The sequence below is a fragment of the Kitasatospora sp. YST-16 genome, assembly GCF_026802215.1.
Lineage (GTDB): Bacteria > Actinomycetota > Actinomycetes > Streptomycetales > Streptomycetaceae > Kitasatospora > Kitasatospora cineracea.
This window is the reverse complement of record NZ_CP113837.1, coordinates 849,527-906,314: the sequence shown is the minus strand read 5'-3', so window position 1 is coordinate 906,314 and position 56,788 is coordinate 849,527. Positions and strand designations below refer to the sequence as shown.

The window sequence follows — 56,788 nt, the reverse complement described above, 5'->3', positions numbered from 1 at the left end:
CCGGAAGCGGTCCCGGCGGCGCGCGGCTTGGTGTTCCTTGACAGCGGACATATCAGGAGTAAGTGCGCCCGTGGCTACCACGAACGATCTCAAGAACGGCATGGTCCTCAAGCTGGACGGCGGCAAGCTCTGGACCGTCGTCGAGTTCCAGCACGTCAAGCCCGGCAAGGGCCCGGCCTTCGTGCGCACCAAGCTGAAGGAGGTCCTGTCCGGCAAGGTCGTCGAGAAGACCTTCAACGCGGGCATCAAGGTCGAGACCGCCAACGTCGACAAGCGGACCATGCAGTACTCCTACCGCGACGGCGACGCGTTCATCTTCATGGACATGGACACCTACGACCAGGTCCCGGTCGACTCCGCCACCGTCGGCGACGCCGCCAACTACCTGCTCGAGGGCTTCGAGGCCCTGGTCGCGCAGAACGAGGGCGTCCCGCTGTACGTCGAGCTCCCCGCCGCGGTCGAGCTGGTCATCGCCGAGACCGAGCCGGGCCTGCAGGGCGACCGCTCCACCGGCGGCACCAAGCCCGCCACCCTGGAGACCGGCGCCGAGATCCAGGTGCCGCTGTTCGTCACCACCGGCGAGAAGGTCAAGGTCGACACCCGCGACGGCAGCTACCTCGGCCGGGTCAAGTAACCGTGGCCTCTGCTCGTAGCAAGGCCCGCACCCGGGCCTTCCAGATCCTGTTCGAGGCGGACCACCGCGGCGTGTCCCCCGAGCGGGTGCTCGCCGACTGGATCGCGCGGGCCCGCGACCCCCGCCCCGACGAGGGCATCCCGCAGGTCGCGGAGTACACCATGCAGCTGGTCGAGGGCTACGCGCAGCACGCGCGCACCATCGACGACCTGATCTCCACCTACGCGGTGGGCTGGACGCTCGACCGGATGCCGGTCGCCGACCGGAACGTGCTCCGGCTCGGCGCGTACGAGCTGATCTGGGAGGACGGCACGCCCGACGCGGTGGTCCTGGACGAGTCGGTGGAGATCGCCAAGGAGTACTCCACGGACGAGTCGCCGGCCTTCGTGAACGGCCTGCTCGCCCGCTTCATGGAGCTCAAGCCGAGCATTCGGCGCTGAGCACCAGCACGCCCCTTCGGAGGCCGCCGGACCTGTCGGTCCGGCGGCCTCCGCGCGTAAGCTACCGGCAAGTAATGTTTTTGCCCGCTGCGCAGAAGGGCCGCGAAGCCATGCCGGAAACCACCACCGCGTCCGAGTTCGACCGGGGCATCGCCCTCGCCCCGCACCCCGACGAGCCCGGCCGCTACGACGGCGAGCTCGGCGGGGGCTGGCAGATCGGCGGCGGCGTCAACGGCGGCCTGCTGCTCGCCTTCGCCGCGCACGCGCTCGCCCTCGAAGCCGGACCGGCGCACCCGCACCCGCTCACCGTCAGCGGCACCTACGTCTCCGCCTCCCGGCCCGGGCCGGCGACCGTCCGCACCGAGATCGTCCGGCGCGGCCGCAGCCTCGCCACCGGCAGCGCGATCCTCTCCCAGGGCGGCGAGGAGCGGCTGCGGGTCACCGCCTCGTTCACCGACCTTGCCGCGCTCGACGACGAGGTCGCCACCACCGCGCTGCCGCCGACCCTGCCCACGCCCGAGCAGTGCATCGGCATCGAGCACGCCCCGCGCGAACTCATCGCCCAGGCCGCCCTGTTGGAGCGCCTCGACCTGCGCCTCGACCCCGCCACCGTCGGCTGGGCGCTCGGCCAGCCCTCCAAGGAGGGCCGCATCCAGGGCTGGTTCCGGCTCGCCGACCGGCGCCCCGCCGACCCGCTCTCCCTGCTGCTCACCGCCGACGCCCTCCCCCCGGTCACCTTCGACCTCGGCCGCCCCGGCTGGGCCCCCACCATCGAACTCACCGTCCACCTCCGCGCCCTCCCCGCCGACGGCTGGCTCCGGGTCTCGCACGCCACCCGCAACGTGGCCGGCGGCTACTTCGAGGAGGACTGCGAGATCTGGGACGAGAACGGCCGACTGGTCGCCCAGTCCCGCCAGTTGGCCAAGACCCCGCGCTGACCCGCGGGCGGTGCACGGTCAGTTGCAGAGTTGTGACAGGCCGTGTGTGTGGGGCGGGTGTGGGCGGGGAGGACTGGGGCAGCAGTTGCTCGACCGAGAGACCCGGGAGCCACCCATGTCCAGGAACAGCCGCCGGCCGCGCCGGCTCAGCGGGGAGCCCTCGTGCCGGGGCGAAGAGGTCTTCGTGACGGGGATCCTCACCAGCGAGGCGGACTTCCGGCGGGTGCGGGCCTGGCGGGTGACGGACGCGGCGGACTACCCGACGTACCTGCGGGAGGCCGGGGAACTGCTGGCCGGGGCGGTGGAGGAGTACGGGACGGTCCGGGCCCGGATGTTCCACCCGGAGGACTTCGCCGACTACTGCCTGCTGCACGGGCTGGACGTGCGGGAGCAGGCCGCGCGGGACGGCTACCTGGTCAACCCGCCGCTGCAGACCCAGCTGGTGACGTACCGCGGGGAGGACCTGGCGGACTTCCTGCCGCGGCTGGTCCGGGCCCGCGAGGGCGGGCTGGCGCTGCGGTACGCGGACCTGCTGATGGACGGGGCGCTGTGCGGCCCGGAGCACGCGGCGGCCGACCCGCGGGCGCGGTGGACGTACCAGCAGGCGTCCGAGGTGTTCCGCCGGGTGCTGGTCGGCGCGGGCTGCGGGGCGTACGAGTTCCGGGTGGTGGTGGACGCGCCGGGCGGGCCGCTGGAGGCCCGGGCGCGGGTGCTGCACTGGGAGGACGGCGCGGTCCGGATCAACGACGAGGACCTGGACCTGGTCACCGCGGTGCTGTGCGCCGGGCTGTACTGCGAACTGCCGGGCGCCGCGGTGCTGCACGGGACGCAGGGCTCGGGCGCGCTGTGCGGCGAGTACCGGCAGGTGGCCTGGGCCTGGCGGAGCACCGGGTACGAGTGGTCGCCGGCCGAGCTGGCGGTGGCCGGGGTCGCGGCGGGCCCCGGGTTCAGCCTGGGCACGGTGGTCTGAGGACGCGCAGCAGCGGGGCGGGAGACCGGAACTTCCGGTCTCCCGCCCCGCTGTGACGTTTCTTCAAACGGGCGACTGGCCGACCGAGGTCAGCTGGCGTCCTCCTCGCGGACGGCGCGGCGCGCATCCGGGTTCAGCACGCCCCAGCTGATCAGCTGCTCGGTGAGGATCGAGGGGGACTGGTCGTAGATGACGGCCAGCGTGCGCAGGTCGTCCTGGCGGATCGAGAGCACCTTGCCGTTGTAGTCGCCGCGCTGCGACTGGATGGTCGCGGCGTAGCGCTGCAGCGGGCCGGCCTTCTCGGACGGGACCTGGGTGAGGCGCTCCAGGTCGAGCACCAGGCGCGGCGGCGGCTCGGCGGCGCCGCCCGGGGTGCCGCCGGGCAGCAGCTCCTGGACCGGCACGCCGTAGAACTCGGCCAGCTCGGCGAGGCGCTGCACGGTGACCGCGCGGTCGCCGCGCTCGTAGGAGCCGACGACCACAGCCTTCCAGCGACCCTGGGACTTCTCCTCGACGCCGTGCAGGGAGAGCCCCTGCTGAGTGCGGATCGCCCGGAGCTTGGCTCCGAGCTGCTTCGCGTAGTCGCTGGACAATGGATCTCCCCGGACGAGATTGCTTCGCGTGCGCTGAAAAGTGAGCGACGACAGGTCCCTGCAGAGCACCTTCGTAACTCACTGTGAGGTTACGTAGAGTGAGGGTTGCGCGTCAAGCCGAATGGGGCACTCGTGCGAACGGGCGGCGAACGGCCTTCGATCAGCACGCTGCTACCATGGGCGAGGCTCCGGCTGCGGCCGGAAACCATTCCAGACATCCTTTAAGACCGTCCCGTGAGGCGGAGAAGGAGGTCCGCTTCGGCATGACCACACCCAGTTCACCCCCCCGCGCCCCGCACCAGGTGCTGGACGCCACCGACATCGCCCGGGTCATCACCCGGATCGCCCACGAGATCGTGGAACGCGCCAAGGGCGCGGAGGACGTGGTGCTGCTCGGCATCCACACCCGCGGTGTCCACCTCGCCCGCCGGCTGCAGGGCAAGCTGACCCAGATCACCGGCCGGGACATCCCGTTCGGGACGCTGGACATCACCATGTACCGGGACGACCTGCGGCTGAAGCCCGCCCGGGCCCTGGAGCACACCGAGATCCCGGCCGAGGGCATCGACGGCAAGCTGGTGATCCTGGTCGACGACGTGCTGTTCTCCGGCCGGACCATCCGGGCCGCGCTCGACGCGCTCAGCGACATCGGCCGCCCGCGCGCCGTCCGCCTCGCCGTCCTGGTCGACCGCGGGCACCGCGAACTCCCCATCCGCGCCGACTACGTGGGCAAGAACCTGCCCACCTCCCTGCGCGAGGCCGTGCAGGTCCGGCTGGCCGAGTCCGACGGGCTGGACACCGTCCTGCTGGGCGACCGCGACTACGCCGCCCGCTCCTCCCAGGCCCTTGCGGCCGACACCGAACTCCCGGAGTAGAACCGCGTGAAGCGCCACCTCGTCTCCACCGCCGACCTCGGCCGCGACGACGCCCTGCTGATCCTGGACACCGCCGAGGAGCTCTCCCAGTTCTCCGGACGGGCCGTCAAGAAGCTGCCCACGCTGCGCGGGCGCACCGTCGTCAACCTGTTCTTCGAGGACTCCACCCGCACCAAGACCTCCTTCGAGGTCGCCGAGAAGCGGCTGTCCGCGGACGTCATCAACTTCTCCGCCAAGGGCTCCTCGGTCTCCAAGGGCGAGAGCCTCAAGGACACCGCGCTGACCCTGCAGGCGATGGGCGCCGACGCGGTGGTCATCCGGCACCACGCCTCCGGCGCGCCCGCCCGGCTGGCCGGCTCGGACTGGCTGCACGGCTCGGTGATCAACGCCGGCGACGGCACCCACGAGCACCCCACCCAGGCCCTGCTGGACGCCTTCACCCTGCGCCGCCACCTCAACCCGGGCGCCGGGCGGGACCTGGCCGGCCGCAAGGTCGCCATCGTCGGCGACATCCTGCACAGCCGGGTCGCCCGCTCCAACGTGCACCTGCTGACCACGCTCGGCGCCGAGGTCACCTTCGTCGCCCCGCCGACCCTGCTGCCGATCGGCATCGAGACCTGGCCGTGCGAGGTCTCCTACGACCTCGACAGCGTGCTGCCCAAGGCCGACGCGGTGATGATGCTGCGGGTCCAGCGCGAGCGGATGAACGCCGCGTTCTTCCCCACCGAGCGCGAGTACTCCCGCCGCTACGGGCTGGACGGCGCCCGGCTGGCCAAGCTGCCCGAGCACGCCATCGTGATGCACCCCGGCCCGATGGTCCGCGGCATGGAGATCACCGCCGAGGTCGCCGACTCGCCGCGCTGCACCGTGGTCGAGCAGGTCGCCAACGGCGTCTCGGTCCGGATGGCCGTGCTCTACCTGTTGGTCGGCGGCGCCACCCTCGCCGACGCCCCCCGCACCACCGAACTCCCGGAGGCCGCCCAGTGACCACCTACCTGATCCGCAACGCCCAGATCCTCGGCGGCGCCCCCCAGGACATCCACATCGTCGACGGCGCCTTCGCCGCGATCGGCGAGGGCCTCGACGTCCGGGCCGACATCGACATCGACGCGCACGGCCTGATCGCCCTGCCCGGCCTGGTCGACCTGCACACCCACCTGCGCGAGCCCGGCCGGGAGGACGCCGAGACCGTGCTGACCGGCACGCGGGCCGCCGCCATGGGCGGGTACACCGCCGTGCACGCGATGGCCAACACCTTCCCGGTCGCCGACAGCGCCGGCGTGGTCGAGCAGGTCTGGCGGCTGGGCCGCGAGTCCGGCTACTGCGACGTGCAGCCGGTCGGCGCCGTCACCGTCGGCCTGGAGGGCAAGCAGCTCGCCGAGCTCGGCGCGATGCACGACTCCGCCGCCGGGGTGCGGGTCTTCTCCGACGACGGCAAGTGCGTGGACGACGCGGTGATCATGCGCCGCGCGCTGGAGTACGTGAAGGCCTTCGACGGCGTGATCGCCCAGCACGCCCAGGAGCCGCGGCTGACCGCCGGCGCCCAGATGAACGAGGGCCAGGTCTCCGGCGAGCTCGGCCTCGGCGGCTGGCCCGCCGTCGCCGAGGAGTCGATCATCGCCCGGGACGTGCTGCTCGCCGCGCACGTCGGCTCCCGGGTGCACATCTGCCACCTGTCCACCGCCGGGTCGGTCGAGATCGTCCGCTGGGCCAAGGGCAAGGGCTGGGACGTCACCGCCGAGGTCACCCCGCACCACCTGCTGCTCACCGACGAGCTGGTGCGCTCCTACGACCCGGTGTACAAGGTCAACCCGCCGCTGCGCACCGCCGCCGACGTCGAGGCGCTGCGCGAGGCGCTGGCCGACGGCACCATCGACGCCGTCGCCACCGACCACGCCCCGCACCCCGCGGAGGACAAGGACTGCGAGTGGGCGGTCGCCGCGATGGGCATGGTCGGGCTGGAGACCGCGCTGTCGGTCGTGCAGCAGACCATGGTCGACACCGGCCTGCTGAACTGGGAGGGCGTCGCGGACCGGATGTCGCACCGGCCGGCCCGGATCGGGCGGCTGACCGGCCACGGACGGCCCATCTCGGTGGGCGAGCCTGCCAACCTGGTGCTGTTCGATCCCGCGTACCGTGGAGTCGTGAACCCCGACACCTTCGCCACCCGCTCCCGCAACACCCCGTACAAGGGCATGGACCTGCCCGGCCGGGTGCACGCCACCTTCCTGCGCGGTGAGGCCACCGTGCTGGCCGGCGAACTGGTCGAGCGCTGATGCCGCTCGCCACCGAGAAGGGCCACGTCACCGACTGGCCCGGGTACATCGGTGCGACGGTCGGCCTGCTGATCCTGATCGCGCTGGTGTACTGGCTGATGCGGCAGGGCTGGAACTGGCGGCGCACCCTCCAGTCCGACCTGCCCGAACTGCCCGCGGTGCCCGCGGAGACCGGCTCGGCGCTGCTGGCGGCGCCCGGCCGCTACCACGGCTCCACCACCGCCGGGAACTGGCTGGACCGGGTCGTCGCGCACGGCCTCGGCACCCGCAGCCTGGCCGGACTGACCCTCACCGAGCGGGGCCTGCTGGCCCGCCGCCCCGGCGAGGCCGACCTGTGGATCCCCGCCGCGGCGCTCACCGGCGCCCGCACCGACTCCGGCATCGCCGGGAAGGTCGTGCCGAGCGGACTGCTGGTGGTCGGCTGGACGCTCGGCGACCGCGCCCTGGAGAGCGGGTTCCGGCTGGACGCCGCCGACGGGCACGACGACTGGGTCGAAGCCGTCGAGGCACTAGTGACACGTACGAAGACGATGAAGACGGAAGAGGCCGCCACATGACCGCACCTGCCCCCACCACGCAGCGCACCAGGCGGGAGCGCACGTCGTTTGATCGGCCCGTCGCCGTGCTCGTCCTGGAGGACGGCCGGACCTTCCGCGGCCAGGCGTACGGCGCGGTCGGCGAGACCTTCGGCGAGGCGGTCTTCAACACCGGCATGTCCGGCTACCAGGAGACCCTGACCGACCCGTCCTACCACCGCCAGGTGGTCGTGATGACCGCCCCGCAGATCGGCAACACCGGCTGGAACGACGAGGACGACGAGTCGCAGCAGATCTGGGTGTCCGGCTACGTGGTCCGCGACCCCGCCCGGGTCGCCTCCAACTGGCGCTCGAAGCGCTCGCTGGACGAGGAGCTGGAGCGCCAGGGCGTCGTCGGCATCAGCGGGATCGACACCCGCGCGCTCACCCGCCACCTGCGCGAGCGCGGCGCGATGCGGGTCGGCATCTTCTCCGGCCCGGCCGTCGCCGACCAGGCGGCGCTGCTCGCCAAGGTGCAGCAGGCCCCGGAGATGAAGGGCGCCGACCTGTGCGCCGAGGTCGCCACCAAGGAGGCCTACGTCGTCCCGGCGATCGGTGAGAAGAAGTTCACCGTCGCCGCCGTGGACCTGGGCATCAAGGGCATGACCCCGCACCGGATGGCCGAGCGCGGCATCGAGGTGCACGTGCTGCCCGCGAACAGCTCGGTGGAGGACATCTACGCCGTGCAGCCCGACGGCGTGTTCTTCTCCAACGGCCCCGGCGACCCGGCCACCGCCGACCGCCAGGTCGAGGTGCTGCGCGGCGTGCTGGCGAAGAAGACCCCGTTCTTCGGCATCTGCTTCGGCAACCAGCTCCTGGGCCGGGCCTTCGGGTTCGGCACCTACAAGCTCAAGTACGGCCACCGCGGCATCAACCAGCCGGTGCAGGACCGCAGCACCGGCAAGGTCGAGGTGACCGCGCACAACCACGGCTTCGCCGTGAACGCGCCGCTGGACCAGGTGAGCGACACCCCCTTCGGGCGGGTCGAGGTCTCCCACGTCTGCCTCAACGACGACGTGGTCGAGGGCCTGCAGGCGCTCGACGTCCCCGCCTTCAGCGTGCAGTACCACCCCGAAGCGGCTGCCGGCCCGCACGACGCCGCGTACCTCTTCGACCGCTTCGTAGAGCTCATGGAGGGCCAGCGTGCCTAAGCGCACCGACATCAAGTCCGTCCTGGTGATCGGCTCCGGCCCGATCGTCATCGGCCAGGCGGCGGAGTTCGACTACTCGGGTACGCAGGCCTGCCGGGTGCTCAAGGCCGAGGGGCTGCGGGTCATCCTGGTCAACTCCAACCCGGCCACGATCATGACCGACCCGGAGATCGCCGACGCCACCTACGTCGAGCCGATCACCCCCGAGTTCGTCGAGAAGATCATCGCCAAGGAGCGCCCCGACGCGCTGCTGCCGACCCTGGGCGGCCAGACCGCGCTGAACACCGCGATCTCCCTGCACAAGGCCGGCACGCTGGAGAAGTACGACGTCGAGCTGATCGGCGCCGACGTCGACGCCATCAACAAGGGCGAGGACCGCGAGCTCTTCAAGGGCGTCGTCGAGGCCGTCAAGGCCAAGATCGGGTACGGCGAGTCCGCCCGTTCGGTGATCTGCCACTCGATGGACGACGTGCTGGCCGGCGTGGAGACGCTGGGCGGCTACCCCGTCGTCGTGCGCCCGTCCTTCACCATGGGCGGCGCCGGCTCCGGCTTCGCGCACGACGAGGAGGACCTGCGCCGGATCGCCGGACAGGGCCTGACCCTCTCGCCGACCACCGAGGTGCTCCTGGAGGAGTCCATCCTCGGCTGGAAGGAGTACGAGCTGGAGCTGATGCGCGACAAGCACGACAACGTGGTCGTCGTCTGCTCCATCGAGAACTTCGACCCGATGGGCGTGCACACCGGTGACTCGATCACCGTCGCCCCGGCGATGACCCTCACCGACCGCGAGTACCAGATCCTGCGCGACATCGGCATCGCCGTGATCCGCGAGGTCGGCGTCGACACCGGCGGCTGCAACATCCAGTTCGCGGTCAACCCCGTCGACGGCCGGGTCATCGTCATCGAGATGAACCCGCGCGTCTCGCGCTCCTCCGCGCTGGCCTCCAAGGCGACCGGCTTCCCGATCGCCAAGATCGCCGCGAAGCTCGCCGTCGGCTACACGCTGGACGAGATCCCCAACGACATCACCGAGCAGACCCCGGCCTCCTTCGAGCCGACCCTCGACTACGTCGTCGTCAAGGTGCCGCGGTTCGCGTTCGAGAAGTTCCCGTCCGCCGACGCCACGCTGACCACCACCATGAAGTCGGTCGGCGAGGCCATGGCGATGGGCCGCAACTTCCCCGAGGCGCTGAACAAGGCGCTGCGCTCGCTGGAGAAGAAGGGCTCGCAGTTCAGCTGGGTCGGGGAGGTGGGCGACAAGGACGAGCTGCTGGTCAAGGCCCAGGTTCCGACCGACGGGCGGATCAACACCGTCATGCAGGCGATCCGGGCCGGCGCCACCCCGGAGGAGGTGTTCGACGCCACGAAGATCGACCCGTGGTTCGTCGACCAGCTCTTCCTGATCCACGAGATCGCCGTCGAGCTGGGCGAGGGCGACAAGCTCGACCCGGAGCTGCTGCGGCACGCCAAGCGGCACGGCTTCTCCGACCAGCAGATCGGCGAGATCCGCGGCCTGAAGGCCGACGTGGTCCGCGAGGTGCGGCACGCGCTCGGCATCCGCCCGGTGTTCAAGACCGTCGACACCTGCGCCGCCGAGTTCGCCGCCAAGACCCCGTACTTCTACTCGTCCTACGACGAGGAGAGCGAGGTCGCGCCGCGCACCAAGCCCGCCGTGATCATCCTGGGCTCCGGCCCGAACCGGATCGGCCAGGGCATCGAGTTCGACTACTCCTGCGTGCACGCCTCCTTCGCGCTGGCCGACGCCGGGTACGAGACCGTGATGGTCAACTGCAACCCGGAGACCGTCTCCACCGACTACGACACCTCCGACCGGCTCTACTTCGAGCCGCTCACCCTGGAGGACGTGCTGGAGATCGTCCACGCCGAGCAGCAGGCCGGACCGCTGGCCGGCGTGATCGTCCAGCTCGGCGGCCAGACCCCGCTCGGCCTGGCGCAGGCGCTCAAGGACAACGGCGTGCCGATCGTCGGCACCCCGCCGGAGGCGATCCACCTCGCCGAGGAGCGCGGCGCGTTCGGCCGGGTGCTGAAGGAGGCGGGCCTGCCGGCCCCCAAGCACGGCACCGCGTTCTCCTTCGAGGAGGCCAAGGCGATCGCCGACGAGATCGGCTACCCCGTGCTGGCCCGCCCGTCCTACGTGCTCGGCGGCCGCGGCATGGAGATCGTCTACGACGAGCCCTCGCTCGCCTCCTACCTGGAGCGGCACGCCGGCCTGATCTCCGAGCACCCCGTGCTGATCGACCGCTTCCTCGACGACGCCGTCGAGATCGACGTGGACGCGCTCTACGACGGCCAGGAGCTCTACCTGGGCGGCGTCATGGAGCACATCGAGGAGGCCGGCATCCACTCCGGTGACTCCGCGTGCGCGCTGCCGCCGATCACCCTCGGCGGGTACGACATCAAGCGGCTGCGCTCGGCCACCGAGGGCATCGCCAAGGGCGTCGGCGTGCGCGGCCTGATCAACATCCAGTTCGCGCTCTCCGGCGACATCCTGTACGTGCTGGAGGCCAACCCGCGCGCCTCCCGCACCGTGCCGTTCACCTCCAAGGCCACCGCCGTGCCGCTGGCCAAGGCCGCCGCCCGGATCTCGCTCGGCGCCACCGTCGCCGAACTGCGCGCCGAGGGCCTGCTGCCGCGCGAGGGCGACGGCGGCACGCTGCCCGCCGACGCGCCGATCTCGGTCAAGGAGGCCGTCATGCCGTGGTCGCGCTTCCGCGACGTGCACGGCCGCGGCGTCGACACCGTGCTCGGCCCGGAGATGCGCTCCACCGGCGAGGTCATGGGCATCGACCGGGTCTTCGGCACCGCCTACGCCAAGTCCCAGACCGGCGCGTACGGCGCCCTGCCCACCAAGGGCAAGGTGTTCGTCTCGGTCGCCAACCGCGACAAGCGCAACCTGGTCTTCCCGGCCCGCGCGCTGGTCGAGCTCGGCTTCGAACTGCTCGCCACCACCGGCACCGCCGAGGTGCTCCAGCGCGGCGGCATCCCCGCCACCGTGGTGCGCAAGCACTCCGACGGCGAGGGCCCGAACGGCGAGCAGACCATCGTCCAGCTCATCCACGAGGGCGAGGTCGACCTGATCATCAACACCCCGTACGGCACCGGCGGCCGCCTCGACGGCTACGAGATCCGCACCGCCGCGGTCTCCCGGGGCGTGCCCTGCCTGACCACCGTGCAGGCGATGGGCGCGGCCGTGCAGGGCATCGCCGAGCTGCGGCGCGGCGAGGTCGGCGTGATGTCGCTGCAGGAGCACGCGGCACTGATCAACTCCGGCCGCAACTAGGTCGAAACCGTGGGGGGCACACCGGTCCGGTTGCCGGGTGCCCCCCACGTCCATGTCCCGGCTCGGCACGGCACGGCTTACGGAGGGTTGCCCGCGCGATGTACAAGCTCCTGTTCAACCTGGTGTTCAAGAAGATGGACCCGGAGAAGGCCCACCACCTGGCGTTCTTCTGGATCCGGCTGGCCCACTCGGTGCCCGGCCTGCGCTCCCTGGTGCGCGCCCTGCTCGCCCCGCGCGACCCCCGGCTGCGCACCACCGCGCTCGGCCTCGACCTGCCCGGGCCGTTCGGCCTCGGCGCGGGCTTCGACAAGAACGGCATCGGCATCGACGGCCTGTCGATGCTCGGCTTCGACTACGTCGAGATCGGCACCGTGACGGGCGAGCCGCAGCCCGGCAACCCCGCGCCCCGGCTGTTCCGGCTGGTCGAGGACCGCGCGCTGATCAACCGGATGGGCTTCAACAACCAGGGCTCCGCCCGGGTCGCCGCCCGCCTCGCCGCCCGCCCGCACACCAGCAACACCCCGGTGATCGGCGTCAACATCGGCAAGACCAAGGCCGTCCCGGAGGACGAGGCGACGGCCGACTACCTGAAGAGCGCGAAGGCGCTGGCACCGTACGCCGACTACCTGGTCGTCAACGTGTCCTCGCCGAACACCCCCGGGCTGCGCAACCTGCAGGCCGTGCGGGTGCTCGGGCCGCTGCTCTGGGACGTCCGCAAGGCCGCCGACGAGGTCACCAACCACCACGTGCCGCTGCTGGTGAAGATCGCCCCCGACCTCGCCGACGAGGACATCGACGAGATCGCCGACATGGCCCTGCACCTCGGCCTCGACGGCATCATCGCCACCAACACCACCATCGGGCGCGAAGGGCTGAAGACCCCCGCCGCCCGGATCGAGGAGATCGGCATGGGCGGCCTCTCCGGCGCCCCGCTCAAGGAACGCTCGCTCCAGGTGCTGGAACGCCTGCGCAAGCGCACCGACGGCCGGCTCGCCATCGTCTCCGTCGGCGGCATCGAGACCGCCGAGGACGCCTGGCAGCGCATCCTGGCCGGCGCCGACCTCGTCCAGGGCTACTCCGCGTTCATCTACGAGGGGCCGTTCTGGATGCGGAAGGTGCACAAGGGGCTGTCGGCGCGGCTGCGGGCCGCGGGGTACGCGACGATCGGGGACGCGGTGGGGAAGGGCAACCGGTAGTCGTCGGCCGCGTGGGCGTCGGGGGAGTGGGGCGGGCCTGTCGGTGCGGTTGCGGGGCTTCGGGTGCGCGAGGATCGGGGGCGCGGTCGGGAAGGGCAGCCGGTCGTCGTCGGCCGCGGCGGCAGGGCAGGAGCTGGGCAGGGCGGCCGTCGTGGCGGCGGGTGCGGAGGAAGGGACGGCGGGATGGCCAATCCGGTGGTGGCCCGGGCCGAGGTGCTCGGGGTCCGGGCCGACGGGCCCGGCCGGCGGGTCACGGTGCGCTGTGCGACGGCGGCGGCCCGGTTCCGGCCGGGGCACTTCGCCGCCCTCGCCGCTCCCGGGGAGCGCCGACGTGCTGCGCCGGGCCGCGCCGATCCTGCGCGCCGACGGCGAGGACCTCGACCTGCTGCTGCCCGCCGACCCGCCGGCCGTCCTCGACCTGATCGCCCCGCTCGGCACGCCCTACCCGCAGCCCGACACCCCCGGCTGCGCGCTGCTGCTCGGCGAGGACACCGCGGCCGGGCCGCTGCTCGCCCTCGCCGAACAGCTGCTCGCGGGCGGCAGCCAGGTCGCCTTCGTGCTCGCCGCACCGACCGCCGGGCGGCTGTACGGCGTCGACGCGGCCCGCGAGCTCACCGCCGACGTCCTGCTGCTCACCGCGGACGGCAGTGCCGGGCTCCCGCTCGGCGAGGACCCGGCCGCGCTGGTCGACCAGGCCCTGCGCGCGCTCGACGCCGACCTGCTGTACACCGCCGCCTCGCCCGGGCTCTCCGCGGCGGCGGTCGGCGCCGCGACGCTGCGCGGGGTGCGCAGCTGGACGGCGGTGGGCGCGGAACTGCCCTGCGGCACCGGGCTGTGCCTGGGCTGCGTGCTGCCGGTGCGTGACGCGGACGGTGTCAGCCGGCTGGTGCGGGCCTGCACCGAGGGGCCGGTCTTCGACGGCGCCCGGGTCCGCTGGGGCGGGCTGGGCACCGTGCCGGCGGACGTGGAAGGTGCGGGGGTGATCGCGTGACGGACCGTCAGAACGTCGACCTGACCGCGCCGTTGGGGTCCGGGACGGTGCCGAACCCGTTGTCCACGGCGGCGGGGTGCGCCGGGTTCGGGCGGGAGCTGGCGCGGTTCGTGCCGTTGGACGAGCTGGGGACGCTGACCACGCGGACGGTGCTGCCGCGGGCGGGGGCCGGGCTGCCGGGGCCGCGGATCGTCGCGGTGCCGGGCGGGGTGCTGAACGCCGTGGGCGGCCAGCAGCCGGGCATCGACGGGTTCCTGCGGCGCGAGCTGCCCTGGCTGGCGGAGCGGGGGGTGCGCACCGTGGTGTCGATCGGCGGGCACCGGCTGGAGGACTTCGCGGAGCTGGCCGCCCGGCTGGCGGGGCGGGACGGGGTGCGCGGCCTGGAGCTGAACCTGTCCGCGCCGGGCGCCGCCGACCGGGGGCTGCTGTTCGCGGCCAACCCGGCGGTCAGCTACGACGTGGTCGCCGCCGTGCGGGCCGCCGCGCCCGGGCTGCCGGTCTACGCCAAGCTGGCCCCCGACCAGGGGTCGGTCACCGAGGTCGCGGCCGCCTGCGTGGCGGCCGGGGCCGACGGCCTGTCGATGGTCAACACCGCCCGGGGCATGGCCATCGACCTGGACGCCCGCCGTCCCGCCCTGGGCGCGCCCGGCGGCCTGGGCGGCCTGTCCGGGCCGGCGCTGCGGCCGATCGCGGTGCGCTGCGTGTTCCAGGTGCACGCCGGGATGCGGGCCGGGCGGATGCCGACGGTGCCGATCCTCGCCATGGGCGGGGTGCGCACCGGCCGGGACGCCCTGGAGTTCACCCTGGCCGGCGCGTCCGGCGTCGCGGTCGGCTCGGAGCTGCTGCGCGACCCGACCGCACCGCTGCGGATCCTCGACGAGCTGCGGACGGAGCTCGCCGAGCGCGGCTTCGCCGCCTACACCGACGCGGTGGGGCTCGCCCACCGCACCACCACGACGGAAGACGGAAGACAGTAGATGACTGACAGCACGCCCTTCGGCGCCCGCCTGCGGACCGCCCTCGACACCCGGGGCCAGCTCTGCGTCGGCATCGACCCGCACGCCTCGCTGCTCACCGCCTGGGGGCTGAACGACGACCTGGCCGGGCTGGAGACCTTCTCCCGCACCGTGGTCGAGGCGCTGGCGGACCGGGTCGCGGTGCTCAAGCCGCAGTCCGCGTTCTTCGAGCGCTTCGGCAGCCGCGGCATCGCCGTCCTGGAGCGCTCGGTGGCCGAGGCGCGGGAGGCCGGGGCGCTGGTGCTGATGGACGCCAAGCGCGGCGACATCGGTTCGACCATGGCCGCGTACGCCGAGACCTTCCTGTCCCCGGACAGCCCGCTGTTCTCGGACGCGCTCACCGTCAGCCCGTACCTGGGCTTCGGTTCGCTGCAGCCGGCCGTGGACCTGGCGCACGCCAACGGCTGCGGCCTGTTCGCGCTGGCGCTGACCTCCAACCCGGAGGGGCACGAGGTGCAGCGCGCGGTCGGGGCGGACGGGCAGAGCGTGGCGCAGGCGGTGCTGCGGCGGCTGGCGGCGGAGAACGCGGGCGCCGAGCCGCTGGGGTCGTTCGGCGCGGTGGTCGGCGCGACGCTCGCCGACGCCGGGGTGGACCTGGCGATCAACGGCCCGCTGCTGGCCCCCGGGGTGGGCGCGCAGGGCGCCACCGCGGCCGACCTGCCGCGGGTCTTCGGCGACCAGGTGCGCAACGTGGTGCCCTCGGTGAGCCGCGACGTGCTCCGGCACGGGCCGTCGGTGGCGGCGCTCCGGCAGGCCGCGCAGGCGTTCGTCAACGATGTGAGGGGCGTCACAAACGCATGAGCGCGGGGCCGTCAACTCGGTTGATTTGACCGGAAAACTCCCAGGTCGGCCCCTGCTGACCTGGACTTTTCGTGTTCTTTTCCTGACGCGGCGGCCCAAGTTGGGTAGTGTCCGGCGGTAGGACGCCAGTTGGCGGTGGTCACGGCCACCTCCGCAGGTCAGAGCCTGTGGCGTCCGGGCACCACCAAGTCATGGCTCATCCCTTCCATCCACACCTGAGGTGAACGGCGTGGCTCTTCCGCCCCTTACTCCCGAACAGCGCACCGCCGCGCTCGCCAAGGCCGCCGAGGCTCGCCGGAAGCGTGCCGACGTCAAGAACCGGCTGAAGCACTCGGGCGCCTCGCTGCACGACGTCATCAAGGCCGGCAAGTCCGACGACGAGGTCATCGGCAAGATGAAGGTCTCCGCCCTGCTGGAGTCCCTGCCGGGTGTCGGCAAGGTGCGCGCCAAGCAGATCATGGAGCGCCTCGGCATCTCCGAGAGCCGTCGCGTGCGCGGCCTCGGTACGAACCAGATCGCCTCCCTGGAGCGGGAGTTCGGCGGCGCGGCTTCCTGATTGGAGGCCGGTGTCAGCGGAACGTCCGCGATCCGGGATAATCGGTACATGAGTGAGCGTCCGCGGCTGACCGTGCTCTCCGGCCCCTCCGGGGTCGGCAAGAGCACGGTCGTCGCTCATATGAGGAAGCAGTTCCCCGAGGTCTGGCTGTCGGTGTCGGCGACGACCCGGCACCCGCGCCCCGGTGAGCGCGACGGCGTGCAGTACCACTTCGTCGACCACGAGCAGTTCGACAAGCTGGTGGCCAACGGCGAGCTGCTGGAGTGGGCGGTCTTCGCCGGGAACCGGTACGGGACGCCGCGGCAGGCGGTGCTCGACAAGCTCGACAAGGGCGAGCCGGTGCTGCTGGAGATCGACCTCCAGGGGGCCCGGCAGGTCAAGGAGTCGATGCCCGAGGCGCAGCTGGTCTTCCTGGCCCCGCCGAGCTGGGACGAGCTGGTGCGCCGGCTCACCGGCCGGGGCACCGAGCCGCAGGACGTCATCGACGAGCGGCTGGCGGTGGCGAAGGTCGAGCTGGCGGCCGAGTCGGAGTTCGACACGACGCTTGTCAACACCTCCGTCGAGCAGGTAGCGGCCGAACTGCTAGCCTTGCTCGGTGTAGCCTGACCGGATCGGCTGCATCCAGCCGATACCCGTAAAACCACTTCGGAAGGTTCAGCGTGTCCTCTTCGATGACCGCGCCCGAGGGCATCATCAACCCGCCGATCGACGAGCTGCTCGAGGCCACCGACTCCAAGTACAGCCTGGTGATCTACGCGGCCAAGCGCGCCCGCCAGATCAACGCGTACTACTCGCAGCTGGGCGAGGGCCTGCTCGAGTACGTCGGCCCGCTGGTCGACACCCACGTGCACGAGAAGCCGCTGTCGATCGCGCTGCGCGAGATCAACGCCGGCCTGCTCACCGCCGAGGCGGTCGAGGGCGCCTGAGCCCCCGAGAGTCCCTGCAGGGCCCGTTCCGATGCCGTCCGGCGTCGGGGCGGGCCCTGCGGCCGTGTGCGCCCGGTGCATCCGGTGCACCCGGTGTGCCCGGTGGCACGTCGCAGCCGTGCGCTGATGGGTCGTAAGGTGGGCGCGAGCCCGTCGCAGTGCCGTGATGAAGGAGAGCCGACCGTCATGAACGCGTCCCGTGTGGTCCTCGGGGTGAGCGGCGGGATCGCCGCCTACAAGGCCTGTGAACTGCTGCGGAGGTTCAGCGAGTCCGGGCACGAGGTCACGGTGGTGCCGACCGCGGCGGCGCTGCACTTCGTCGGGGAGGCGACCTGGGCGGCGCTGTCCGGGCGGCCGGCGGCGACCGAGACCTGGGAGCGGGTGCACGAGGTCCCGCACGTGCGGATCGGGCAGCGGGCGGACCTGGTGGTGGTCGCCCCGGCCACCGCGGACCTGCTGGCGAAGGCCGCCCACGGCCTGGCCGACGACCTGCTGACCAACACCCTGCTGACGGCCCGCTGCCCGGTGGTGTTCGCGCCCGCCATGCACACCGAGATGTGGGAGCACCCCGCCACCCAGGAGAACGTCGCCACGCTGCGGCGGCGCGGCGCGATCGTGATCGAGCCCGCGGTGGGCCGGCTCACCGGCGTCGACACCGGCAAGGGCCGGCTGCCCGACCCGGGCGAGATCTTCGCGGTCTGCCGCCGCGTGCTCCTGCGCGGTTCGCTGGAACAGGACCTGGCCGGCCGGCACCTGGTGGTCTCGGCGGGCGGCACCCGCGAGCCGCTTGACCCGGTGCGCTTCCTCGGCAACCGCTCCTCCGGCAAGCAGGGCTACGCGCTGGCCGCCACCGCGGTGGCCCGCGGCGCCCGGGTCACCCTGGTCGCCGCGAACACCGCGCTGCCCGACCCGGCCGGGGTGGACGTGGTCCGGGTCGGCACCGCGACGCAGCTGCGCGAGGCGGTGCTGAAGGCCGCCGAGGACGCCGACGCGGTGGTGATGGCCGCCGCGGTCGCCGACTTCCGGCCCGCCGAGTACGCCAGCGGCAAGATCAAGAAGGTGGACGGCGTCGAGCCCGCGCCGATCGTGCTGGTCCGCAACCCCGACGTGCTGGCCGAGGTCGCCGCCGACCGGGCCCGCGCCGGGCAGGTGGTGGTCGGCTTCGCCGCCGAGACCGACGACGTGCTGGCCAACGGCCGGGCCAAGCTCGCCCGCAAGGGCTGCGACCTGCTGGTGGTCAACGAGGTCGGCGACGGCAAGGCGTTCGGCCAGGACACCAACAGTGCCGTGCTGCTCGGCGCGGACGGCTCCGAGGTCCACATCGCGGACGGCCCCAAGGAGATCCTGGCGGACGCGGTCTGGGACCAGGTCGCCGCCCGGCTGCCCCGCGCCGGGGCCGGGGCGGAGCGTTAACCGCTGCAACGCCCCGAGTTGTCCCGGTAGTTGGATCCCCCCGGGCCGGTCGGTTCGGCCGCGACCCGTCCTGACCGGCGCAGACCGGCCGGTGTGATCCTCGACCGGACACGGCGGACCTTGCCGGGGAGTGCCCCGCGATCGGTAGCCGACCGTTACACTCCACTCCAGGAATCAAGTCTTTCCGGATGCCTCGGGACTTCCGAGCGCATTCAGTCAGCAGCCGCTGCAACCCCAGGGAGCGCTGTGTCTCGCCGCCTGTTCACCTCGGAGTCCGTCACCGAGGGACACCCCGACAAGATCGCTGACCAGATCAGCGACACCATCCTGGACGCCCTCCTCAAGGACGACCCGACCTCCCGCGTCGCCGTGGAGACCCTGATCACCACCGGCCTGGTGCACATCGCCGGCGAGGTCACCACCAAGGCGTACGCGCCGATCGCGCAGCTGGTCCGGGAGAAGATCCTGGAGATCGGCTACGACTCGTCCAAGAAGGGCTTCGACGGCGCCTCCTGCGGCGTGTCGGTGTCGATCGGCTCGCAGTCCCCGGACATCGCGCAGGGCGTGGACACCGCCCACGAGCACCGGGTCGAGGGCGACGTCGAGGACGAGCTGGACCGCCAGGGCGCCGGCGACCAGGGCCTGATGTTCGGCTACGCCTGCGACGACACCCCCGAGCTGATGCCGCTGCCGATCACCCTCGCGCACCGGCTCTCCAGCCGGCTGAGCGAGGTCCGCAAGAACGGGACCATCCCCTACCTGCGGCCCGACGGCAAGACCCAGGTCACCATCGAGTACGACGGCGACCGCGCCGTGCGCCTGGACACCGTGGTGGTCTCCTCGCAGCACGCCAGCGACATCGACCTGGACTCGCTGCTCACCCCCGACATCCGGGAGTTCGTGGTCGAGCCCGAGCTCAAGGCGCTCGCCGACGAGGGCATCAAGCTGGTCACCGAGGGCTACCGGCTGCTGGTCAACCCGACCGGGCGCTTCGAGATCGGCGGCCCGATGGGCGACGCCGGCCTCACCGGCCGCAAGATCATCATCGACACCTACGGCGGCATGGCCCGCCACGGCGGCGGCGCCTTCTCCGGCAAGGACCCGTCCAAGGTGGACCGCTCGGCCGCGTACGCGATGCGCTGGGTCGCCAAGAACATCGTCGCCGCGGGCCTGGCCCGGCGCGCCGAGGTGCAGGTCGCGTACGCGATCGGCAAGGCCGAGCCGGTCGGCCTGTTCGTGGAGACCTTCGGCACCGAGACCGTCCCGGTGCTGAAGATCCAGGAGGCCGTCACCCAGGTCTTCGACCTGCGCCCGGCCGCGATCATCCGCGACCTGGACCTGCTGCGCCCGATCTACCAGCAGACCGCCGCGTACGGCCACTTCGGCCGTGAGCTGCCGGACTTCACCTGGGAGCGCACCGACCGGGTCGACGCGCTGAAGGCCGCCGTCGTGGGCTGAACGGTGTAGTGCGAACGGAGCCGTCCGTCGGGAGTTTCCTCCTGGCGGGCGGCTCCGTCGTCGTGTCGGTGTTGTCGGGGGGTTCCGCTAGGTTGGGGGCGTGAGCAGCGCGGACGGCACCGGGGAGCAGTTGGCGTTCATCCGGGAGACGGTGCGCCGGGCGAAGCCGCGGGCCGCGCGCGGGGTGGTGCTCGCCGAACGGCAGCCGGTGGCCCGGGTGCTGGTCGACAAGGGCGTGCTGAGCCTCGACCAGTACTTCGACTACGCGGTGCCGGAGTCGATGTCCGAGGACGCCCGGCCCGGCGTCCGGGTCCGGGTCCGGTTCGGCGGCCGGGTCGGCGCGCACGGGCGGCGCGAGGGCGGGGCGCTGCACGACGGCTTCGTCGTCGAACGCCGGGACGACTCGGACTACGCGGGCCCGCTGGCCCCGCTGACCCGGGTGCTGTCGCCCGAGCGGGTGCTGGGGCCCGAACTGCTGCGGCTGTGCCGGGCCGTCGCCGACCGCTACGCCGGGACGCTGGCGGACGTGCTGCAACTGGCCGTCCCGCCGCGGCACGCCGGGGCCGAGAGCGAGCCGTCGCCGCGCCCGCTGCCGCCGCCGGGCGCCCCGGCGGTGGGCAGCTGGGAGCGGTACGTGCACGGCGCCGAGTTCCTGGCGTCGCTGGCCGGCGGGCACCCGCCGCGCGCGGTGTGGACGGCGCTGCCCGGCCCCGAGTGGCCGGGCGAGATCGCCCGGGCCGTCGCGGCGACGCTCGCCTCCGGGCGCGGCGCGCTGGTGGTGCTGCCCGACGGGCGGGCGGTGGCCCGGGTCGACGCGGCGCTGCACGACCTGCTCGGCGCCGGGCGGCACGTGGTGCTGGCCGCCGAGGCGGGCCCGCAGGAGCGCTACCGGCGCTGGCTGTCCGTCAGCCGCGGTTCGGTGCACGCCGCGATCGGCACCCGGGCGGCGGTGTTCGCCCCGGTGCGCGACCTCGGGCTGCTGGTGGTCTGGTCGGACGGCGACAGCAGCCACAGCGACCCCAACGCGCCCTACCCGCACGTGCGGGAGGTGGCGCTGCTGCGGGCCGCCGAGGAGGGCACGGCGGTGCTGCTCGGCGGCGTCTCGATGACGGTCGAGGCCGCGCAGCTGCTGCGCTCGGGCTGGGCCCGGCCGCTGGCCGCCGCCCGGGAGACCGTCCGGCTGACCGCGCCCCGGGTGCGCACCGTCACCGAGTACGACCAGGCCCGGGACGGGGCGGCGCAGGCCGCCCGGCTGCCGTCGGTGGCCTGGGAGACCGCGCACGAGGCGCTGACCCGGGGGCCGGTGCTGGTGCAGGTCCCGCGGCGGGGCTACGCGCCCCGGCTGGCCTGCGGGCGCTGCCGGGAGACGGCGCGCTGCCGGGCCTGCGGCGGGCCGCTGGAGTCGCCGGCGGCGGGCGCCGTGCTGGTGTGCTCGTGGTGCGGCACGGAGGAGCACGACTGGCACTGCGCCGAGTGCGGGTCGTTCCGGCTGCGGGCCGCGGTGGTCGGCGTCCGGCGGACGGCGGAGGAGCTGGGCAAGGCGTTCCCGCGCATCCCGGTCCGCACCTCCGGGCGGGACGCGGTGCTGGCGACGGTGCCGGGGGCGCCCGCGCTGGTGCTGGCCACGCCGGGCGCCGAACCGGTCGCGGAGGGGCCCGGGTACGCGGCGGCGCTGCTGCTGGACGGCTGGGCGCTGCTCAACCGGCCCGACCTGCGGGCCGGCGAGGAGGCGGTGCGGCGCTGGCTGACGGCGGCCGCGCTGGTCCGCCCGGCGACGGAGGGCGGCACGGTGGTGGTCGTCGCGGAGGCGGCGGCGCGGGCCGTGCAGGCGCTGGTGCGGTGGGACCCGGCCGGGCACGCGGGGACCGAACTCGACGAGCGGGAGGAGCTCAGGTTCCCGCCGGTCTCGCGGATGGCTTCGGTGACGGGGTCGGCGCGGGCGGTCGCCGACCTGCTGGGGCTGCTGCGACTGCCTGCGGGGGCGGACGTGCTGGGGCCGGTGCCGGTGTTCGGGGGGAACGGGGGCGGTGCCGGGGGTGCTGGTGCTTCGGGTGCTTCGGGTGCTTCGGGTGCTTTGGGGGGCGCCGGTGGTGCGGGGGGAGCGCGGGAGGAGGGGGTGGAGCGTGCGCTGGTGCGGGTCGCGCCGGGGCAGGGGGCGGCGCTGGCGTCCGCGCTGAAGGCGGCGCAGATCGCGCGGTTGGCGTTGCGGGGGGCGGAGACGGTGCGGATCCGGGTGGATCCGACGGACATTGGGTGAGGCGGACATCGGGTGAGACGGCGTCGGGTGGGGGTGCCGGGGCGCGCGGGGCGCGGGGGAGTGGTCGGCCGTGCTGCGGTTCCCCGCGCCCCTGGCGTTGCGACGTCCGGTGCCGGGGGCTCCAGCTGGGGCTTCCGGTTGCTTCCGGTTGAGGTGCTTCAGTTGGCGAAGCCGCCCCGGGGTTCGATGATCTCCAGGTTGGTGCCGTCGGGGTCGTTGAAGTAGGCGACCTTGGTGCCGAGGGCGGCGTCCGGGGTGACCTCGCCGGGGAGAAAGGTGTAGGTGTCGCCGAGGAAGTCGTAGCCGGCGTCCTTCATGCGGCGGTGGACGGCGTCGAGGTCGTCGACCTTGAAGCAGAGGTGCATGGAGCCGGGGCGGTTGGCGGCGCCGCGGGTGGGTTCGCCGATCGGGTCCTGGAACTGGATCAGGTCGATGCCGAGGTTGTTGTCCAGGTTGATGGTGGCGTACCGGAGCTTGGCGGTCGGCAGGCCCTGCGAGCGGCCGAAGGGGACGCTGTGCATGGTCTCGTCGGCGACGACCGGGTCGTTGCCGGTGAGGGCGCGGTAGAAGGCGATGGAGGCGTCCAGGTCGGAGACGGAGATGCCGACGTGGGCGGCGCGGGTGAGGTTGATGGGGGTGTCGGCCGCGGTCATGGGTCGATTCCTCTCGTACGCGTGGGTGGGGGTGGGGATGGGTGGGGGACGGCGTGCGGAATCGATTCTTCGCGGGGTGGCGGGGAGTGCGCGAGCGGCCGGATCCGTCCGGGGTGGTGAGGGATCCCCGGGTGGATCCGGCCGCTCGGTGCGGGGCTAGCGGGTGCGCTGGGGCATCAGCGGGCTGGCCTGGCGGGCCTGCGGGATCGGGGGCGGGCCGTCGCGGCGGCGTGCTCGGCCGTGGCGGCGGCGGCGGGCGGCGGCGGGGCGGCGGGGGTGTCGGTCTCGCGCGGGGCGGGGAGGAGTTCGCCGGTGGGGCGCCGCATGCCGTAGCGGCGGTGGACGGCCTGCTTGGTGACGCCGAGCGCGGAGCCGACCGAGTCCCAGGAGAAGCCGAGGGCGCGGTCGAACTCGACGGCGGCGGCGACCAGGGTCTCGACGCTCTCGCGCAGTTCCTGGGCGAGCCGGACGGTCGGGGCGGGGGCGCGACCGTAGACCACGAAGCCGGCGGAGGTGCTGGGGCGGCGGGGCCGGTAGACGTTGCCCAGTTGGGCGGTGAGCGTGCGCAGGGCGTCGACCTGGCGTCGGACCCGCTCGATGTCCCGCACCAGCAGGTGCAGGGACGCCCGGGCCCGGGCGTCGTGGTTGATCTGCTCGGCCATGGCCTCGTTGCCACCTCTCGGTCGGGTCGCGTGCTCGGGGCGCTCGCGCGTCCCGGTCAATTCGCATTGACCAACGCACGTCGGGTCGTTGGGTCACGCGCGGAGTGCGACTCGGGATATGCCAGTGGCCGCCCGAACCGGTGGCGGGGATTGCATAGACTTCCCGGAGGCCGCCGTTTCCGGACGGTCCTGTCGGTGCAGAGTCGGTGCAGAGGGAGTCGCAGTCTTGGCAGTTCAGCCGATCCGGATCTTCGGCGACCCGGTGCTGCGGGCGACCGCGAAGCCGGTGACCGTCTTCGACAAGGAGCTGCGGAAGCTGGTGAAGGACCTGACCGACACCATGCTGGAGGCTCCCGGGGCCGGGCTGGCCGCGCCGCAACTGGGCGTCTCGCTGCGGGTGTTCGCGTACAACGTGGACGGGGTGGTGGGCCACCTGATCAATCCGGACCTGTCGCTGAGCGAGGAGGAGCAGGACGGCCCCGAGGGGTGCCTGTCGCTGCCCGGCCTGCGGTTCGACACCAAGCGGGCGTACGGCGTGGTGGCCAGGGGCGTCAACATGCACGGGGAGCCGGTGACGGTGGAGGGCACCCAACTGCTGGCGCGGTGCATCCAGCACGAGACGGACCACCTGGACGGGATCATCTTCATCGACCGGCTGGACCGGGAGGCCCGGAAGGCCGCGATGAAGGCGATCCGGGAGACCGACTGGGGCGGCGGTCCGGCGCCGACGGTGCGGGTCTCGCCGCATTCCACCTTCGGGCCGATCCGCTGACGGTTCGTCCGCTGATCATGTGTTGAGGTTGTGCGGAAATACGGTTGTCGGGGGCCGGAGGGCGGTTGCCCGGCGGTCGCTCGGCGGCCGGCCGGTGGCCGTTCGTCGGCTGTTCGGCGGGTATTTCCCGGCAATCAGATGTTCCGACCGTTCGAATCCAGTGAAAGGCCCCCGCCCGTGCGTCTCGTCTTCGCCGGCACCCCCGAGGTCGCCGTTCCCGCCCTGGACGCCCTGCTGGCCTCCCGGCACGAGGTGGTCGCCGTGGTGACCCGCCCCGACGCGCCGGCCGGGCGCGGCCGCAAGCTGGTGGCCAGCCCCGTCGCGCAGCGCGCCGAGGAGGCCGGCATCGAGGTGCTCAAGCCGGCCCGGCCGAGCGAGCCCGATTTCATGGCCCGGCTGGCCGAGATCGCCCCCGACTGCTGCCCCGTGGTGGCGTACGGCGCGCTGATCCGGCCCGGCGCGCTGGAGATCCCGGTGCACGGCTGGGTCAACCTGCACTTCTCGCTGCTGCCCGCGTGGCGCGGCGCCGCGCCCGTGCAGCACGCGGTGATGGCGGGCGACGAGGTCACCGGCGCGTCCACCTTCCGGATCGAGGAGGGCCTGGACTCCGGGCCGGTGTTCGGCGTCCTCACCGAGACCGTCAAGCCCACCGACACCAGCGGCGACCTGCTCGGTCGGCTCGCGCACGCCGGCGCCGAGCTGCTGGTGCGCACCATGGACGCGATCGAGGACGGGCAGGCCAGGCCCGAGCCGCAGCCGCTCGCCGGGGTGTCGCTGGCACCCAAGCTCACCGTCGAGGACGCCCGGATCGAGTGGACCCACCCCGCGCTGCGGGTCGACCGGGTGGTGCGCGGCTGCGCGCCCGCGCCCGGCGCCTGGACCACCTTCCGCGGCGAGCGGCTCAAGGTCACCGGCCCCGTCCGCCTGCTGCCCGGCGAAACCGCCCTGGCGCCGGGCGAGTTGGCGGTCGCCAAGAACAGCGTCCGGGTCGGCACCGGCAGCCACGAGGTGGAGCTCGGCGAGGTCCGGCCGCAGGGCAAGAAGGCGATGGCGGCCGCGGACTGGGCGCGCGGGGCGCGGATCGAGTCCGGGGAGCGGTTCGAGGGCTGAGGGTCGAGGGCCGACGGGGAGCGGTTCGAGGGCTGAGGGTCGAGGGCCGACGGGAAGCGGTTCGAGGGCTGAGGCGCGGGCGGGGCCTTCGGGGACGGGGTGCGGGGTGGGTTCGGCCTAGACTTGGGGGAGACCCCTCGTCGGGTCGGACCTGATCCGCAGCACCTTTTGTTTCGAGGCATTCGTTTTGAGCACCCCCGCCGGCGCGAAGCGCGCCCCCCGTCCGCACCGCCGTCCGAAGAAGGACCCCGCCCGGATCGTCGCGTTCCGGGCGCTGCGGGCCGTCGACGAGCGCGACGCGTACGCCAACCTGATCCTGCCCTCGCTGCTGCGCGAGGCCGAGCGCAAGGGCATGGAGCGGCGCGACGCGGCGCTCGCCACCGAGCTGGTGTACGGCACGCTGCGCGGCCAGGGCACCTACGACGCGGTCATCGCCGCCTGCGTGGACCGCCCGCTGCGCGAGGTCGACCCGCCGGTGCTGGACGTCCTCTCGCTGGGCGCGCACCAGCTGCTCGGCACCCGCATCCCCAGCCACGCCGCGGTGTCCGCGACCGTCGAGCTGGCCCGGGTGGTGCTCGGCGACGGCCGGGCCAAGTTCGTCAACGCCGTGCTGCGCAAGATCAGCGCCCAGGACCTGGCGGGCTGGGTCGCCCAGGTCGCCCCGCCCTACGAGGACGACGCCGAGGACCACCTGGCCGTCGTCCACTCCCACCCGCGCTGGGTGGTCTCCTCGCTGTGGGACGCGCTCGGCCGCTGGCAGCCGGACGCGAGCGGGCGGCAGGCGATGGAGCAGCTGCTGGAGGCCGACAACGCCCGCCCCGAGGTGACGCTGGTCGCCCGCCCCGGGCGCTCCTCGGTCGCGGAGCTGCGCGAGGCGCTGCCCGAGGTCGAGGACGGCCGCTGGTCGCCGTACGCGCTGCGGCTCACCGACGGCGGCGACCCGGCCGGGGTCGACGCGGTGCGGGAGAACCGGGCCGGTGTCCAGGACGAGGGCAGCCAGCTGGTCGCCCTCGCCCTCGCCAACGCCCCGCTGGACGGCCCCGACCGGCTCTGGCTGGACGGCTGCGCGGGCCCCGGCGGCAAGGCCGCGCTGCTTGGCGCGGTCGCCGCGGAGCGCGGCGCGGCGCTGGTCGCCTCCGAGAAGCAGCCGCACCGCGCCCGGCTGGTGGCCCGCGCGCTGGACGGCAACCCCGGACCGTACGCCGTCATCACCGCCGACGGGACGCGGGGCGCCTGGCAGGGCGGGGCGTTCGACCGGGTGCTGGTCGACGTGCCGTGCTCCGGCCTGGGCGCGCTGCGCCGCCGACCGGAGGCGCGCTGGCGGCGCCGCCCCGAGGACATCGCCGGATTCGGGCCGCTGCAGCGGGAGTTGCTCCGTTCGGCGCTGGACGCGGCGCGGGTCGGCGGCGTGGTCGGCTACGCGACCTGCTCGCCGCACCTGGCGGAGACCCGGGCCGTGGTCGACGACGTGCTGCGCGGCCGGGCGGACGTGGAGTGGATCGACGCCCGTCCGCTGTTGCCCGGCGTGCCCGATCTGGGGGACGGGCCGGACGTGCAGTTGTGGCCGCACCTGCACGGGACGGACGCGATGTATCTGGCGCTGCTGAGGCGAACTGCCTGAGGGTGGCGGGCAGTTGGTGACGGATTGACGGGCGGGCCGGTGGCCCGCCCGTCGCTGCGTGGTGGGGTGGGGTGGGGTGTGGGGCGGGACTGCGGGACGGTGCGGGCGGCGTTGTGACGGTGGACTTCCTGACGGTCCGTCAGGAGGGTTCGACGAGGGCGGTGATCAGGCGTTGGAGGCCGCGTTCGAAGACGGCGTCGGGGTCGGGCGGGGTGGCGCTCTGGGCGAGGGTTTCGGCGAGGTGGGGGTAGTGGCCGGTGGCGGTGGCGGTCTGGAGGTAGCGGACCAGGTCGGTCAGCCAGCGGTTCCCGGCGTTCGCGGAGCGGTGTTGCCAGTCGGCGAACTGGCAGACGTAGCCGGTGAGTTGGGCGAAGGCTTCCATCTTGGCGGCGCCGTCGAGCGTGGTGCCGGCGAGGGCGGCGAGGTGGAACTCGGTGACGCGCAGGCCGTTCGGGCCGAGACTGGGGCGGTGGGCGAGCAGGGTGGTGGCCCAGGGGTGTCGGGCCAGGATCGCCCGGAGTTGGCGGGCCGGCAGGGTGAGGTCGGCGTGCCGGTCGCCGCTGGGGTGGGCGGGGAGGTCGTACTCGGCGGCGAGCAGGTCGACCAGTAGGTCGAACAGGTGCTCCTTCTTCGGCACGTAGTTGTACAACGACATGGTGCCGGCGCCGAGTTCGGCCGCGACCTTGCGCATGGTGACCGCGTCCAGCCCCTCGCGGTCGGCGATCTCCAGCGCGGCCCGGGCGATCGAGGTGCGGCTGTGCGCGGGCCTCGGTCCGCGGCCGGAGTGCTCCGGGCGCAGCCAGATCAGCTCGGGTTCCTCGTCGTCGGACGGCATTTCGTTGGATCACCTCGCCGTCCAGTCTAGGTGTCGTCGGGTCGGGTGGTCGGCGAGCAGGGGCCGGGGCTTTTCTGCGTACGGTGTACCTAGTAGAGTCGCGGTACTACGTACGATGTACTCGGAAAGGGCCTGCCATGAGCGACCCGGTCATTGCCGTACGCGGCCTGTCCAAGTGGTTCGGCGCCACCGTGGCGCTCGACGGACTCGAACTCGACGTCCCGGAAGGGGCGGTGTGCGGCCTGCTCGGCCCCAACGGGGCGGGGAAGAGCACCCTGGTGCGGGTGCTCGCCACGCTGGTGCGTCCGGACCGGGGGGTGGCGCGGGTGTGCGGGTACGACGTGGTGGCGGACGCGGCCGCGGTGCGGCGGCGGATCGGGCTGGCCGGGCAGTACGCCGCCGTGGAGGAGGGCATCACCGGCCGGGAGAACCTCGAACTGCTCGGCAGAATGCACCACTTGGGTGCGGCGAAGGCCCGGGATCGGGCGGCGGAACTGCTGGAGGGCCACCGGCTCACCGACGCCGCCGACCGCCTGGTGCGCGGCTACTCCGGCGGCATGCGCCGCCGGCTCGACCTGGTGGCGAGCCTGATCGCCCGCCCCCGCGTGCTGTTCCTGGACGAGCCGACCACCGGGCTCGACCCTCGCAGCCGACGCGAGATCTGGTCCGCCGTACGGGAGTTGGCCGAGCAGGGCACCACCGTGCTGCTCACCACCCAGTACCTCGACGAGGCCGACCGGCTGGCCGATCGGGTCACCGTGCTGGACCGGGGCCGGACCGTCGCCGACGACACCCCCGCCCGGCTGAAGGCCGCGATCGGCACCCTGGTCGAAGTCGCCCTCCCCGAGGACGCCGACCTGGAACGGGCCCGCGCCGTACTGGCCGCACTCACCGGCGGCCACCCCGCCGTCGACCCCGCGCGCGGCCGGCTGAGCGCCGTCTCCGACCCGGCCCGGCCGCTCGCCCTGCCACAACTGGTACGGGAGTTGGACGCGGCGGGCGTCACCGCCTCGGACGTCGCGCTGCGCACCCCGTCGCTGGACGACGCCTTCCTCGCGCTGACCGGCGGGGGCGGGGCCGCCGGCATTGCTGCGGGCGCCGTCCCGGGGGTGGGGGTTCCGGGGTTGGGCGCCTCAGGGGCGGGGGTTCCGCAGTTGGACGTTCCGGAGTCGGGGAGCGCGGCATGAGTGTGATGACGATGCCGGTGGACGCCGCCGCCTCGGCCCGCCGGACCCTGCTGGTCTACCGGCACTCGCCCGGGCTGCTGCTCTCCTCGCTGCTGGTGCCGGTCGCCATGGTCGGGGTGTTCGGCTACGTGTTCGGCAGCGCGATCGAGGTGCCCGGGGGCGGCGCCTACCGGGAGTTCCTGATGCCCGGACTGTTCGCACTGGTCGCGCTGAACGCCGTCATGCCCGCGATGGTCGGCGGTGCCCGGGACGCCGGACGGGGCGTCACCGACCGGCTGCGCTCGATGTCGGTCTCCCGGCTCGGCCTGCTCACCGGCCAGGCGCTGGCCGACCTGCTGGTCGCCGCCGCCGTCCTGGTGCCGACCGCGCTGGTCGGCCTGGCGGCCGGCTGGCGGATCCGGCACGGCCTCGGCCCGGCGCTCGGTGCGTTCGGCCTGCTGCTGCTGTTCCGGTTCGCCTGCGGCTGGGTCGGCACCGCGCTCGGCCTGGCCGTCGGCAAGGAGGAGACGGCCGGCCAACTCGGCGCCCTGACCATCCCGTTTGGCATGCTCACCAGCGCCTTCGTGCCCACCGGCGGGATGCCCGGCTGGCTGGCCGCGCTCGCCGAGTGGAACCCGGTCAGCGCCGTGGCCGAGGCCGGGCGGCAACTGTTCGGCAACCCGTCCGCGCCCGGCGGCGGCTGGCCCGCGCAGCACCCGCTGGCCGCCGCGCTCGGCTGGTGCGCCCTGCTGATCGCGCTCGCCGCGCCGCTCGCCGTGCGGAACTTCGCCCGCTCGGGGCGGTGAGGGGGAGGGGAAAGGTGGACGGGCAAGCGCGGGGGAGGGAGGGGGACGGGTGGTAAGGGCTGGGCGGTGAGGGGGAGGTGGAGGGGAGGTGAGTGGGCGGGCGGTGGCCGGGCGGCCGGTGGTGAGGGGGAGGAGGGCGGCAGGGGGCGGGTGGTGAGGGGGCGTCGGGTGGGTGGGTACTGGACAAGTGGGGCGGGTCGGCAGAGGGTGGGGGACATGGAGTACACCCACCTCGGCCGTACCGGCCTGTCCGTCTCCCGGCTCTGCCTGGGCACCATGAACTTCGGCCCGCACACCGTGGAGGCCGACGCGCACCGGATCATGGACGCCGCGCACGGGCACGGCATCAACTTCTTCGACACCGCCAACGTCTACGGCTGGGGCGAGAACAAGGGCCTCACCGAGAGCATCATCGGCAACTGGTTCGCCAAGGGCGGCGGGCGGCGCGAGAAGACCGTGATCGCCACCAAGTTGTACGGCGACATGGGTGACTGGCCCAACGAGGGCAAGCTCTCCGCGCTCAACATTCGCCGTGCCGTGGACGCCAGCCTGCAGCGCCTGCAGACCGACCACATCGACCTGTACCAGATGCACCACGTCGACCGGGACACGCCCTGGGACGAGATCTGGCAGGCGATGGAGGTGCTCACCCTCCAGGGCAAGATCGTCTACGTGGGGTCCTCCAACTTCGCCGGCTGGCACCTCGCGCAGGCCCAGGAGGCCGCCAAGGCGCGGAACTTCCTCGGTCTGACCAGCGAGCAGTCGCTGTACAACCTGATCGAGCGCAGCGTCGAGCTGGAGGTGGTCCCTGCCGCCCAGCACTACGGCCTCGGCCTGATCCCGTGGTCCCCGCTGCACGGCGGCCTGCTCGGCGGGGTGCTGCGCAAGGAGCGCGAGGGCGTCCGCCGGGCGTCGGGCCGCGCGCTGGACACCCTGAACGAGCGCCGCGAGCAGATCCAGGCGTACGAGGACCTGTGCGAGGAGCTCGGCCACGAGCCCGGCGACGTCGCGCTCGCCTGGCTGCGCACCCGTCCGGCCGTCACCGCCCCGATCATCGGTCCCCGTACCGAGGAGCAACTCGACGCGGCGGTTCGGTCGTTGGAGGTCGAGCTGGACGCCAAGACGCTGGAGCGGCTGGATGGGATCTTCCCCGGTTACCGCACCGCGCCGGAGCACTACGCCTGGTGAGGTGAGGTGAGGTGAGGCGGGGCGGGGCGTCCGGCGGGGGTCCGTCGGGCGTCCCGTCGGGTTAGAAGTAGACGGCGCAGCCGCGTCGTTCGAGGGTGGCGACCAGGTGCGGGGCGGGCGGGTGCGGGGTCCAGCGCAGGTCGAGTTTCTCCAGGGCGGGGAGGTCGGCCAGCCAGGGCGGGAGGCCCGTCAACGGGTTGGCGCGTAGGTCGAGTTCGCGCAGCAGGGGGAGGCCGGCCAGGGCGGGCGGCAGGGTGGTGAGGTGGTTGTCGCGCAGTTCCAGGCAGCGCAGTTCGTGCAGGGCGGAGAGCGAATCGGGCAGCGTGGTGAGGGAGTTGCCGCGCAGGCGCAGTTCGCGCAGCCGGGGGAGCGTGCCGAGGGTGTCCGGGAGGCTGGTCAACCGGCAGCTCTGGGCGCGCAGTTCGAGGAGCTGGCCCAAGTCGCCGAGGCTGTCCGGGAGTTCGGTGAGCGGGTTGTCGCCGACGTTGAGGTAGCGCAGCCGGTGCAGGCGGCCCAGGCGTTCCGGCAGGGCGGTGAGCCGGTTGTCGTGCAGGTAGAGGAAGTCGGACAGGCCGGTGAGGTCGCCGATCCGGTCGGGGACGGCGGTGAGCGCGTTGTGGCCCAGGTCGAGGGTGCGGAGAGCCGTGAAGTCGCCGATGGCGTCCGGGATTTCGGTCAGCTCGTTGTCCGCGAGGATCAGCACCTCGGCGTCCGTCCGGCCCCACACCTCGTCCGGCACGGAGGCCAGGCCCGCCCGCCACAGGTTCACCACCGGCCCGGTCACAGCGCCTTCTCCAGCCAGTGCGCGGCGTACGGGTTGGTGTTGTACGGCGGGATGTCCGTGTAACCGGTGGCCGTGTACAGGGCGCGGGCCTCGGCGAGTTCGGCCATGGTGTCCAGCCTCAGCCGGGCGTGCCCGAGGGCGCGGGCGGCGTCCTCGGCGGCGGCCAGCAGGAGCCGGCCCAGGCCGTGTCCGCGGCCGGCCGGGCGGACGTACAGGCGCTTGAGTTCGGCGGTGCCGGGGGCGGCGCCGCGGGTGGCGTCGGGAGCGGTGCCGAAGGCCCGGACGCCCGCGCAGCCGACCGGGCGGCCGTCCAGTCGGGCGAGCAGGAACACGCCCTGCGGTGACGCGAGTTCGAGGTCTGCCGGGGCCTCGGCGGGCAGCGGTTCGGCGGGTGGCGGGCCGCTCCAGCGGCGGCGGACCTCGGCCTGGTACTCGGTCAGCAGCAGGCGGGCGTCCGGGGAGTCGACGGGTTCGGGGCGGATCTCGGCCACGGCTGTTCCGTTCGAGGGAGGGAGAGGGGAGAGGGAGTGGGGCGGGGACGGGGACGGAGGATACTGCGGAAACGGGTGGGGGGCGATCACCCGGGTGGGCGGTGGTCCGCGCGGTCGGGGCGGGGGTGGGGCGGTGGGGGTGTTTGCCGGTGTCGCGGACGGGGCTCCGGGGGAACCGGGCGGAAGTGCGCCAGGATGACCGGGTGAAGCCGATCAGCCATCAGGTCCCCTACTACTCCCAGTGGGAGTCGCCCGAACTCGTGCCCGACATCCTGGACGGCACGCTGCGGGCCGCCGACGACCCGCTGTGGGAGCGTTCCGGTGCCGCGAACGAGGACGAGTACGAGTACTGGTCGTGGCGGCTGTGCGGGATGGCCTGCCTGCGGATGGTGCTCGACCACTGGTGGGGCGTCGCCCCGGCGGCCGTCCGGCTCGCCGAGGAGTGCCAGCAGGCGGGGGCGTACGTCCGGCACCCCGACGGGCGGCTCGACGGGTTGATCCACGCCCCGTTCGCCGCGTACGCCCGCACCCGCTGGGGCCTGCACGCCGAGGCCGTCAGCCCGCTGCCCGCCGACCGGGTCGCGGCCGAACTCGGCGAGGGGCGGCTGCCGATGCTCTCCGTCCACCCCGGCATCCGCACGCTGGCGCCCGAAGTGCCGCGCACCGGCGGCCACCTGGTGCTCGCGGTCGGCGCCGACGACGAGGCGCTGCTGATCCACAACCCGTCGGGCTTCCCGGACGGCTCGCAGCGCGCCGCCCGGGTGCCCTGGGGCGACCTGGAGCGCTTCTACTCCGGCCGCGGCATCGTGCTCGGCCCGCCTCCGTACTGAACCCCCGTGCTGGCCCCCGTGCCGGCATCTGCACTGGCCTTCGTGTCGAGGGGACGGCGGGCGGGCGGTGGAGGGGGTGTCAGGCCGCGTTGGGGAGGCCGATCGGGGTGGTCGGGGGGAGGTCGGCGCGGCAGGCGGCGGAGATCGGGCGCAGGGCGGTGACGAGTTCGTCCAGCTCGGAGCGGTGGAAGTGGGTCCAGACCCGGGAGGCGGCGAGGTCGGTGGCGCCCTCCAGGGCGAGGTGGCGGCGGCGGCCCGCGAGGGTCAGCGTGCCGTCCGGGCTCAGCCACTCGCGCTCGATCAGGCGGGCGGTGGCCTCGTCCCACTCGGTGTCGCTCCAGCCCCGGTGCGGCTGCAGGTTCTCGCGGCGGGTGTCGAGGGCGCAGCGGACCACCAGGGCCTCGCAGCCGTCGAGGCCCTCGGTGACCAGGGCGGCGACGTGCCCGTCGCCCCGGTGCTCGCGCAGCACGGTGGTGGCCTGCCACAGCCGGGCCAGGCGGCCCTCCGGGCGGGGGAGGTCGGCGTTCGCGGCGGCCAGCACGCGCCCACAACAGTCCAGGCCGTCGACGGCGCGCTCTAGCAGCTCCACCGAACGGTCGATCAGATCCGGCTTCACGTCCACCAGGACGCGCCGCAGCGCGCCCGTCGCCCCCGCGACCCGGGCCTCCAGCGCCTGCTCCGGGCCGGCCAGCGACCAGACCTCCGGCAGCGCCCGCTCGACCATCTGCGGCGCGAAGTTGAAGAACGCGGCCACCACCGGCGCCGCGTCCACCGCGCCCAGCGGCGCCGAACGTCCGCCGAAGTAGCCGCGCCAGTAGCCGCGCAGCCCCGCCGCCTCGTACGCGGCGCGGGCCTCCGGGGAGAAGTAGGTGAGGGCGTGGACGGGCTCGAACAGCCACCAGAGGGCACGTGCGGGGTGGACGACCTGGGTCATCGGACGCCTTTCGTGAGGGGCGAGCAGCGCGTTGGTTCCGCCTGCTCCGGAGCCTGCCAGAGCGGGCCGACCCCGGGAAGGGGAAGTGTTGCGGGCGTGTGAACACTTCGCGGGCGAGCGGGCGAGCGGGCGAGCGAGGAGGCGTGCGGGCGTGTGAACGCTTCGCGGGTGGGCGGGTAGGTGGGGTAGGTGGGCGGGCGGGCGGACGTTGCGGGGGCACTCCTCCGGCGGGGGCGTCCAGGGGCCGGGGGATGATGGTCGGGAGCGGTCGCACCGGCCGCCCGCACCGAACCGTGAAGGTACCCTCGCCATGGCGCAGATCAACCCCAGCATCCTGTCCGCGGACTTCGCCCGCCTCGCCGACGAGGCCGAGGCGGTGCGCGGCGCGGACTGGCTGCACGTCGACGTGATGGACAACCACTTCGTCCCCAACCTCACGCTGGGCGTGCCGGTCGTCGAGTCGCTGGCCCGCGCCACCGACACCCCCCTCGACTGCCACCTGATGATCGAACAGCCCGACCGCTGGGCCCCGCAGTACGTCGAGGCCGGCGCCGGCTCCGTCACCTTCCACGTCGAGGCCGCCGCCGCCCCCGTCCGCCTGGCCCGGGAGATCCGCGCCAAGGGCGCCCGCGCCTCGATGGCGCTGCGCCCCGCCACCCCGATCGAGCCCTACGAGGACCTGCTGCCCGAGCTCGACATGGTGCTGATCATGACGGTCGAACCCGGCTTCGGCGGCCAGTCGTTCCTCGACATCATGCTTCCCAAGATCCGCCGCACCCGGCAGCTGATCGACAAGCACGGCCTCGACCTGTGGCTCCAGGTCGACGGCGGCGTCGCCGCCGGCACCATCGAAGCCTGCGCCGAGGCCGGTGCGGACGTGTTCGTGGCCGGCTCCGCGGTGTACGGCGCCGCCGACCCGGCCGAGGCCGTCCGCGGACTGCGCGCCCAGGCGGCGGCGGCCAGCGCGGACGCCTGGTGGGCGTGCAAGCACTGACCGTGCGGAAGCCGCCGTGTGCCGTTCCGTGAAGCGCCCGGGCGTTCGTCCGGGCATTTGTCCGGGCGTCCGGGGGTGCTTCTCGGGCGGCGACGCGCGGCCCTCGGTAACCGGGGACGGCGGGGCGGGCGGCCGATACTGGCGGTCATGAGCAACCTCGACCGGAAACCCGCCCCGGCGGTCTGCGGGCGGCAGGCCGCCACCGGCCCCGTCAAGGACCTGCTGACCGGGCGTCACGTCCCGCTCGGCGAGTCCACCGTGGTCCGGCGGCTGCTGCCCAACCTCGGCCGCCGGATGGTCGGCGCCTGGTGCTTCGTCGACCACTACGGCCCCGACGACATCGCCGACGAGCCCGGCATGCAGGTGCCGCCGCACCCCCACATGGGCCTGCAGACCGTCAGTTGGCTGCACGAGGGAAGCGTCCTGCACCGGGACAGCCTCGGCAGCCTGCAGACCGTCCGCCCCCGCGAACTCGGCCTGATGACCTCCGGCCGGGCCATCTCGCACTCCGAGGAGTCCCCGCGCGCGCACGCGCCGCTGCTGCACGGCGCCCAGCTCTGGGTGGCGCTCCCCGACGCGCACCGGCACACCGAACCCGCCTTCGAGCACCACCCCGAGCTGCCCGTGGTCACCGCCGGCGGCCTGCGCGCCGACCTCATCCTCGGCACCCTCGACGGCGCGACCTCGCCCGGCACGACCCACACCGCCCTCACCGGTGCCGACCTCACCCTCCGCGAGGGCGCCGCCCACCGCCTCCCGCTCGACCCGGGCTTCGAGTACGCGGTCCTCGCCATGACCGGCTCCGTCGACGTCGACGGCGTCCTCGTCGAACCCGGTTCGCTGCTCTACCTCGGCTGCGGCCGCCGCGAACTCCCGCTGCGCGCCCGCACCGACGCCGCCCTGCTGCTGCTCGGCGGCGAACCCTTCGAGGAGCGCCTGGTCATGTGGTGGAACTTCGTCGGCCGCTCGCACGAGGAGATCGCCCGGGCCCGGGTCGACTGGGAGAGCGGCGCCCGCTTCGGCCAGGTCCACGGCTACGACGGCGAGCGGCTGCACGCCCCGCAGCTGCCGCCGGTGCCGCTGAAGCCGCGCGGGCGCGAGCGCTGAGCGGGCGCCGGGGGAGGTTCAGGGGCGGCGGGTGGCCAGCAGGGTGGCGAAGTCCGGGGCGAGGCGGATCTCGGTGGTGAGCAGTGCCGGGTGGTCGTACCAGGTGGTGCGGCCGGTGTCGGGTGCGCCCCGGTAGGTCGGCGGCCAGGCGGTGAGCGGAGTGAGGTCGTCGACCACCAGGGTGCCGCCGGGGGTGAGCAGTTGCTCGGGGTCGGCGGCCGCGGACTGCTTGCCGTTGCCGCCGCCGTCCAGGACCAGCAGGTCGAACGGGCCGTGCCGGTCGATCAGCGTCCAGTCGCCGTGCAGGACCTCCAGGTCGGGCACGTCGGCGAACAACTCCCGTACTGCGGCGACGCGTTCGGGCTCCCGTTCGACGCTCACCACCCGGACGCCCGGCCGCCGCCCGGCGAGCAGCCAGGCCAGGCCGACGCCGCAGCCGGTGCCGGTCTCGCCGATCCGGCCGGTCGCGCCCGCCGCGAGGGCCTGCAGCAGCCGTCCCTGCTCCGGGCGGCAGGACTGGGTGAAACCCAGCCGGGCGGCCAACTCGACGGCCCGGGCGACGGGTTCGGGGAGGGCGGCGGTGTCGGTGTAGGCGGCGGTGCCGAGGACTGACATACCGTCACACTAGCGTGGCTCAGGGTGACGGTATGTGGGGGGTGGGGCGGGGAGTCGGTGTCAGCGACGGCGGCGGGAGTAGACGAGCGCTCCGACGCCCAGGGTGCACAGGCCCAGCGCGGCGGCGGCGGCCAGGCCCAGGGGGCGGCCGTCGGTGCCGGTGTCGGGCAGCGGGGCCAGGGTCGGGGTCGGGGACGGGTGAGTGGGCGAGGGGGTGGGTGTCGGGGTGGGTGTGGGCGTCGGGGTGGGTGTGGGGGTGGGGGTGGGTGTGGGGCTCGTGGATGGGGACGGGGAGGGGGACGGGGTGGGGGTGGGCGAGGGGGACGGGCTGGGGCTGGGGCTGGTGTTGGGGCAGGTGACGTGGACCTCGCCGAGGCGGGCGTCGGTGACCGGGCCGGTGTACAGCTGCTCGCCCCGCAGGTTGGTGAAGGTGCCCGAGATGCTGACGTCCAGCCACGCCTCGGCGGTGTACTGGCGGCTCTGCGCGGCCGGGTCGGCGTGCTGGTCGACGGTGACGTCCAGGGTGGACGGGCCGATGGTGGCGGGCAGGCCGATGTCCGCGCCGGTGATCTGCAGTTGGGTGGTGCCGACGCCGACCCGGTGGCCGAGGACGGTCACCTCGTCGCCGTCGGTGTGGTTGTAGGCCAGCGCGTACGGGCCGACCGGCGGCGGCACGCACTCCGCGTACGAGTCCAGGGACGCCACCGAGCCGACCTCGACCGGGCGGTAGTGGATCAGCTCGGAGGAGTTGAACCACACCACCAGGTTGGTGAGTTGGGCCTGCGCGAAGTACTTGGACGGGCTGGTGGAGGTCTGCGTGGTCCGGGTGGCGATGCTGATCCGGGAGAGCATCCCGTCCGGGTCGGAGGAGAAGTCCGCGGTGTCGGTGTCGGGCACCGTGGTGGAGTGCGCGGTGCCGTACGTGCCGCGGTACGCCGACAGGCCGATCGCGGGGACGTCCTGGTTGGTGAGCTGCACCAGCGTCGCGCTCGCCAGGTCCCCCGGCGCGGCGGACGCGGAGCGGGCGGTGGGCAGCAGGGCCGCCGCCGCGAGGGAGCCGGTGGCGGCGAGGACGGCGGTGGCGGCGCGCAGCCGGGGCGCGCGGTTGATGAGGGCCATCGACCACACATAGCAGGACGTACCGGGACGGATCGCACACGGCGCGCCCGTGGACGTCCGCCGGTGGGGCGCGGCGGGGCCGGACGGCGCACCCGGGTTCGTGTGCGACACTTCTGGGCGTTCCGGACGCCGCCACCCCCGGCGGGGCGCCCGGGCGGACGCGGGACGGACGGATGCGGGACGGACGGACGTACGGCGAACGGGCGCGTGGCGGACGAACGGGCGTGCGGCGGACGGGCGGAAGGCGTGCGGCGGAACGGGTGCCGGGGCGAGCGGGAGACACCGGAGGCGGCGGCGTGGAGCAGCAGGACGAGTACGGGGCCCTGGGGGCGCCGAGCGCGCCGGACGCGCCGAGTGCGCCCGGCGGCCGGGTGCTGGCGGCGCTCGCCGAGCGGCGGCGCACTGGCAGCCGTCCCGGCGGGCGCACCGACGGCCGGCGGATCGCGCTGGCCGTCGAGGGCGGCGGCATGCGCGGCATCATCTCCGGCGGCATGGCGCTGGCCCTCCACGAGGCGGGCCTCACCGGCGCGTTCGACGCCGTCTACGGCGCCTCCGCCGGGGCGCTGACCGGCGCTTGGCTGCTCAGCAGCGACCCCGGGCAGCTGGCCGGCTGGGCCGACGCCGAGTACGCCCGGGCGATGGTCCGCCCCGCCAACGTGCTGCGCGGCCGCCCCGTCGTCGACCTGCACCACCTGGTCGAGCACCTCTACACGCACGTGGCCCGGATGGACTTCGACGCCATCCTCGCCAACCCCACCACCCTGCACCCGCTCGCCACCCACACCGGCACCGGGGCCGCCACCGACCTGCACCCGCTGCTCACCGACCCGGTCCGGCTCCGCCTGGCGCTGCGCGCCAGCGCCGCCCTCCCGCTGCTCGCCGGGCCGCCGGTCGCGCTCGACGGCAGCCACTACTACGACGCCGGGCTCGCCGAGTCCGTCCCGTTCCGCACCGCGCTCGCCCAGGGCGCCACGCACGTCCTGGTGCTGCGCTCGCGGGGCCCGCTCGCCGCCCCGGCGGCCGGGGCGGCGGCCGGGCCCTCGCGCGGCTCCCGGATGGTGGCCCGGACGGTGCTGCGCCGCTACCCCGCGCCGCTGCGCGACTCCTACCTGGGGCGGGCCGAACGGCTGCTGGCCGACGAGGAGTTGCTCGGCCGGCACGACCTCGCCCCGGCCACCGACGGCCCCGCCGTGCTCTCCGTCCGCCCCGGGCCGGACGCCCCGAAGGTCGGACGGCTGGCCCGGGACCCGGCGCTGCTGCGGGCCGCGCTGGAGTCCGGGCGGGCGGCGATGGACGGGTTGCTCGCCCGGCTGCCCTGAGCGGCCGTTCCGCCGTCCTCGGCGGCCCGGACCGGCCGGTTGCCGGGGTCGGTCGGTTGTCAGGGTCGGTCGGTTGCCCGGATGACGCTCGGTTGCCCGGATGACGGCCGGTTGCCCCGGCGGTGGGTCGGGGAAGTCCGGCGGTGGGTCAGGGGAGCCCGGCCCGGCGGAGCAGGACGCCGCGGCTGCCCGGGGCGAGGGTCCGCTGGGCGGGGTGCGGGGCGGCGAGGTCGATCTCCTCGACCAGCAGCCAGCCCTGCTGCGCGGAGAGCCAGGGGCGCAGCCGTCCGTCGAGGGCGGACGGGGCCAGGGCGACGAACAGCAGGTCGGTGGGGAGGGCGTGCAGCAGTTCCAGGTCCTGGCCCGCGTGCAGGGTGTCGATCAGCAGCACCGCGCCGAAGCGGCGCCGGACGGGCGGCGGGGCGGCGAGGTCGGCCCCGCTCAGCCGGAGCCGGGCGCGGCCGCGCAGCCGGTCCCAGAGCCGGGCCCGCAGGGCCGGGTCCGGTTCGGCGGCGTGCACGGTGTATCCGGCCCGTAGCAGTCGGCCGGTCAACGCGCCCTCGCCGGCGCCGAGTTCGGCCAGTGCTCCGCTGCCCGGCGGGCGGTGCCGGGCGACCCAGGCGGCGGTGGCGTCCAGGCGTTCGGCTTCGTACTCGGAGGCCACCAGTGTCTCGGCCACGCTCACGTCCTGTCGCAGGGGTCCGAACGGCCGCGGACGCGAGCCGTTACGACCCTAGCCATCTGCTTCGTTCGTGGTCCATACCACCACGGCGAAAAGTTTACGGTTCACGGTCAATTCACAGAGTGGGCCCGGCCGGGGCGGGTCATGGCCGAGGCTGGAAGCCGGACAGGCCCCCGGAGTCGTGGACTCCGGGGGCCTGTCGGTGGCTGCGGGCGGTGCGGGGCCGACCGGTCGGTGCGGCGGGCGGCGGGCGGTCAGGCCAGTTCGTCGTCGACGCCGTCGAGGTCGAGCTCGAAGTCGTCGTCGTAGCGGTCGTCGCGCTCGGTCACCGGCTGGCGGTGCGGGGTGACCCGGCCCAGCTGGAGGGTGGAGTACATGCCGGCGGCGGTGGGGTCGCCCGCCACCACGCTGTCGGCGTTGACGGGGGTCTCCGGGTCCTGGTCGGCGGTGCGGCCGGTGCGGCGCTGGGCGGCGCCGCGGATGCCGGAGCCGCCGACCGGGCCGTAGCCGCCGTGGCCCATGCCCATCCCCATGCCCATCATGCCGCCCGGCGGGGTGGAGCGGCCGACCCCGTTGGTCGCGGTGCCGGGCGAGGAGCCGCCGGAACCGGAGCCGGAACTGCCGCTGCCCTCACCGGACTTCTGGGTCTCGATCCGGGTGCTGCTGCTGCCACCGCGGTTGCCGAGGCTGCCGGCCGGCATCGCCAGGCGGGGGCCGACGGCGACGCCGCCCGGCGCGCCCGAGCCGCCCGGGGCGCCGCTGCCGGAACCGGAACCGGAACCGGAACCGGAGCCCGAACCGGAGCCGCCGCCCGCGCCGCCGTGCCCGCCGGGCAGCAGCGGTTCCCTGAGGCCGAGGGTGTTGATGCCGGCGCCGCCGCCGCTGCGGCCGCCGCCGGAGAGGCCGGAGCCGACCGGGCCGAGCTTGGGCATCAGGCCGGCGAACGCGGCCAGCCCGGCGTCGCCGCCCAGGCGCGGGCCGTTCAGCTGCTGGGGGAGCGAGCCGGTGGAGGCCGGTGCGTTGGGGCTGAGCGGGTTGGCGGCGAACGAGGTGAGGCTGTTGAGCGCCGTGCGGTTGCTGTCCTCGTTCTCGTTCAGGTTGCCCGCCATCTTGTCCATCTTGTCGGCGGTGTCGCGGAACGAGGCGAGGATCCGCTTGAGGACCTCCTCGGCGATGGTCTGCAGCACCTTCTCGGCGACCTCGATGACGATCTTGCCGAACTTGTCGCCGGAGTCGCCCATCTTCAGGCTCTGCACGATCCGCTTGAAGTTGGTGCCGTGCGTCTCGATGTCGTCCGCGCCGCGGCGCAGGTCGGCCGCGCACTGGGCGAGTTGGGCCAGGTCGATGGAGAAGCCCTGCCCGTTGGAGTTGTTGGACGGGGTGGGCGCGATCTTCTGCGCGGCCTTCTCGATCATGGACTCGATCGGCCGGGCGATGGTCTGGGCGAGCTTGCCGACCGCCGCCTCCAGCAGCTGGTTCATGATCTCGCGGCCGATCCGCAGCACCGCCGCCGCGCTCCACGGCCCGGTGGACGAGGCCGCCGCCAGCTGGGCGGAGATGGAGAACAGCTGCGCGATCGACTGGGTCTTGACCACCTCGATCACCACGGCCGCGGCCCGCAGCACCTTGGACACCGTCTGGCAGATCTCGACGATCACCTTGGAGTACTTGGTGATGGTGCTCCACAGCTCGGCGAGCTTGTCCGCCGAACTGCCCTGGTAGACCTCGTGCAGCATGGTCAGTGCTTTGTCCGCCGTCATCTGGGCGTTGTCCAGCGCCCCGGCGAACTTCTCCAACTGGTCGGCCAGTTGGTTGAGCTCGTCCTCATTGGCCGCCGGGAAGCGCACACCCAGCAGTCCGATGATGTGGTTGAGCCCCGATGGTAGTTCCACAGCCATTGCCGCCCCCAGCTGCTGCCCGCGGTAAGTCCCTGATCGCGCAGTGCGACGATACACATAGCGGACGACATCGACCACCTGACGGGGCGTCCCGAAGGCACATTGTGAGCGAATCCGTACAACGTTACGGTGTCCGCCATGGCATGGGGATCATGGTGGCGCGGCCGGTCCGGCACCGGCCCGGGCGCGCCCGGCAGGAGTGCGGAACGGCCGTCCGCGCAGGCGGTGTTGGATGCGGTGGCGGACGAACTTTCCGCGCTGCACGGCGAACGGTGGCGGGTCGAGGGGGCGGAGGTCCGCGGTCCGGGCGCGCTGGCGGTCCGGCCGGACTTTTCTCCGGACGGCGACCCGGACCGGTGGGACCTGGTGTTCCTGGCGGACCGGGACCGGCCGGAGACCGCCGTCCCGGACCGGGTGCCGTGGATCGACGGCGGCGACCAGGACCCGGTGCGCCGGGGCGTCGAGGTGTGGGCGTCCACCACCGGCGCCGCGCTGATCGAACTCGTCGCCCACAACGGCCGGTTCGCCGGCCACCTGGACCCGTCCGACCCGGACGGCCTGCCCGGCTGGCACGCCGTCCACGGCGGCGTGGTCGGCTGGGGCACCGGCCGGCACTTCCACGACGTGCAGGACTGGCTGGTCCGCAACCCCGTGCTGCCCGCTCTCGCCCCCGCCCTGGGCGGGGACCTCGGCCGGGACCAACTCGTCGGCGTCCAGGTGCACTTCGGCAGCGGCGGGGCGGGACGGCGGGTGGCCGAGGTGCGGGTGCACGGCGAGCCGCACGCCGCCGCGTCCGCGGCGCTCGCCGCCCTGGACTGGCCGCAGGTCGCCGAGGGCGACGCGTACGTGCGGACCTTCGTCCTGCTGGTGCGCCGGGCCGGGGCCCGGCCCCCGGCGGACGTCCGGCTCCGGGCGGCCGGGCGGCCGTAGCGGAGGGCCGGAAGGGCTGGCGGGCCGTCAGGAGCCCTGCGGGGGCGCCGGATAGCGCCAGGTGCCGCCGGGGGCCCGGTAGTCCGGCAGCCAGGCCGCCAGGACCTGTGCGGACGGGTAGAACATCGGCTCGGGGAGCGCGTCCAGGGCGACGCGCTCCCAGCCGGCGCAGGCGTGCGGCTCGGTCACCAGCGCCTCGGCCAGGCTCGGCGGGGCCAGCACCGCCGCCGTCACCCGGGTGCGGCCCAGTTCGTGGTCGAGCAGCACCGCCAGCACCCGCATCTCCTCGGCGGGCAGCACGATGCCGGTCTCCTCGGCCAACTCCCGTGCGGCGGCCGCCTCGAAGGACTCGCCGGGGTGGTCGACCTTGCCGCCCGGCAGGCTCCAGGTCGGCGGCTCCCCGGCGGTGGTGCGCCGCCCGATCAGCACCCGCCCGTCCCCGGTCGGCACGATCACGCCCGCGCCGACCAGCGGCGGCGACGGGTGCACGGCGGAGGAGAGTCGGACGTCCGTCACCACTTGCCCTTCTGGTAGTCCTTCAGGAAGCAGCCGTACAGGTCCTCGCCCGACTCGCCCCGGACGATCGGGTCGTAGACCCGGGCCGCGCCGTCCACCAGGTCGAGCGGGGCGTGGAAGCCCTCCTCGTGCAGCCGCATCTTCTCCGGGTGCGGGCGCTCGTCGGTGATCCAGCCGGTGTCCACCGCGGTCATCAGGATGCCGTCGGTCTCGAACATCTCCTGCGCGCTGGTGCGGGTCAGCATGTTCAGCGCGGCCTTGGCCATGTTGGTGTGCGGGTGGCCCGAGCCCTTGTAGCCGCGCTCGAAGACGCCCTCCATCGCCGACACGTTCACCACGTACTTGCGGCGCGCGGAGGACGCGGCCAGCGCCGGGCGCAGCTGCGAGATCAGGATGAACGGGGCGGTGGAGTTGCACAGTTGCACCTCCAGCAGCTCGATCGGGCCGACCTCGGAGACGGTCTGCACCCAGCTGTTGGTGTCCGCCAGGTCCGGCACCAGGCCGCCCGCGTCGATCGCCGTCCCGGCCGCGATCCGCTCCGGCGAGGCCGAACCCGTCACCAGGGCCAGCGAGGTGACCTCCTCGGCGCTCACCGACGGCTGCTCGCCGCGGCTCTGCCCCGGCAGCGCGGGCACGTCCACCGCGCCCGAGCCGAACCGGCCGATCACCGTGGAGGCGGGCAGCGCCCCGGCCGGCAGCGGCGCCGACTCGGCCGCCACCAGCTCGCGGTACGCCCCGGGGGAGCGGCGGACGGTCTGCGCCGCGTTGTTGATCAGGATGTCCAGCGGGCCGTCCGCGGCGACCTCGGCGGCCAGCGCCATCACCTGCGCCGGGTCGCGCAGGTCGATGCCGACGATCTTCAGGCGGTGGATCCACTCGGCGCTGTCCGGCATCGCGGTGAAGCGGCGGATCGCGTCGTTCGGGAAGCGGGTGGTGATGGTGGTGTGCGCGCCGTCGCGCAGCAGGCACAGCGCGATGTACATGCCGATCTTGGCGCGGCCGCCGGTCAGCAGCGCCCGCTTGCCGGTCAGGTCGGCCCGGGCGTGTCGGCGCGAGCGGTTCAGCGCCGCGCAGCTGCGGCACAGCTGGTGGTAGAACGCGTCCACCTCGACGTACCGCTGCTTGCAGGTGTAGCAGGAGCGCGGGCGCTCCAGGATGCCGGCCAGCTCGGTGGTGGTCTCGGTGCTCAGCCCGAAGACGCCCGCCGTCTCGTCGTCGATCCGGCCCGCCGCGCCCGTCGCGGTCCGCGCCGTCACCGCGCGGTCGTTGGCGGTCTTGCGGGCCCGGGTCTCCTGGCGGCGGCGCTGCTTGAGGGTGCGGAACAGGCCGCCGACCGCCAGCCGGACCCGGATCGCGTCCGGGTGGTCGACGTGGATCCCGTCCAGCTCGGCGAGCACGCTCAGGCACAGCTCCAGGCGGTCCGGATCGATGCCCTTGCCGTAGTCGGTGTCGTCCTCGACCGGGGTGCTGCCCGGCCCGCTCTGCTGGTTCGTCACTGCCGATGCTTCCTCGATCGCCCCGTCCGTACCGCCGAACTCTACGGGAGCGGCCGGTGCCGGGGCGAAGCCTGTGACCTGCCGCACGTTCCCCGGGGGGCGCTCAACCGCCGCCCAGTGACCAGGCGATGACCGACAGCGTCAGCATCGACAGCACCGTCGACGCCAGCACCGCCGAGCGGGCCAGCACCGGCGCCGCCCCGTACAGCCGCGCGTACACGTACACGTTCTGCGCGGTCGGCAGCGCCGACATCAGCACCGCCGCCCGCAGCTGCGGCCCCCGCAGGTGCAGCAGCAGCGCGCCGACCGCCAGCGCGGCCAGCGGCTGCCCGACCGTCTTCACCAGCACCGCGACGCCCAGCTCGCCCCGGTCCGGGCGCTGCGCCGCCGTGCCCGGCGGGGTGTGCAGCGACAGCCCGAGGGTGACCAGCGCGGCCGGGACGGCCGCCGCGCCCAGCAGGTCCGCCGAGTGCGCCAGCGGCCCCGGCAGGTGCCAGCCCTCGGCGGAGAACAGCGCGCCCAGGCCCGCGCCGAGGATCACCGGGTTGCGCAGCGGCAGCATCGCCAGCCGCCGCAGCCGGGCGGCCGGGCTGGGCGGGGCGGTGCCGGTGGACGCGTCCAGCACGGTCAGCAGCACCGGTGTGACCAGCAGCACCTGGAACAGCAGCACCGGCGCCGCGAACGAGGCGCTGCCGAGCACCTGCGCCGCGACCGGGATGCCGAGGTTGCCGGAGTTCACGTAGCCCGCCGCCATCACCGCCACCGTCCGCTCGGCGGTGCTGCGCTCGGCCCGCAGCCCGGCCGCCAGGCCCAGCACCGACGCGGCCAGCGTCCCGGCGGCGAACGCCAGCACCCAGCGGTCGGCGAAGGACGCCAGGTCGGTGCGCGCCACCACGGTGAACAGCGCGGCCGGCATCGAGACGTGGAACACGAACCGGCCGAGCACCGCCTCGGCGTCCGCCCCCAGCAGCCCCGTCCGCCCGGCCAGCCACCCGACCGCCGTCAACGCCCAGATCGGCGCGAACGCCGAGACCAATGCCTCCACCCTGACCTCCCGCCGCAGTCAACCAGGCCCGGGCCGGCCCCGGGACCGGCGGGCGGGGGTGACGGGACGTGAGCCCGGTCACGGCCGGTGCGCTTCCGGTGGCCGGACGGCTGCGCTGGGTGGCCGGGGGGAGAGCGGCGTCACAGGCCGGGGCGGTGGCCGGGGTCACACCGCGGCCGGGGCCCGGACCGGGGGCGGGAGGCGCGCAGGCCGTGCCAGGACTGGGCCCGGGCCCAAAACGCCGGTGTCAGGGGGAGGTTGGGGCCGGCTGTGGCCTTCTTCACAGCCGGGCCGGAATACCGGGGCCTCGGAGCGGTGAACTCCCTTGGGGCGCAAGGGAAGCCGGGATGTGAAGGAGTTGTGCAGGGCTCATTTCGGGATGTTTGCCGCGTGGTTGGGGCTCCGGCAGTCTCGTGGTTGTGCCCCGAGCCGCTCCCAGTGCTCACGGGGCTCCATGACGCAGCGAACCGCGGGACCAGCGCGGCGCGGCGTCCCCGGTGAGCAGGAGCCGCCGGGCCGGCCGTCCCGGGCCGAGGACCCCGCAACGAGCGGGGACCCCGCACGTCCACCCGGGCCCGGCGTGACCTGGAACCGACTCTCGGAGGTACCCGACATGCGACGTATCAAGCACAACCTCGGCCGATTGCCCCAGGTGCGGATGGGCCACCACCGCATGCCCGACGCCGTCCTCGGCATCGGACTGGCCGGCGCCATCGCCGTGGGCACCCTGCTGCCCGTCTCCCAGGCGTTCGCCAACCCCTCGTCCCACCGCACCGACGCCGCCGCGGTCACCACCGCGGACACCGCTGCCACCCAGGACGCGAACCGCGACGGCGGCCAGACCGCCTCCCGCAGCGAGACCCGCGAGCCGGTCCAGCAGCAGAGCCAGGCCCCCGCGGACCAGGCTGCCGCCGACCAGGCCGCCAACGACCAGGCTGCGGCGGAGAAGGCCGCGGCGGACAAGGCCGCGGCGGACAAGGCCGCTGCCGAGAAGGCCGCCGCCGACCAGGCCGCGGCGGACAAGGCTGCCGCCGACCAGGCCGCGGCGGAGAAGGCCGCTGCCGACCAGGCCGCCGCCCAGCAGGCCGCCGCCCCCGCGAAGAAGACCTACGCGAACAACCTGGACGGCTGGATCGAGGAGGCCCGCGACGTGCTGGCCGCCAACGGCAAGCACGTGCCGTCCGCGCGGGCGATGCACGCCGCGGCGATCGCCGAGTCCGGCGGCAACCCGAACGCCCAGAACAACTGGGACTCGAACGCCAAGAAGGGCACCCCGTCGATCGGCCTGACCCAGGTGATCATGCCGACCTTCAAGGTGTACGCGCTGCCCGGCCACACGGACATCCGCAACCCCGTCGACAACCTGATCGCCAGCTCGCAGTACTGCGACGCCCGCTACGGCAACATGGACAACATGGCCGCCGCCCGCGGCTACGGCGCCCACTGGCGCGGCTACTAGGAACCGCCCGCCACGCGGAACCGCCTTCTCGGCCCCCTCGGTGCAACCGCACCGCAGGGGGCCGCGGCGCGTTCGGAGGGGGGAGGAAGGGAGGGGAGAGGAGGGGCCGCGGCGCGTTCGGGGAGGAAGAGAAGAAGGGGGAGGGGAGAGGAGGGGGAAAGGCTGCGGTGCGCCCGGGGCGGGGGTGCGGAAAACCGCAGTCGGGTCGGGTGGGAAACCGCGTACCGGGCGTGAGCAGGGCTTTCTAGCGTGAGGGGCGTACCCGGGCAGGGGGTCCGGGTGGCTTCACGACGAGGAGGGCATCGTGCTGCTGCTGGAAACCGTGGCTCCTGCTGCCGGGCAGGCGCCGACCGGGGGGCTCGCGGGGTGGGCGGCCGGGTTGGTGGAGGCGTTCGGGGGGCCGGGGGCGGGGCTGGCCGTCGCGCTGGAGAACCTCTTCCCGCCGCTGCCCAGTGAGGTGATCCTGCCGTTGACGGGTTTCGCGGCCGGTCGCGGCACGCTCGGCCTGCCCGCGGCGCTCGGCTGGACCACGGCCGGTTCGGTGGCGGGGGCGCTCGCGCTCTACCTGCTGGGTGCGTTCTTCGGACGGGAGCGGATGCACGCGCTGTGGGCCCGGCTGCCGCTGGTGCGGGCCGCGGACCTGGAGCGGACCGAGGCGTGGTTCGCCCGGCACGGGACCAAGGCGGTGCTGCTGGGCCGGATGGTGCCGGTCTTCCGCAGCCTGGTCTCGGTCCCGGCGGGGGTGGAGCGGATGCCGCTGCTGCGGTTCACCGGGCTCACCGCCGTCGGCAGCCTGACCTGGAACGGGATGCTGATCACCGCCGGGTACCTGCTCGGCGACCGCTGGGACGTGGTCGAGCAGTACGTCGGGCTGCTCTCGAAGCTGGTGGTGGCGCTCACCGCGGCCGCGCTGGCCGGGTGGCTGGTGGTGCGGCTGCGCGGCCGGTCCGCCCGGCACCGGCGGGGGCGCTGAATGCCCGGCGGCCCGGTCGCGCCGTCGCGTAGGCTCCCCGGCATGGGGGAGGACGGGGAGCGGGAGGGCGGCCGGGCGCGCCGGGCCGTCGGGGTGCTGCTCGGGGTGCTGGCCACTCCGCTGCTGCTGCTCCACCTGCCGCTGGCCGTACTGCCCGGCGCCGCCGCCGTCACCGGCCGGCTCGGCGCCCTGGAGCGGGCCCGCCGCACCGCCTGGTCCGGCGACCGCTACCCCGCCCACTACCGGCCCGAGCCGCGGGCGCTGCGCCACTACCTGGCGGTCCGGGCCGGGACGGGGCTGGTCGCCGCGGTGGTGCTGGGCCTGGTCGGGTTCGGCGCGGTGCTGGCCGGACTGCTGGCGTTCGGGGCGGTGCGCGGCTCGCTCGGCTGGACCGACCTGGCCGGGCAGGTGCTGCTCGGCGGGGTGCTGCTGTTCCTGGCCGTCCAGGGCCTGGTCTCGCTGGCCGCGCTGGAGGCCCGGCTGGCCGGGGACTGCTTCGGCCCGTCCGAGGCCGAGCTGCTCCGCCTGCGGGTCGCCGAACTCGCCGACAGCCGCGCCGCGGTCCTGCACGCGGTGGACGCCGAGCGCCGCCGGATCGAACGCGACCTGCACGACGGCGTCCAGCAGCGCCTGGTCGCGCTGCGCCTGCTGCTGGCCCGGGCCGGCCGCGGCGCCGACCCGGGGCGCACCGCGGAGCTCCTCGCCCAGGCGCACCGGGAGTCCGGCGAGCTGCTCACCGAGCTGCGCGAGGTCGCCTGGCGGGTGCACCCCTCCGCGCTCGACGCCCTCGGCCTGGACGAGGCGCTGGCCGGCCTGGCCGCCCGCACCGCGCTGCCGCTGCGGATCCGCTGCGCGCTGCCCGGCCCGCTGCCGCAGGCGGTGCGCACCGCGGCGTACTTCGTGGTCAGCGAGTGCGTCACCAACGCCGCCAAGCACTCCGGCGCGGCCGCCGTGGAGGTCCGGGTCGAGGCGGTCGGGGCGCGGCTGACCGTGGAGGTCGGCGACGACGGCGCGGGCGGCGCCGACCCGGACGGCGGCGGCCTGGCCGGACTGCGGGCCCGGGTCGCGGCGCTCGACGGCACCCTGCGCGTCCACAGCCCCCGCGGGGGCCCCACCCTCGTCACCGCGGAGCTGCCGTGCGCGTGATCGTCGCCGAGGACTCCACCCTGCTGCGCGAGGGCCTGGTCCGGCTGCTCGCCGAGGAGGGCCACCGGGTGGTCGCCGCCGTCGGCGACGCGCGGGCGCTGCTCGCCGCGGTCGCCGCCGACCCGCCGGACGTGGTGGTGGCCGACATCCGGATGCCGCCCACCCACACCGACGAGGGCGTCCGGGCGGCGGTGCGGATCCGCACCGAGCACCCGTCGGTGGGGGTGCTGGTGCTCTCCCAGCACGTCGAACGCGGTTACGCCGCCCAGCTATTGGCCGCGGGCGCGGAGCGGGTCGGCTACCTGCTCAAGGACCGGGTCGCGGAGGTCGACGAGTTCCTGGACGCGTTGGAGCGGGTCGGCGGGGGTGGTACCGTCATCGACCCCGAGGTGGTCCGCCGCCTGGTCGGCCGCACCGAACCAGCCGACCCGTCGGCCCGGCTCACCCCGCGCGAGCGCGAGGTGCTGGAGGCCCTCGCCGAGGGGCTCACCAACACCGCGATCGCGGCCCGGCTGCACCTCTCGCTCAGCGCCGTCGAGAAGTACCTGGCCACCCTCTTCGACAAGCTCGACCTCCCGCGGACCGGCGGCTACAGCCGCCGGGTGCTGGCGGTGCTGCGGCACCTGGGGGCGTGACGGCCGACCGGGGCCTTTGGAGGTTCCTCCAGGTGGTGGGCGGAATCGGTGCCGCCCGGTTGTGGTGATCTTCAGGATTCGGGCGTGAGCTGGCTCCGGGCGGGGGATTGAACGAGAATCGAACGTTGGGTGTGCGCGGCTCGGCTGCGTTGCGCCGTAACGTTTCTTCCCAGCCAGAGAGCCCCTTCATGCGCTTCCTGAACGACCTCAAGCCCGCGTACGACCTCACGTACGACGACGTCTTCATGGTCCCCAGCCGGTCCGCGGTGGGCTCCCGGCAGGGTGTCGATCTCTCCTCCCAGGACGGGACGGGGACCACCATCCCGCTGGTGGTGGCGAACATGACCGCGATCGCCGGGCGCCGGATGGCCGAGACGGTGGCCCGCCGCGGCGGGCTGGTGGCGATCCCGCAGGACATCCCGATCGAGGTCGTCTCCGAGGTGATCGGCTGGGTCAAGCAGCGGCACCTGGTGCACGACACCGCGCTGACCCTCGCCCCCGGCGACACCGTCGCCGACGCGCTCTCGCTGCTGCCCAAGCGCGCGCACGGCGCGCTGGTCGTGGTCGAGGGCGGCAAGCCCGTCGGCGTGGTCACCGAGGGCGACTGCCAGGGCGTGGACCGGTTCACCAGCCTGTCCGAGGTGATGTCGCGCGACCTGCTGCTGCTGGACGAGGGCATCGACCCGCGCACCGCCTTCGACCGCCTCAACGAGGCGCACCGCAAGCTCGCCCCCGTGGTCGCCGCCGACGGCACCCTGGTCGGCCTCCTGACCCGGAAGAACGCGCTGCGCGCCACCCTCTACACCCCCGCGGTGGACGGCGCGGGCCGGCTGCGGATCGCCGCCACCGTCGGCATCAACGGCGACGTGGCCGGCCGGGCCAAGGCGCTGCTGGAGGCCGGGGCGGACGTGCTGGTGGTGGACACCGCGCACGGCCACCAGGAGTCGATGATCAACGCGCTGCGCGCGGTGCGCGGCCTCGACCCGCAGGTGCCGATCGTCGCGGGCAACGTGGTCTCCGCCGACGGCGTGCGCGACCTGGTCGAGGCGGGCGCCGACATCCTCAAGGTCGGCGTCGGCCCCGGCGCGATGTGCACCACCCGGATGATGACCGGCGTCGGCCGTCCGCAGTTCTCCGCCGTCCTGGAGTGCGCCGCCGAGGCCCGCCGCCTGGGCAAGCACGTCTGGGCGGACGGCGGCGTGCGCCACCCGCGCGACGTGGCGATGGCGCTGGCCGCCGGCGCCTCCAACGTGATGGTCGGCTCCTGGTTCGCCGGCACCCTGGAGTCGCCCGGCGACCTGCAGACCACCGCCGACGGCCGCCAGTACAAGGAGAGCTTCGGCATGGCCTCGGCCCGCGCCGTGCGCAACCGCACCTCCGACGAGTCGGCCTACGACCGGGCCCGCAAGGGCCTGTTCGAGGAGGGCATCTCCACCTCCCGGATGTTCATCGACCCGGCCCGCCCCGGCGTCGAGGACCTGATCGACTCGATCGTCGCGGGCGTCCGCTCCTCCTGCACCTACGCGGGCGCGGCGAGCCTGGAGGAGTTCCACGACAAGGCGATCGTGGGCATCCAGAGCGCGGCCGGCTACGCCGAGGGCAAGCCGCTGCACTCCAGCTGGGCCTGATCCCGGCCCCTCGTCCCCCCGTCCGGTGCCGGGTCAGCGCACCGGCGGGGGTTGCCGGGCGACCGTGACGGTGCTGACCGCGGTCCCGTCGGCGCAGTGGACGTGGACCCAGCCCTGCTCGAACTCCCGCAGGTCGTCGTGCTTGCCGCGGCGGTCGGGCCGCCCGAACGGGACGTCCGTGCGGGCGGGCACGGCCGGCATGCCGTCGACGAAGGCCGCGAAGCGCTCCGCCCGGTGGCCCCGGTCGCCGATCACGACCTCGTCGACCAGGCCGCGGCGCAGCACCAGCCGCACCCCGGGGAGGGCGCGCACCAGCTCGACCGGCGGGTGCGACTCCGGGCGGCCCAGCACGTCGAGGAAGAGCGTGAACTCGCCGGACCGCCAGCGGTGCGGGTCGCGGGCCACGCCGATCCCGCGCAGCACCGCCGTCACCGTGCCCGGCGCCGCGCCCGGGTGCGCGGAGTCGAACTCGGAGCCGTACCCGACCAGCAGGTCGCGGGTGCCGTAGCGGTGCAGGTCGGTGCCCCGGACGGTGGCCGACGGGGCGCCGAGGGCGCGGTGGACGTCCGCGCGGGTGCCGGGGAACAGGCCGGCCGCGGGCAGTCGGACGCTCAGCACCCGGCCGTCCCCGACCTGGACCTCCGGGCCGGCGTCGAACGCGAGCAGCCGCCGGGACCGGCCGGAGGAGGACGCCCAGCGCCGGTGCGCGCCGCCGGCCAGGCGGGCCGCCTCCCGAAAGGCCGGGCCGCCCTCCGGCTCGCCGAGCACGGCGAGGAACGCGCGGACCGGCCCGGTCGGCAGCGGCCGCGGGGCCGGGCGCTCCAGGGCGATCGTGGCCAGGCCGCCGTCGACGTACCCCAGCCGGACCCGGTCGCCCTCGACGGCGTGCACGTCGCCGCCCTCCTCGACCGGCTCGCCCAGCACCGCCAGGGCCCGCGCCCGGTCGCTGCCCGGGCCCAGACCGCCGATCAGCGCGGCGGGCCGCGGGTAGGCGCCCTCGCCGCTCAGCCGGAACACCGCGCGGTCCGTCCCGGCGGCCAGCAACCGGGCGACCGCGGCCTGCGGGCCGTCCTCCGGTTCGTCCAACGCGTCGACGTGCCACCAGAGTTCGCCCTCGAAGCGGGGCGGCAGCATCCGGGCCCGGGCCGGGAACCACCGCTCCGGGCGCCAGGAACCGCCGCCCGGGTGGAACAGCAGCAGCTCGTCGTGCCCGCCCCGCCAGCACTCGCCCTCGAACGACCCCAGCCCCTCACCCGCCAGCGCCGCCGCGTACTGCCGCTGCGTCAACGCGAACAGCGCGTCCGCGGAACCGTGCCCCACCTGCTGGTCCACCCCGACCCAGGCCCGGCCCGACACCACCTCGACACCGGTGCTCGGCTGCCGGACGACCTGCACGAAGCCCCGGCCGTCCGGCTCGCGGCGCCCGTCGCCCTGCTTGCGCTTCGCCATGGCTGTTCCGTCCCGTGCTGTGCTGTGCCGTGCCCGTGCGGTGGTTCCCCGGCGTTCGGGGCCGGGCGACCATCATCGGGCACGGGGCCGTCAGTTCGGGCTGAGCGGGGTGAGCAGGGCGCGGCTGACCATGCCGACGGAGCCGGAGAGGGCGTCGGCGACCAGGGCGCGGGCGGGTGGCAGGCGGCGCAGTTCCCAGAGGGTGAGGACGGAGGCCCAGGCGGCGTCGCGGGCGCGGTCGATGCTCCAGACGGAGAGGACGTGCAGCAGGGGGCCGCCGACGGGGACGGGGAGCAGGGCGGTGCGGACCTGGGCCTCGACCTGGGCGAGCAGGGTGTTGATCCGCAGGTAGTCGGCGTGCAGCTGGTCGGGGGTGCGGCCGGTGAGGCGGCAGGTGTCCAGGACGGCGAGCGGGAGGTCGTTCTCGATGTGGGCGTTCATGCCGGCCAGGGCGAACTGGAGCGGGTGGACGCCGGGGGCTGCGCGCAGGTCGAACAGTGGGCGCCAGCACGCGGCGGGGCGGCGGCCGGCGCGGTCGTCGTCGACGGCGGTCAGGTAGCGGGCGGCGAAGACGGCGTCGAGTTCGGCCATGGCGGCGGGGTCGTCGAAGTACCCCGCGGCGAGGTGGTCGCGGACCAGCCGGGTGACGGTGAGGTACATCGCGTTGAACACGGCGACCCCGTCGGCGGGCGGGAGTTCGGCGGCCAGTTGCGTCATCCGGTCGACCACCTGGTCCACCGTCAGTACCGGTGCGGTCATGCGCACGCTCCCATGAGGATGAGGGGATGATCGGACAAGGGGATGGTGGGCTGATGCTCCGTCACCTTCGCAGGCGGGGGCGCCGCTGCCAAGCCACGCGCGCGGTGCGGGCGGGTGGAAAAGGAGAAGGGGGAGGAGAGCGGGGAAAGGCGGGGGAGGAGGCGGAGGGAGAGGCGGGAGAGGGGCGGGGATGGGGCGGGGGGAGGGGAGGGGCGGGAGAAAGGGGAGGGGAAACCAGGTGCGCGGTGCGGGCGGGTGGAAAAGGAGAAGGGGGAGGAGAGGGGGAGAGGCGGGAGAAAGGGGAGGGGGAGACCAGGTGCGCGGTGCGGGTGGGTGGAAAAGGAGAGGGGGAAGGGCGGAGGGAGGGGAGGGGGAGACCAGGTGCGCGGTGCGGGTGGGTGGAAAAGGAGAAAAGGGGAGCGGGGGAAAGGGGCGGGAGGAGGGGAGGGAAAAACCAGGTGCGCGGGGTGGGGCGGGTGGGGCAGCATGGTGGCGACGGCGCTGCCGGGCGCATTTCGCGTTCCCGCCGTTCCCTGTCCCCGGAGGCTCGCGTGGTGAAGCGATATTAGAGGCGGTGCACACCGCCCTCCGGCCTGTCCCTGTCTGCGGGCGGCCGAGCCTCCCGGTCCTTTTCGGACGACCCTGCTGACGTGCTGATGCGCTGACGTGCCCCCGTGCGGGTGCCCGTCCGCGGGCGGTACGGCCGGTGCGGGCGTCGACACCTGCCGCGAGCCGTGGGCGGCCGCCCCTTCGCGGGTCGGCCGGCAGCCGTCCCCTGCCGTCCGGCCTCCGCCGAGTCCCCCGCATCCCCGCATCCCCGTCCGTGTTCGGCGGCAGTTGCCCTGCCGCCGTGCGCCGACGCCTCCCGAGAGGATGGCCATGGCCGCCACCGTGTTCGACCGAAGTGCCGCGCAGCTCCGTGAACTGATCGAGGACGAGGGGGAGTTGCGGGAGGGGCCGGAGCTGGCCCGGCTGCTCGGGCTGCTCGCCGAGCGCCGGGGCGCCGACCTGTCCGGGCTGTCCGCCGGGCGGCAGGCCGAGCTGCTCGGGGCGCGGGTCGCGCAGGTGCTGCCCGGGGGCGGGCGGCTGGCCGAACTGCTCGGCGAGGGAAGGCCGTTGACGGTCAAGTTCGGGATCGACCCGACCGGGGCGGAGGTGCACCTCGGGCACGCGGTGCCGATGATCCTGGCCAGCCGGCTGCAGCGGATGGGCCACCGGGTGGTGTTCCTGGTCGGGGACGTCACCGCCCGGATCGGCGACCCGTCCGGCCGCAGCGCCGAGCGCCCGCCGCTCACCGAGGAGGACGTGCGGCGCAACGTCGCCACCTACCGGCAGCAGGTCGGGCCGTTCTTCGACTTCGAGCGGGCGGAGTTCCGGTTCAACAGCGAGTGGCTGGAGCCGATGACGCTGCCGCGCTTCCTGGAGGTGCTCACCCGGCTGCCCGCCTCTGCCGCGCTCCAGCGCGAGGACTTCCGCACCCGGCTCGCCGAGGGCAGCGGGCTGACCCTGGCCGAGCTGGTCTACTCCGTGGTGATGGCGCTGGACTCGGTGGAGCTCGTCGCGGACATCGAACTCGGCGGCCTCGACCAGCTGCTGAACCTGCAGATGTGCCGCCGGGTGATGACCGCGACCGGGCAGCGGCCCGAGGTGGTGCTCGCCACCGGGCTGATCGAGGGCACCGACGGCACCGGCGCCAAGATGAGCAAGTCCAGGAACAACTACGTCGGGCTGGGCTTCCCCGCCGAGGAGATGTTCGGCCGGCTGATGGCCTGCGCCGACCGGCTGCTGCCCGGGTACCTGCGGGCGCTCACCGAACTGCTCGACGAGGAGGTCGAGTTGCTGCTCGCCCAGGTCGACGACGGCCGTCGGCACCCGATGGCCGTGAAGACCCTGCTGGCCGCCGCCGTCACCGCCACCGTGCACGGCGAGGCCGCCGCGCTCGCTGCCCGGGACGCCTTCCGGGCCCGGTTCTCGGTCCGCCGGTACTCCGAGGCGGGGCCGCTGCCCACCGTCGACCCCGCCGCGCACGGCGCGGCGACGCTCGGCGAGCTGCTGGTCAGGGTCAGCGGCGAACTGCCCAGCCTCAACCAGGTCCGCCGGGTCGCCGAGGCGGGCGGCCTCCGGCTCGTCGTCGAGCACACCGACGGCACGCAGCAGGCGGTCCCGCTCGGCCGGGCGGAGGCCGACGAGCGGCTGCGGGTCGTGCTGGGCGCGCACGACCTGGCCCGTCCGCGGGCGACCCGCCGGGTGTTCCTGCGCTGCGGGCGGAAGGTGGTGGAGCTGACCTGAGCGGTCCGCCCGGAATGCACGGGCGCGCGGGGCGGCAAGTGCCCTATCCTTGGCGCGATTTATCGCATGATCATCAGAAGTGGGGGGGCGATGACCGGAACCATCGTGGTGCGCGCGGAGCAGCCGGGGATCGGCCGCGCGGGGACGTTCGGCGTCCTCGTCGACGGGGTCCGGGTCGGCCAGGTCCGGCAGGGGGAGAGCGCACGGTTCCCGGTGCCGGCCGGCACCCACGTGGTGCGGGTCGCCGCGAAGGACCGCACCGGCTCCAACCCGGTGACGGTGCGGGTGGCCGAGGACCGGGACGCCCCGGTCACGGCCCGCGGGACGGGGCTCGGCGTCGCGCTCCTGCTGCCGCTGCTGGCCGGGATCACGGTGCCCCCGGTCTACGCGGTGGCGACGATGGTCCTGCTCGCGGTGGTGTTCCGCACCGTCCCCGGCCTGATGTTCCGGGTGCGCGTCGAGGACCCCGAGCCCCCGGCGCCGCACGCCCCGCAGGCCGGTGCGGGGGAG

Annotated in this window: 54 protein-coding genes (1 of these 54 only partly in view); 38 read left to right on the top strand and 16 right to left on the bottom strand. The window is 74.2% G+C overall.

Annotated features, from left to right (window positions below):
• The first annotated feature begins 70 nt into the window (after positions 1-70).
• The 4 genes from efp to OU787_RS04135 all read left to right on the top strand — a co-directional run bounded on the left by efp (position 71) and on the right by OU787_RS04135 (position 2,982).
• Complete coding sequence (gene efp, locus OU787_RS04150) at positions 71-634, top strand: elongation factor P (protein WP_268658580.1); 564 nt, start codon at positions 71-73, stop codon at positions 632-634.
• Between the two features lie 2 nt (positions 635-636).
• Positions 637-1,074 (top strand): transcription antitermination factor NusB, encoded by a 438-nt coding sequence (gene nusB, locus OU787_RS04145; protein WP_030459168.1) that lies wholly within the window; start codon positions 637-639, stop codon positions 1,072-1,074.
• A gap of 110 nt (positions 1,075-1,184) precedes the next feature.
• Positions 1,185-2,012 carry a thioesterase family protein gene (locus OU787_RS04140; RefSeq protein WP_268658579.1) on the top strand — a complete coding sequence of 276 codons (828 nt, stop codon included), beginning with the start codon at positions 1,185-1,187 and terminating at the stop codon, positions 2,010-2,012.
• Between the two features lie 115 nt (positions 2,013-2,127).
• Entirely contained in the window at positions 2,128-2,982 is an 855-nt protein-coding gene (locus tag OU787_RS04135; protein WP_030459170.1) for a hypothetical protein, read from the top strand.
• Positions 2,983-3,071: 89 nt separating this feature from the next.
• Here the strand turns inward: OU787_RS04135 and bldD are convergent, their stop codons facing one another.
• Positions 3,072-3,575 carry a transcriptional regulator BldD gene (bldD, locus tag OU787_RS04130; protein WP_030459171.1) on the bottom strand — a complete coding sequence of 168 codons (504 nt, stop codon included), beginning with the start codon at positions 3,573-3,575 and terminating at the stop codon, positions 3,072-3,074.
• 263 nt (positions 3,576-3,838) lie between these two features.
• Between bldD and pyrR the strand changes: the two genes are divergently transcribed.
• From pyrR to OU787_RS04050, 16 genes are all read left to right on the top strand, one after another.
• A complete protein-coding gene (gene pyrR, locus OU787_RS04125) occupies positions 3,839-4,450 on the top strand; it encodes a bifunctional pyr operon transcriptional regulator/uracil phosphoribosyltransferase PyrR (protein ID WP_030459172.1) in 612 nt (203 codons plus the stop codon).
• Between the two features lie 6 nt (positions 4,451-4,456).
• The gene (locus tag OU787_RS04120) at positions 4,457-5,437 is read left to right on the top strand and encodes an aspartate carbamoyltransferase catalytic subunit (RefSeq protein WP_030459173.1); all 981 of its coding nucleotides are present in this window, start codon (positions 4,457-4,459) and stop codon (positions 5,435-5,437) included.
• A 56-nt stretch (positions 5,438-5,493) separates the two neighbouring features.
• Positions 5,494-6,726, top strand: a complete 1,233-nt coding sequence (locus OU787_RS04115; RefSeq protein ID WP_369794929.1) for a dihydroorotase — start codon at positions 5,494-5,496, stop codon at positions 6,724-6,726.
• Positions 6,726-7,283 (top strand): PH-like domain-containing protein, encoded by a 558-nt coding sequence (locus OU787_RS04110; protein WP_268658578.1) that lies wholly within the window; start codon positions 6,726-6,728, stop codon positions 7,281-7,283. Before OU787_RS04115 ends, OU787_RS04110 begins: the two co-directional genes overlap by 1 nt.
• Positions 7,280-8,452, top strand: coding sequence for a glutamine-hydrolyzing carbamoyl-phosphate synthase small subunit (gene carA, locus OU787_RS04105; protein ID WP_030459176.1), 1,173 nt, complete (start codon positions 7,280-7,282; stop codon positions 8,450-8,452). Before OU787_RS04110 ends, carA begins: the two co-directional genes overlap by 4 nt.
• Positions 8,445-11,753: a carbamoyl-phosphate synthase large subunit gene (carB, locus tag OU787_RS04100; protein ID WP_268658577.1), complete on the top strand. Its 3,309-nt coding sequence runs from the start codon at positions 8,445-8,447 to the stop codon at positions 11,751-11,753. Before carA ends, carB begins: the two co-directional genes overlap by 8 nt.
• Positions 11,754-11,851: 98 nt before the next feature.
• Positions 11,852-12,949, top strand: a complete 1,098-nt coding sequence (locus OU787_RS04095; protein ID WP_268658576.1) for a quinone-dependent dihydroorotate dehydrogenase — start codon at positions 11,852-11,854, stop codon at positions 12,947-12,949.
• 331 nt (positions 12,950-13,280) lie between these two features.
• The gene (locus tag OU787_RS04090) at positions 13,281-13,940 is read left to right on the top strand and encodes an iron-sulfur cluster-binding protein (RefSeq protein WP_268658575.1); all 660 of its coding nucleotides are present in this window, start codon (positions 13,281-13,283) and stop codon (positions 13,938-13,940) included.
• Positions 13,937-14,917, top strand: a complete 981-nt coding sequence (locus tag OU787_RS04085) for a dihydroorotate dehydrogenase (RefSeq protein ID WP_035954623.1) — start codon at positions 13,937-13,939, stop codon at positions 14,915-14,917. The genes OU787_RS04090 and OU787_RS04085 overlap by 4 nt, the downstream gene beginning before the upstream one ends.
• Positions 14,918-15,757, top strand: coding sequence for an orotidine-5'-phosphate decarboxylase (gene pyrF / locus OU787_RS04080; RefSeq protein WP_268658574.1), 840 nt, complete (start codon positions 14,918-14,920; stop codon positions 15,755-15,757).
• A gap of 229 nt (positions 15,758-15,986) precedes the next feature.
• Positions 15,987-16,313, top strand: a complete 327-nt coding sequence (gene mihF, locus OU787_RS04075) for an integration host factor, actinobacterial type (protein ID WP_030459182.1) — start codon at positions 15,987-15,989, stop codon at positions 16,311-16,313.
• A 48-nt stretch (positions 16,314-16,361) separates the two neighbouring features.
• Entirely contained in the window at positions 16,362-16,919 is a 558-nt protein-coding gene (gene gmk / locus OU787_RS04070; protein WP_030459183.1) for a guanylate kinase, read from the top strand.
• Between the two features lie 53 nt (positions 16,920-16,972).
• On the top strand, positions 16,973-17,239 hold the full coding sequence (gene rpoZ, locus OU787_RS04065) for a DNA-directed RNA polymerase subunit omega (protein WP_030459184.1): 267 nt from the start codon (positions 16,973-16,975) through the stop codon (positions 17,237-17,239).
• Positions 17,240-17,425: 186 nt separating this feature from the next.
• Positions 17,426-18,652, top strand: a complete 1,227-nt coding sequence (coaBC, locus tag OU787_RS04060) for a bifunctional phosphopantothenoylcysteine decarboxylase/phosphopantothenate--cysteine ligase CoaBC (protein ID WP_268658573.1) — start codon at positions 17,426-17,428, stop codon at positions 18,650-18,652.
• Positions 18,653-18,898: 246 nt separating this feature from the next.
• Positions 18,899-20,110, top strand: a complete 1,212-nt coding sequence (gene metK / locus OU787_RS04055) for a methionine adenosyltransferase (protein WP_268658572.1) — start codon at positions 18,899-18,901, stop codon at positions 20,108-20,110.
• A gap of 100 nt (positions 20,111-20,210) precedes the next feature.
• The gene (locus OU787_RS04050; protein ID WP_268658571.1) at positions 20,211-22,367 is read left to right on the top strand and encodes a primosomal protein N'; all 2,157 of its coding nucleotides are present in this window, start codon (positions 20,211-20,213) and stop codon (positions 22,365-22,367) included.
• Positions 22,368-22,525: 158 nt separating this feature from the next.
• On the opposite strand, the gene OU787_RS04045 is transcribed toward OU787_RS04050, so the two are convergent.
• Positions 22,526-23,020 carry a VOC family protein gene (locus tag OU787_RS04045; RefSeq protein ID WP_051818362.1) on the bottom strand — a complete coding sequence of 165 codons (495 nt, stop codon included), beginning with the start codon at positions 23,018-23,020 and terminating at the stop codon, positions 22,526-22,528.
• Positions 23,021-23,196: 176 nt separating this feature from the next.
• Positions 23,197-23,682 (bottom strand): hypothetical protein, encoded by a 486-nt coding sequence (locus OU787_RS04040; protein ID WP_268658570.1) that lies wholly within the window; start codon positions 23,680-23,682, stop codon positions 23,197-23,199.
• Between the two features lie 226 nt (positions 23,683-23,908).
• On the opposite strand from OU787_RS04040, the gene def reads away from it, so the two are divergent.
• The 3 genes from def to OU787_RS04025 all read left to right on the top strand — a co-directional run bounded on the left by def (position 23,909) and on the right by OU787_RS04025 (position 27,185).
• Positions 23,909-24,454 carry a peptide deformylase gene (def, locus tag OU787_RS04035; protein WP_268658569.1) on the top strand — a complete coding sequence of 182 codons (546 nt, stop codon included), beginning with the start codon at positions 23,909-23,911 and terminating at the stop codon, positions 24,452-24,454.
• A gap of 177 nt (positions 24,455-24,631) precedes the next feature.
• Positions 24,632-25,564 (top strand): methionyl-tRNA formyltransferase, encoded by a 933-nt coding sequence (fmt, locus tag OU787_RS04030; RefSeq protein ID WP_030464490.1) that lies wholly within the window; start codon positions 24,632-24,634, stop codon positions 25,562-25,564.
• A gap of 187 nt (positions 25,565-25,751) precedes the next feature.
• Positions 25,752-27,185 carry an RsmB/NOP family class I SAM-dependent RNA methyltransferase gene (locus OU787_RS04025; protein ID WP_268658568.1) on the top strand — a complete coding sequence of 478 codons (1,434 nt, stop codon included), beginning with the start codon at positions 25,752-25,754 and terminating at the stop codon, positions 27,183-27,185.
• Between the two features lie 139 nt (positions 27,186-27,324).
• Here the strand turns inward: OU787_RS04025 and OU787_RS04020 are convergent, their stop codons facing one another.
• The gene (locus OU787_RS04020) at positions 27,325-28,020 is read right to left on the bottom strand and encodes a TetR/AcrR family transcriptional regulator (protein ID WP_268658567.1); all 696 of its coding nucleotides are present in this window, start codon (positions 28,018-28,020) and stop codon (positions 27,325-27,327) included.
• 137 nt (positions 28,021-28,157) lie between these two features.
• On the opposite strand from OU787_RS04020, the gene OU787_RS04015 reads away from it, so the two are divergent.
• The 3 genes from OU787_RS04015 to OU787_RS04005 all read left to right on the top strand — a co-directional run bounded on the left by OU787_RS04015 (position 28,158) and on the right by OU787_RS04005 (position 31,180).
• The gene (locus OU787_RS04015; protein WP_268658566.1) at positions 28,158-29,207 is read left to right on the top strand and encodes an ATP-binding cassette domain-containing protein; all 1,050 of its coding nucleotides are present in this window, start codon (positions 28,158-28,160) and stop codon (positions 29,205-29,207) included.
• Entirely contained in the window at positions 29,204-29,992 is a 789-nt protein-coding gene (locus tag OU787_RS04010) for an ABC transporter permease (protein ID WP_268658565.1), read from the top strand. Before OU787_RS04015 ends, OU787_RS04010 begins: the two co-directional genes overlap by 4 nt.
• Positions 29,993-30,208: 216 nt before the next feature.
• On the top strand, positions 30,209-31,180 hold the full coding sequence (locus OU787_RS04005) for an aldo/keto reductase (RefSeq protein WP_268658564.1): 972 nt from the start codon (positions 30,209-30,211) through the stop codon (positions 31,178-31,180).
• A 61-nt stretch (positions 31,181-31,241) separates the two neighbouring features.
• Here OU787_RS04005 and OU787_RS04000 read toward each other — a convergent pair whose 3' ends face one another.
• Positions 31,242-31,964 carry a leucine-rich repeat domain-containing protein gene (locus OU787_RS04000; RefSeq protein ID WP_030464715.1) on the bottom strand — a complete coding sequence of 241 codons (723 nt, stop codon included), beginning with the start codon at positions 31,962-31,964 and terminating at the stop codon, positions 31,242-31,244.
• The gene (locus tag OU787_RS03995; RefSeq protein ID WP_051818327.1) at positions 31,961-32,455 is read right to left on the bottom strand and encodes a GNAT family N-acetyltransferase; all 495 of its coding nucleotides are present in this window, start codon (positions 32,453-32,455) and stop codon (positions 31,961-31,963) included. Before OU787_RS03995 ends, OU787_RS04000 begins: the two co-directional genes overlap by 4 nt.
• A gap of 203 nt (positions 32,456-32,658) precedes the next feature.
• Between OU787_RS03995 and OU787_RS03990 the strand changes: the two genes are divergently transcribed.
• A complete protein-coding gene (locus OU787_RS03990) occupies positions 32,659-33,285 on the top strand; it encodes a C39 family peptidase (protein ID WP_232795271.1) in 627 nt (208 codons plus the stop codon).
• A gap of 79 nt (positions 33,286-33,364) precedes the next feature.
• Here the strand turns inward: OU787_RS03990 and OU787_RS03985 are convergent, their stop codons facing one another.
• Positions 33,365-34,219 carry an SCO6745 family protein gene (locus tag OU787_RS03985; RefSeq protein ID WP_030464648.1) on the bottom strand — a complete coding sequence of 285 codons (855 nt, stop codon included), beginning with the start codon at positions 34,217-34,219 and terminating at the stop codon, positions 33,365-33,367.
• 310 nt (positions 34,220-34,529) lie between these two features.
• On the opposite strand from OU787_RS03985, the gene rpe reads away from it, so the two are divergent.
• Together rpe and OU787_RS03975 are read left to right on the top strand one after the other, a co-directional pair.
• Positions 34,530-35,213, top strand: a complete 684-nt coding sequence (gene rpe, locus OU787_RS03980) for a ribulose-phosphate 3-epimerase (protein WP_030464649.1) — start codon at positions 34,530-34,532, stop codon at positions 35,211-35,213.
• A 147-nt stretch (positions 35,214-35,360) separates the two neighbouring features.
• Positions 35,361-36,320, top strand: a complete 960-nt coding sequence (locus tag OU787_RS03975; protein WP_030464650.1) for a pirin family protein — start codon at positions 35,361-35,363, stop codon at positions 36,318-36,320.
• An 18-nt stretch (positions 36,321-36,338) separates the two neighbouring features.
• Here the strand turns inward: OU787_RS03975 and OU787_RS03970 are convergent, their stop codons facing one another.
• Both OU787_RS03970 and OU787_RS03965 read right to left on the bottom strand, forming a co-directional pair.
• On the bottom strand, positions 36,339-36,935 hold the full coding sequence (locus tag OU787_RS03970; RefSeq protein WP_030464651.1) for an O-methyltransferase: 597 nt from the start codon (positions 36,933-36,935) through the stop codon (positions 36,339-36,341).
• 60 nt (positions 36,936-36,995) lie between these two features.
• Positions 36,996-38,054, bottom strand: a complete 1,059-nt coding sequence (locus OU787_RS03965) for a hypothetical protein (protein ID WP_268658563.1) — start codon at positions 38,052-38,054, stop codon at positions 36,996-36,998.
• A 296-nt stretch (positions 38,055-38,350) separates the two neighbouring features.
• Here OU787_RS03965 and OU787_RS03960 point away from each other — a divergent pair, with 296 nt between their 5' ends.
• Positions 38,351-39,373 carry a patatin-like phospholipase family protein gene (locus OU787_RS03960; protein ID WP_232795241.1) on the top strand — a complete coding sequence of 341 codons (1,023 nt, stop codon included), beginning with the start codon at positions 38,351-38,353 and terminating at the stop codon, positions 39,371-39,373.
• A gap of 148 nt (positions 39,374-39,521) precedes the next feature.
• On the opposite strand, the gene OU787_RS03955 is transcribed toward OU787_RS03960, so the two are convergent.
• Both OU787_RS03955 and OU787_RS03950 read right to left on the bottom strand, forming a co-directional pair.
• Entirely contained in the window at positions 39,522-40,052 is a 531-nt protein-coding gene (locus tag OU787_RS03955) for a hypothetical protein (RefSeq protein ID WP_051818077.1), read from the bottom strand.
• 257 nt (positions 40,053-40,309) lie between these two features.
• Entirely contained in the window at positions 40,310-41,947 is a 1,638-nt protein-coding gene (locus OU787_RS03950; RefSeq protein WP_157852591.1) for a WXG100-like domain-containing protein, read from the bottom strand.
• A 144-nt stretch (positions 41,948-42,091) separates the two neighbouring features.
• Between OU787_RS03950 and OU787_RS03945 the strand changes: the two genes are divergently transcribed.
• Positions 42,092-42,883, top strand: coding sequence for a DUF6348 family protein (locus OU787_RS03945; RefSeq protein WP_157852592.1), 792 nt, complete (start codon positions 42,092-42,094; stop codon positions 42,881-42,883).
• Positions 42,884-42,910: 27 nt separating this feature from the next.
• Here the strand turns inward: OU787_RS03945 and OU787_RS03940 are convergent, their stop codons facing one another.
• From OU787_RS03940 to OU787_RS03930, 3 genes are all read right to left on the bottom strand, one after another.
• Entirely contained in the window at positions 42,911-43,399 is a 489-nt protein-coding gene (locus tag OU787_RS03940) for a nucleotide triphosphate diphosphatase NUDT15 (protein WP_030464199.1), read from the bottom strand.
• Positions 43,396-44,895: an SDR family NAD(P)-dependent oxidoreductase gene (locus OU787_RS03935; protein WP_030464200.1), complete on the bottom strand. Its 1,500-nt coding sequence runs from the start codon at positions 44,893-44,895 to the stop codon at positions 43,396-43,398. The genes OU787_RS03940 and OU787_RS03935 overlap by 4 nt, the downstream gene beginning before the upstream one ends.
• A 103-nt stretch (positions 44,896-44,998) precedes the next feature.
• A complete protein-coding gene (locus OU787_RS03930) occupies positions 44,999-45,940 on the bottom strand; it encodes an AEC family transporter (RefSeq protein ID WP_051818081.1) in 942 nt (313 codons plus the stop codon).
• 613 nt (positions 45,941-46,553) lie between these two features.
• Between OU787_RS03930 and OU787_RS03925 the strand changes: the two genes are divergently transcribed.
• The 5 genes from OU787_RS03925 (at position 46,554) to OU787_RS03905 (ending at position 51,781) form a co-directional block, all read left to right on the top strand.
• Positions 46,554-47,399, top strand: coding sequence for a transglycosylase SLT domain-containing protein (locus OU787_RS03925; RefSeq protein ID WP_157852593.1), 846 nt, complete (start codon positions 46,554-46,556; stop codon positions 47,397-47,399).
• Between the two features lie 304 nt (positions 47,400-47,703).
• Positions 47,704-48,372, top strand: a complete 669-nt coding sequence (locus tag OU787_RS03920) for a DedA family protein (RefSeq protein WP_232795254.1) — start codon at positions 47,704-47,706, stop codon at positions 48,370-48,372.
• A gap of 42 nt (positions 48,373-48,414) precedes the next feature.
• Positions 48,415-49,518, top strand: a complete 1,104-nt coding sequence (locus OU787_RS03915; protein WP_268658562.1) for a sensor histidine kinase — start codon at positions 48,415-48,417, stop codon at positions 49,516-49,518.
• Positions 49,509-50,153 (top strand): response regulator transcription factor, encoded by a 645-nt coding sequence (locus tag OU787_RS03910; protein WP_030464504.1) that lies wholly within the window; start codon positions 49,509-49,511, stop codon positions 50,151-50,153. Before OU787_RS03915 ends, OU787_RS03910 begins: the two co-directional genes overlap by 10 nt.
• A gap of 188 nt (positions 50,154-50,341) precedes the next feature.
• Positions 50,342-51,781: a GuaB1 family IMP dehydrogenase-related protein gene (locus tag OU787_RS03905; RefSeq protein ID WP_030464505.1), complete on the top strand. Its 1,440-nt coding sequence runs from the start codon at positions 50,342-50,344 to the stop codon at positions 51,779-51,781.
• Positions 51,782-51,814: 33 nt separating this feature from the next.
• Here the strand turns inward: OU787_RS03905 and OU787_RS03900 are convergent, their stop codons facing one another.
• Positions 51,815-53,230 carry a hypothetical protein gene (locus OU787_RS03900; protein WP_268658561.1) on the bottom strand — a complete coding sequence of 472 codons (1,416 nt, stop codon included), beginning with the start codon at positions 53,228-53,230 and terminating at the stop codon, positions 51,815-51,817.
• A gap of 90 nt (positions 53,231-53,320) precedes the next feature.
• Positions 53,321-53,989, bottom strand: coding sequence for a DUF5995 family protein (locus OU787_RS03895; RefSeq protein WP_030464507.1), 669 nt, complete (start codon positions 53,987-53,989; stop codon positions 53,321-53,323).
• Positions 53,990-54,868: 879 nt separating this feature from the next.
• On the opposite strand from OU787_RS03895, the gene tyrS reads away from it, so the two are divergent.
• Both tyrS and OU787_RS03885 read left to right on the top strand, forming a co-directional pair.
• The gene (gene tyrS / locus OU787_RS03890; protein WP_268658560.1) at positions 54,869-56,278 is read left to right on the top strand and encodes a tyrosine--tRNA ligase; all 1,410 of its coding nucleotides are present in this window, start codon (positions 54,869-54,871) and stop codon (positions 56,276-56,278) included.
• 90 nt (positions 56,279-56,368) lie between these two features.
• On the top strand, positions 56,369-56,788 hold the 5' portion of the coding sequence (locus OU787_RS03885) for a hypothetical protein (protein WP_268658559.1). It continues 81 nt past the right edge of the window; only the first 420 of its 501 coding nucleotides appear in the window; the start codon lies at positions 56,369-56,371; its stop codon lies beyond the right edge, outside the window.

Coding starts and splice junctions, on each gene's coding strand:
- OU787_RS03970 (WP_030464651.1), bottom strand. CDS start 36,935: ATGTCAGTCCTCGGCACCGCCGCCTACACCGACACCGCCGCCCTCCCC.
- OU787_RS03925 (WP_157852593.1), top strand. CDS start 46,554: ATGCGACGTATCAAGCACAACCTCGGCCGATTGCCCCAGGTGCGGATG.
- OU787_RS04040 (WP_268658570.1), bottom strand. CDS start 23,682: ATGGCCGAGCAGATCAACCACGACGCCCGGGCCCGGGCGTCCCTGCAC.
- OU787_RS04140 (WP_268658579.1), top strand. CDS start 1,185: ATGCCGGAAACCACCACCGCGTCCGAGTTCGACCGGGGCATCGCCCTC.
- OU787_RS04010 (WP_268658565.1), top strand. CDS start 29,204: ATGAGTGTGATGACGATGCCGGTGGACGCCGCCGCCTCGGCCCGCCGG.
- OU787_RS04110 (WP_268658578.1), top strand. CDS start 6,726: ATGCCGCTCGCCACCGAGAAGGGCCACGTCACCGACTGGCCCGGGTAC.
- OU787_RS03905 (WP_030464505.1), top strand. CDS start 50,342: ATGCGCTTCCTGAACGACCTCAAGCCCGCGTACGACCTCACGTACGAC.
- OU787_RS03985 (WP_030464648.1), bottom strand. CDS start 34,219: ATGACCCAGGTCGTCCACCCCGCACGTGCCCTCTGGTGGCTGTTCGAG.
- OU787_RS04095 (WP_268658576.1), top strand. CDS start 11,852: ATGTACAAGCTCCTGTTCAACCTGGTGTTCAAGAAGATGGACCCGGAG.
- OU787_RS04015 (WP_268658566.1), top strand. CDS start 28,158: ATGAGCGACCCGGTCATTGCCGTACGCGGCCTGTCCAAGTGGTTCGGC.
- OU787_RS03915 (WP_268658562.1), top strand. CDS start 48,415: ATGGGGGAGGACGGGGAGCGGGAGGGCGGCCGGGCGCGCCGGGCCGTC.
- tyrS (WP_268658560.1), top strand. CDS start 54,869: ATGGCCGCCACCGTGTTCGACCGAAGTGCCGCGCAGCTCCGTGAACTG.
- OU787_RS03965 (WP_268658563.1), bottom strand. CDS start 38,054: ATGGCCCTCATCAACCGCGCGCCCCGGCTGCGCGCCGCCACCGCCGTC.
- OU787_RS03895 (WP_030464507.1), bottom strand. CDS start 53,989: ATGACCGCACCGGTACTGACGGTGGACCAGGTGGTCGACCGGATGACG.
- carA (WP_030459176.1), top strand. CDS start 7,280: ATGACCGCACCTGCCCCCACCACGCAGCGCACCAGGCGGGAGCGCACG.
- pyrR (WP_030459172.1), top strand. CDS start 3,839: ATGACCACACCCAGTTCACCCCCCCGCGCCCCGCACCAGGTGCTGGAC.
- OU787_RS04005 (WP_268658564.1), top strand. CDS start 30,209: ATGGAGTACACCCACCTCGGCCGTACCGGCCTGTCCGTCTCCCGGCTC.
- OU787_RS04045 (WP_051818362.1), bottom strand. CDS start 23,020: ATGACCGCGGCCGACACCCCCATCAACCTCACCCGCGCCGCCCACGTC.
- OU787_RS03900 (WP_268658561.1), bottom strand. CDS start 53,230: ATGGCGAAGCGCAAGCAGGGCGACGGGCGCCGCGAGCCGGACGGCCGG.
- OU787_RS03975 (WP_030464650.1), top strand. CDS start 35,361: ATGAGCAACCTCGACCGGAAACCCGCCCCGGCGGTCTGCGGGCGGCAG.
- OU787_RS03945 (WP_157852592.1), top strand. CDS start 42,092: ATGGCATGGGGATCATGGTGGCGCGGCCGGTCCGGCACCGGCCCGGGC.
- gmk (WP_030459183.1), top strand. CDS start 16,362: ATGAGTGAGCGTCCGCGGCTGACCGTGCTCTCCGGCCCCTCCGGGGTC.
- rpe (WP_030464649.1), top strand. CDS start 34,530: ATGGCGCAGATCAACCCCAGCATCCTGTCCGCGGACTTCGCCCGCCTC.
- coaBC (WP_268658573.1), top strand. CDS start 17,426: ATGAACGCGTCCCGTGTGGTCCTCGGGGTGAGCGGCGGGATCGCCGCC.
- pyrF (WP_268658574.1), top strand. CDS start 14,918: ATGACTGACAGCACGCCCTTCGGCGCCCGCCTGCGGACCGCCCTCGAC.
- OU787_RS04135 (WP_030459170.1), top strand. CDS start 2,128: ATGTCCAGGAACAGCCGCCGGCCGCGCCGGCTCAGCGGGGAGCCCTCG.
- OU787_RS04020 (WP_268658567.1), bottom strand. CDS start 28,020: ATGCCGTCCGACGACGAGGAACCCGAGCTGATCTGGCTGCGCCCGGAG.